This window comes from Citrobacter cronae (genome assembly GCF_016893685.1).
GTDB lineage: Bacteria > Pseudomonadota > Gammaproteobacteria > Enterobacterales > Enterobacteriaceae > Citrobacter > Citrobacter werkmanii.
The window spans coordinates 3,471,312-3,528,982 of sequence record NZ_CP069763.1; the positions used below are offsets into that span (position 1 = coordinate 3,471,312).

53 protein-coding genes and 1 other RNA gene (2 of these 54 cut by a window edge) are annotated in these 57,671 nt (G+C 50.9%); 27 read left to right on the forward strand and 27 right to left on the reverse strand.

The features are described from left to right. The 3 genes in view from JSN25_RS14885 to JSN25_RS14895 are tightly spaced (at most 55 nt apart) and all read right to left on the reverse strand, a layout consistent with a single transcriptional unit that may run on beyond the window. On the reverse strand, positions 1-351 hold the beginning of the coding sequence (locus JSN25_RS14885) for an FAD-dependent oxidoreductase (protein ID WP_204525070.1). 939 nt of this gene lie to the left of the window's left edge; only the first 351 of its 1,290 coding nucleotides appear in the window; its start codon is at positions 349-351; its stop codon lies off the left edge, out of view. 55 nt (positions 352-406) lie between these two features. Continuing rightward, complete coding sequence (locus tag JSN25_RS14890) at positions 407-1,342, reverse strand: electron transfer flavoprotein subunit alpha (protein ID WP_085049449.1); 936 nt, start codon at positions 1,340-1,342, stop codon at positions 407-409. 21 nt (positions 1,343-1,363) lie between these two features. Beyond that, entirely contained in the window at positions 1,364-2,128 is a 765-nt protein-coding gene (locus JSN25_RS14895; protein ID WP_085049448.1) for an electron transfer flavoprotein, read from the reverse strand. A gap of 474 nt (positions 2,129-2,602) precedes the next feature. Here JSN25_RS14895 and JSN25_RS14900 point away from each other — a divergent pair, with 474 nt between their 5' ends. Beyond that, positions 2,603-3,493, forward strand: coding sequence for an AraC family transcriptional regulator (locus JSN25_RS14900; protein ID WP_121528971.1), 891 nt, complete (start codon positions 2,603-2,605; stop codon positions 3,491-3,493). 54 nt (positions 3,494-3,547) lie between these two features. Here the strand turns inward: JSN25_RS14900 and JSN25_RS14905 are convergent, their stop codons facing one another. The 9 genes from JSN25_RS14905 to ydiK all read right to left on the reverse strand — a co-directional run bounded on the left by JSN25_RS14905 (position 3,548) and on the right by ydiK (position 12,799). Further along, a complete protein-coding gene (locus tag JSN25_RS14905) occupies positions 3,548-4,699 on the reverse strand; it encodes an acyl-CoA dehydrogenase (RefSeq protein ID WP_038640230.1) in 1,152 nt (383 codons plus the stop codon). Between the two features lie 13 nt (positions 4,700-4,712). Next, entirely contained in the window at positions 4,713-6,308 is a 1,596-nt protein-coding gene (locus JSN25_RS14910) for an acyl CoA:acetate/3-ketoacid CoA transferase (protein WP_137350523.1), read from the reverse strand. Between the two features lie 157 nt (positions 6,309-6,465). Continuing rightward, a complete protein-coding gene (gene aroD, locus JSN25_RS14915) occupies positions 6,466-7,224 on the reverse strand; it encodes a type I 3-dehydroquinate dehydratase (protein ID WP_087856690.1) in 759 nt (252 codons plus the stop codon). 36 nt (positions 7,225-7,260) lie between these two features. After that, positions 7,261-8,127, reverse strand: a complete 867-nt coding sequence (gene ydiB, locus JSN25_RS14920; protein ID WP_069324249.1) for a quinate/shikimate dehydrogenase — start codon at positions 8,125-8,127, stop codon at positions 7,261-7,263. 21 nt (positions 8,128-8,148) lie between these two features. Beyond that, positions 8,149-9,384 (reverse strand): MFS transporter, encoded by a 1,236-nt coding sequence (locus JSN25_RS14925; RefSeq protein ID WP_038640238.1) that lies wholly within the window; start codon positions 9,382-9,384, stop codon positions 8,149-8,151. 238 nt (positions 9,385-9,622) lie between these two features. After that, positions 9,623-10,843 carry an MFS transporter gene (locus JSN25_RS14930; RefSeq protein WP_137347207.1) on the reverse strand — a complete coding sequence of 407 codons (1,221 nt, stop codon included), beginning with the start codon at positions 10,841-10,843 and terminating at the stop codon, positions 9,623-9,625. 48 nt (positions 10,844-10,891) lie between these two features. Then, positions 10,892-11,248, reverse strand: coding sequence for a YdiL family protein (locus tag JSN25_RS14935; RefSeq protein ID WP_038640241.1), 357 nt, complete (start codon positions 11,246-11,248; stop codon positions 10,892-10,894). A gap of 158 nt (positions 11,249-11,406) precedes the next feature. Beyond that, positions 11,407-11,514, reverse strand: an RNA gene (gene rprA, locus JSN25_RS14940) — antisense sRNA RprA. 184 nt (positions 11,515-11,698) lie between these two features. Continuing rightward, the gene (gene ydiK, locus JSN25_RS14945; protein WP_069324246.1) at positions 11,699-12,799 is read right to left on the reverse strand and encodes an AI-2E family transporter YdiK; all 1,101 of its coding nucleotides are present in this window, start codon (positions 12,797-12,799) and stop codon (positions 11,699-11,701) included. A 213-nt stretch (positions 12,800-13,012) separates the two neighbouring features. Here ydiK and ydiJ point away from each other — a divergent pair, with 213 nt between their 5' ends. The 3 genes from ydiJ (at position 13,013) to JSN25_RS14960 (ending at position 16,742) form a co-directional block, all read left to right on the forward strand. After that, entirely contained in the window at positions 13,013-16,069 is a 3,057-nt protein-coding gene (gene ydiJ, locus JSN25_RS14950; RefSeq protein WP_204525071.1) for a D-2-hydroxyglutarate dehydrogenase YdiJ, read from the forward strand. Then, entirely contained in the window at positions 16,066-16,476 is a 411-nt protein-coding gene (gene menI, locus JSN25_RS14955; RefSeq protein WP_042308766.1) for a 1,4-dihydroxy-2-naphthoyl-CoA hydrolase, read from the forward strand. Before ydiJ ends, menI begins: the two co-directional genes overlap by 4 nt. A gap of 77 nt (positions 16,477-16,553) precedes the next feature. Continuing rightward, entirely contained in the window at positions 16,554-16,742 is a 189-nt protein-coding gene (locus JSN25_RS14960) for a YdiH family protein (protein ID WP_029139522.1), read from the forward strand. 67 nt (positions 16,743-16,809) lie between these two features. On the opposite strand, the gene JSN25_RS14965 is transcribed toward JSN25_RS14960, so the two are convergent. Beyond that, complete coding sequence (locus JSN25_RS14965) at positions 16,810-17,661, reverse strand: Vmh family MBL fold metallo-hydrolase (RefSeq protein ID WP_137350507.1); 852 nt, start codon at positions 17,659-17,661, stop codon at positions 16,810-16,812. 122 nt (positions 17,662-17,783) lie between these two features. Here JSN25_RS14965 and JSN25_RS14970 point away from each other — a divergent pair, with 122 nt between their 5' ends. Beyond that, on the forward strand, positions 17,784-18,671 hold the full coding sequence (locus JSN25_RS14970; protein WP_159121261.1) for a LysR family transcriptional regulator: 888 nt from the start codon (positions 17,784-17,786) through the stop codon (positions 18,669-18,671). Positions 18,672-18,909: 238 nt separating this feature from the next. Here JSN25_RS14970 and JSN25_RS14975 read toward each other — a convergent pair whose 3' ends face one another. Then, the gene (locus JSN25_RS14975) at positions 18,910-19,506 is read right to left on the reverse strand and encodes a hypothetical protein (protein ID WP_137347212.1); all 597 of its coding nucleotides are present in this window, start codon (positions 19,504-19,506) and stop codon (positions 18,910-18,912) included. A 5-nt stretch (positions 19,507-19,511) separates the two neighbouring features. Then, positions 19,512-20,132 (reverse strand): helix-turn-helix domain-containing protein, encoded by a 621-nt coding sequence (locus tag JSN25_RS14980; protein WP_032939795.1) that lies wholly within the window; start codon positions 20,130-20,132, stop codon positions 19,512-19,514. Positions 20,133-21,088: 956 nt separating this feature from the next. Between JSN25_RS14980 and JSN25_RS14985 the strand changes: the two genes are divergently transcribed. From JSN25_RS14985 to ldtE, 8 genes are all read left to right on the forward strand, one after another. Then, positions 21,089-24,601, forward strand: a complete 3,513-nt coding sequence (locus JSN25_RS14985; RefSeq protein ID WP_204525072.1) for an autotransporter outer membrane beta-barrel domain-containing protein — start codon at positions 21,089-21,091, stop codon at positions 24,599-24,601. A 401-nt stretch (positions 24,602-25,002) separates the two neighbouring features. Continuing rightward, positions 25,003-25,371, forward strand: coding sequence for a Fe-S cluster assembly scaffold SufA (gene sufA / locus JSN25_RS14990; protein ID WP_038640259.1), 369 nt, complete (start codon positions 25,003-25,005; stop codon positions 25,369-25,371). 8 nt (positions 25,372-25,379) lie between these two features. Further along, on the forward strand, positions 25,380-26,867 hold the full coding sequence (sufB, locus tag JSN25_RS14995) for a Fe-S cluster assembly protein SufB (RefSeq protein WP_038640262.1): 1,488 nt from the start codon (positions 25,380-25,382) through the stop codon (positions 26,865-26,867). Between the two features lie 16 nt (positions 26,868-26,883). Further along, positions 26,884-27,630, forward strand: a complete 747-nt coding sequence (sufC, locus tag JSN25_RS15000) for a Fe-S cluster assembly ATPase SufC (RefSeq protein ID WP_038640264.1) — start codon at positions 26,884-26,886, stop codon at positions 27,628-27,630. Next, positions 27,605-28,876: a Fe-S cluster assembly protein SufD gene (sufD, locus tag JSN25_RS15005; RefSeq protein WP_137350503.1), complete on the forward strand. Its 1,272-nt coding sequence runs from the start codon at positions 27,605-27,607 to the stop codon at positions 28,874-28,876. Before sufC ends, sufD begins: the two co-directional genes overlap by 26 nt. After that, positions 28,873-30,093: a cysteine desulfurase SufS gene (gene sufS / locus JSN25_RS15010; RefSeq protein WP_087856315.1), complete on the forward strand. Its 1,221-nt coding sequence runs from the start codon at positions 28,873-28,875 to the stop codon at positions 30,091-30,093. The genes sufD and sufS overlap by 4 nt, the downstream gene beginning before the upstream one ends. Before the next feature lie 12 nt (positions 30,094-30,105). Next, entirely contained in the window at positions 30,106-30,522 is a 417-nt protein-coding gene (gene sufE, locus JSN25_RS15015; protein WP_204525073.1) for a cysteine desulfuration protein SufE, read from the forward strand. 123 nt (positions 30,523-30,645) lie between these two features. After that, positions 30,646-31,650, forward strand: coding sequence for a L,D-transpeptidase LdtE (gene ldtE / locus JSN25_RS15020; RefSeq protein ID WP_204525731.1), 1,005 nt, complete (start codon positions 30,646-30,648; stop codon positions 31,648-31,650). Between the two features lie 68 nt (positions 31,651-31,718). On the opposite strand, the gene lpp is transcribed toward ldtE, so the two are convergent. The 3 genes from lpp to ynhH all read right to left on the reverse strand — a co-directional run bounded on the left by lpp (position 31,719) and on the right by ynhH (position 33,879). Further along, complete coding sequence (lpp, locus tag JSN25_RS15025; RefSeq protein WP_003029373.1) at positions 31,719-31,955, reverse strand: murein lipoprotein Lpp; 237 nt, start codon at positions 31,953-31,955, stop codon at positions 31,719-31,721. 309 nt (positions 31,956-32,264) lie between these two features. Beyond that, positions 32,265-33,677, reverse strand: coding sequence for a pyruvate kinase PykF (gene pykF / locus JSN25_RS15030; RefSeq protein ID WP_006684766.1), 1,413 nt, complete (start codon positions 33,675-33,677; stop codon positions 32,265-32,267). 7 nt (positions 33,678-33,684) lie between these two features. Continuing rightward, the gene (gene ynhH, locus JSN25_RS22330) at positions 33,685-33,879 is read right to left on the reverse strand and encodes a protein YnhH (protein ID WP_247672768.1); all 195 of its coding nucleotides are present in this window, start codon (positions 33,877-33,879) and stop codon (positions 33,685-33,687) included. Between the two features lie 375 nt (positions 33,880-34,254). Between ynhH and JSN25_RS15035 the strand changes: the two genes are divergently transcribed. Genes JSN25_RS15035 through JSN25_RS15045 form a run of 3 tightly spaced genes read left to right on the forward strand, consistent with a single transcriptional unit; the run spans position 34,255 to position 36,772 of the window. Further along, positions 34,255-35,277 carry a methionine ABC transporter ATP-binding protein gene (locus tag JSN25_RS15035; protein ID WP_199952118.1) on the forward strand — a complete coding sequence of 341 codons (1,023 nt, stop codon included), beginning with the start codon at positions 34,255-34,257 and terminating at the stop codon, positions 35,275-35,277. Beyond that, the gene (locus JSN25_RS15040; RefSeq protein ID WP_069324235.1) at positions 35,270-35,938 is read left to right on the forward strand and encodes a methionine ABC transporter permease; all 669 of its coding nucleotides are present in this window, start codon (positions 35,270-35,272) and stop codon (positions 35,936-35,938) included. The genes JSN25_RS15035 and JSN25_RS15040 overlap by 8 nt, the downstream gene beginning before the upstream one ends. A gap of 21 nt (positions 35,939-35,959) precedes the next feature. After that, positions 35,960-36,772, forward strand: a complete 813-nt coding sequence (locus JSN25_RS15045; RefSeq protein WP_003029358.1) for a MetQ/NlpA family ABC transporter substrate-binding protein — start codon at positions 35,960-35,962, stop codon at positions 36,770-36,772. A gap of 78 nt (positions 36,773-36,850) precedes the next feature. Here JSN25_RS15045 and ttrA read toward each other — a convergent pair whose 3' ends face one another. The 3 genes from ttrA to ttrB are packed head-to-tail and all read right to left on the reverse strand — an operon-like array spanning position 36,851 to position 41,666. Next, positions 36,851-39,916 (reverse strand): tetrathionate reductase subunit TtrA, encoded by a 3,066-nt coding sequence (gene ttrA / locus JSN25_RS15050; RefSeq protein WP_204525074.1) that lies wholly within the window; start codon positions 39,914-39,916, stop codon positions 36,851-36,853. Further along, complete coding sequence (gene ttrC / locus JSN25_RS15055) at positions 39,909-40,931, reverse strand: tetrathionate reductase subunit TtrC (protein ID WP_204525075.1); 1,023 nt, start codon at positions 40,929-40,931, stop codon at positions 39,909-39,911. Before ttrC ends, ttrA begins: the two co-directional genes overlap by 8 nt. After that, positions 40,932-41,666, reverse strand: coding sequence for a tetrathionate reductase subunit TtrB (gene ttrB, locus JSN25_RS15060; RefSeq protein WP_204525076.1), 735 nt, complete (start codon positions 41,664-41,666; stop codon positions 40,932-40,934). Positions 41,667-41,893: 227 nt separating this feature from the next. Between ttrB and ttrS the strand changes: the two genes are divergently transcribed. From ttrS to ydhT, 9 genes are all read left to right on the forward strand, one after another. Continuing rightward, positions 41,894-43,627, forward strand: coding sequence for a tetrathionate respiration histidine kinase TtrS (ttrS, locus tag JSN25_RS15065; RefSeq protein WP_204525732.1), 1,734 nt, complete (start codon positions 41,894-41,896; stop codon positions 43,625-43,627). After that, on the forward strand, positions 43,602-44,186 hold the full coding sequence (gene ttrR / locus JSN25_RS15070) for a tetrathionate respiration response regulator TtrR (RefSeq protein WP_038640289.1): 585 nt from the start codon (positions 43,602-43,604) through the stop codon (positions 44,184-44,186). Before ttrS ends, ttrR begins: the two co-directional genes overlap by 26 nt. A gap of 92 nt (positions 44,187-44,278) precedes the next feature. Further along, positions 44,279-44,488 carry a fumarate hydratase FumD gene (fumD, locus tag JSN25_RS15075; RefSeq protein ID WP_038640291.1) on the forward strand — a complete coding sequence of 70 codons (210 nt, stop codon included), beginning with the start codon at positions 44,279-44,281 and terminating at the stop codon, positions 44,486-44,488. 478 nt (positions 44,489-44,966) lie between these two features. Then, positions 44,967-45,593: a ferredoxin-like protein gene (locus JSN25_RS15080; protein WP_038640293.1), complete on the forward strand. Its 627-nt coding sequence runs from the start codon at positions 44,967-44,969 to the stop codon at positions 45,591-45,593. A gap of 113 nt (positions 45,594-45,706) precedes the next feature. Beyond that, positions 45,707-47,809, forward strand: coding sequence for an aldehyde ferredoxin oxidoreductase (locus JSN25_RS15085; protein ID WP_204525733.1), 2,103 nt, complete (start codon positions 45,707-45,709; stop codon positions 47,807-47,809). A 10-nt stretch (positions 47,810-47,819) separates the two neighbouring features. Then, entirely contained in the window at positions 47,820-48,485 is a 666-nt protein-coding gene (locus JSN25_RS15090) for a YdhW family putative oxidoreductase system protein (RefSeq protein ID WP_199979827.1), read from the forward strand. Between the two features lie 64 nt (positions 48,486-48,549). Continuing rightward, positions 48,550-49,218: a 4Fe-4S dicluster domain-containing protein gene (locus tag JSN25_RS15095; protein ID WP_042308731.1), complete on the forward strand. Its 669-nt coding sequence runs from the start codon at positions 48,550-48,552 to the stop codon at positions 49,216-49,218. Beyond that, the gene (gene phsC / locus JSN25_RS15100) at positions 49,215-50,000 is read left to right on the forward strand and encodes a thiosulfate reductase cytochrome B subunit (RefSeq protein WP_204525078.1); all 786 of its coding nucleotides are present in this window, start codon (positions 49,215-49,217) and stop codon (positions 49,998-50,000) included. The genes JSN25_RS15095 and phsC overlap by 4 nt, the downstream gene beginning before the upstream one ends. Before the next feature lie 3 nt (positions 50,001-50,003). Then, on the forward strand, positions 50,004-50,816 hold the full coding sequence (gene ydhT / locus JSN25_RS15105) for a protein YdhT (RefSeq protein WP_121528989.1): 813 nt from the start codon (positions 50,004-50,006) through the stop codon (positions 50,814-50,816). 9 nt (positions 50,817-50,825) lie between these two features. Here ydhT and JSN25_RS15110 read toward each other — a convergent pair whose 3' ends face one another. From JSN25_RS15110 to JSN25_RS15125, 4 genes are read right to left on the reverse strand one after another with little or no spacing between them, the layout of a single operon-like run. Beyond that, positions 50,826-51,503, reverse strand: coding sequence for an amino acid ABC transporter permease (locus tag JSN25_RS15110; RefSeq protein WP_199966801.1), 678 nt, complete (start codon positions 51,501-51,503; stop codon positions 50,826-50,828). Further along, positions 51,493-52,278, reverse strand: a complete 786-nt coding sequence (locus JSN25_RS15115) for an amino acid ABC transporter permease (protein ID WP_204525079.1) — start codon at positions 52,276-52,278, stop codon at positions 51,493-51,495. The genes JSN25_RS15110 and JSN25_RS15115 overlap by 11 nt, the downstream gene beginning before the upstream one ends. After that, entirely contained in the window at positions 52,278-53,096 is an 819-nt protein-coding gene (locus JSN25_RS15120) for an amino acid ABC transporter ATP-binding protein (RefSeq protein ID WP_204525080.1), read from the reverse strand. Before JSN25_RS15120 ends, JSN25_RS15115 begins: the two co-directional genes overlap by 1 nt. A gap of 1 nt (position 53,097) precedes the next feature. Next, on the reverse strand, positions 53,098-53,931 hold the full coding sequence (locus JSN25_RS15125) for an ABC transporter substrate-binding protein (RefSeq protein WP_085049427.1): 834 nt from the start codon (positions 53,929-53,931) through the stop codon (positions 53,098-53,100). Between the two features lie 212 nt (positions 53,932-54,143). On the opposite strand from JSN25_RS15125, the gene JSN25_RS15130 reads away from it, so the two are divergent. Continuing rightward, positions 54,144-55,037, forward strand: a complete 894-nt coding sequence (locus JSN25_RS15130) for a LysR family transcriptional regulator (protein WP_204525081.1) — start codon at positions 54,144-54,146, stop codon at positions 55,035-55,037. A gap of 52 nt (positions 55,038-55,089) precedes the next feature. Here the strand turns inward: JSN25_RS15130 and JSN25_RS15135 are convergent, their stop codons facing one another. Then, the gene (locus JSN25_RS15135) at positions 55,090-55,230 is read right to left on the reverse strand and encodes a hypothetical protein (RefSeq protein ID WP_003832695.1); all 141 of its coding nucleotides are present in this window, start codon (positions 55,228-55,230) and stop codon (positions 55,090-55,092) included. A gap of 332 nt (positions 55,231-55,562) precedes the next feature. Between JSN25_RS15135 and JSN25_RS15140 the strand changes: the two genes are divergently transcribed. Beyond that, a complete protein-coding gene (locus tag JSN25_RS15140; protein ID WP_042308718.1) occupies positions 55,563-57,044 on the forward strand; it encodes an APC family permease in 1,482 nt (493 codons plus the stop codon). Positions 57,045-57,063: 19 nt separating this feature from the next. Here the strand turns inward: JSN25_RS15140 and JSN25_RS15145 are convergent, their stop codons facing one another. Next, positions 57,064-57,671, reverse strand: the 3' portion of a protein-coding gene (locus JSN25_RS15145) for a cache domain-containing protein (RefSeq protein ID WP_185655762.1). Its footprint extends 91 nt past the window's final position; 608 of the gene's 699 nt are visible here — the last part of the coding sequence; its start codon lies beyond the right edge, outside the window — the gene reads right to left on this strand; the stop codon is at positions 57,064-57,066.

A 57,671-nucleotide genomic window follows, 5' to 3' on the forward strand; every position in this document is an offset into this window, starting at 1 on the left:
TTTTTCCATCAGCCAGGGATCAAGTCGGTTGCGCAACACGGTGTAAGAATCCTGCGCTGGCGCGTTGTCTTTATCCCGATGAAAGTCGAGCGTTATGGCGCTCTCTTCGGTCAGGAAGGATATTTTTTCGCGGGTCACTTTACGTTCGAGTGGTGCTTCCTGCGCGAATCCCGGCATGATGCGTTCCAGACTATGCGCATAGAGTCGCCCACCGGTCATATTTTTACTGCCCGCACTGTTTCCGCGTTCGATGACCAGCACGTCCAGTCCGGCCTGCGCCATAACGTAGCCTGCAACTGTACCCGCCACGCCAGCACCGACCACAATGGCATCGAATTTTTCATCTGACATGCTTTATGCTCCTTTCCCGCCGCGAAGCAGCGGGAGATGTGCGTTAAATGGGGGGTTAGCGGCTGAGATGTTCGATAAGGGCCGGAACAACTTTGTAGATATCGCCTACCAGGCCGTAATCGGCGTAATTGAAAATAGGGGCTTTTTTGTCTTTATTGATAGCGACAATGACTTTCGCGCCGTTACCGCCGACCATGTGTTGAATTTGTCCTGAGATGCCTAACGTGAGGTAAAGGTCTGATTTCAGTAACACACCAGAAACGCCAATGTAGCGTTCGCGCTCCATCCAGTTTTCGCCTTCGGCAATCGGGCGTGAACAGCCCACTTCTGCACCCAGTACCGATGCCAACTGGTGCACCATCTCCAGATCGTGTTGCGCAACCAGGCCGCGCCCCACGCCAACCACACGTTTGGCTTTACTGAGGTCCACGCTGCTCACGGATTTGGCGCGACGTTCCTGGCACATAATTTCATGAAGCGGTGCGATGTAAGCTGCCGAGACAACAGGACAGGTGTGCGATGCGTTTTCCGCTACAGGTTCAAGCACCCCTGGGGCTAGCGTGATAATTGCCAGCGCGCTTTTGATTTTTTCTTTGCCGAATGCCAGACCACCATACATGCGGTGCTCTGCGAACACGGTGTCATCCTCAAGCGTCACCGATATTGCGTCGTTCACCATCGCGGCATTGAGTTGGATGCTTAACCGTGCCCCAAGTGATTTCGCGCGCTTTGTAGCGGGCATCAACAGCATTCCGGCGTGTTCTTGCATCTGCGCTGCAATGGTTTCGGCGTAATTTTCAACACGCTGTAAACCGGAGGGGGCTTCGAGCACGATTATCTCATCGGCACCCAGAGGTTTAACCTGATTAGCTTGTTCGCTGCCTTGTACAATAAGATGGACGTGTTCACCCCACTGACGCGCGCCGGCCATTAATTCTGCGTAGCGTTCTACGTTATCGCTGAACACCCATACGTTAGCTAATTTACTCATGATAATTTCTCTCCGTTGAGCTTAGTTCAGGGCTTTTTTCAGGTGTTCCGCCAGTTCGGCAATGGCTTCAGCCGAGTCATTTTCCAGAATGATGTGCTTACGTTCTGTTTGTGGCGGTACCGTAAGGCTTACCAGTTCCGCTAACGGTGACGCCGGCGTCCAGCCAATATCGCTGGCTTGCCATGTTGTGACGGGCTTTTTACCCGCGCCGAGAATGGCTTTCATTGAGGGAATACGCGGCGTGTTGATATCCGAGGTTACGCAGAGTACAGCGGGGAGCGGCAGGTCAATCACTTCGACTTCATCTTCCAGCGTACGCTCAACCACAATGCGGTCGCCATTACGTTGGATGTTGCTGACGGCGCTAATCACCGGGAGTTGCAACAGTTCGCCAACCAGTAAGCCAACCTGTTGGGCGTAGATATCCCCCGATCCTTCTCCGAACAGCATCAGGTCGAAATTCATATTTTTGGCCGCGCAGACCAGCGCCTGAGCGGTGTCGCGGGGCAATGAATGCTCCAGCTGTGGATCCTGCACCATGAACAAACTGTCCGGTCCACGAGACAGCACGTCTTTACGCACTTTGGAATTTTGCAGTAGCGAGCCGCCCACGGTTAAAGCGACGATTTCATCACCCTCCGTACTCAGTTGCGCCGCGGCCTCAATCGCATTCAGATCAAACTGGCTGATTTTGGCGTCGGCCCGGTCAAAGTTAAGCGAACGCTGTGGGGTAACAACAATGTCCTGTTCTTCAGGCACCAACTTAAAGCAGGTTATTATTTTCATGGCATCTCCAGTCATCCACAGTAGGGAAAATTAACTGAAAATAGTGTGCGGCAGAGAGGGGACTGTTTTCGACGGGGCAATCTGTTTTCATTCCCAACAATCTTGCAAAAAAAAGTGCGGCGGGAATGCTTGTTTCATAAACGAGAGCCCGGGGTTGTGTACTGAAGAAAAAAAATAGCAAACACACCAGGGAAGGATAATTGCGAAATGCATCCTGTTTTTTATCGTTTCTACGCTTAATTTGTTTCTGATATGTAAATTGTTAATGTTGAATTAATAACATTTACTCTTATCAGTTTTTATAAAACGGAAATAATCGTAGAGAACAGCGAGATAGCGCCGGAGGTATCATCTTGCAGTCGACGCAAATAATTTTGTTTCGCCAGCAAGGAATAACGTTGTATAACATCATTATTGTTTTCGCTTTCTGATATTAATTATTCGCAAAATTACTGCCTTTAGGTGGAGGTTGTCATGTATCAACGCTGCTTTGATAATGCCATGGAGACCCTTTTTGAGCAGGGGAAAACGCCGAGACTTTCCCGATTCGTCATTAGCGATGATCCTAACTGGGAGTCCGGCCATCATGTTCATGATAATGAAACGGAGCTTATCTATGTTAAAAAGGGGGTTGCAAGATTAATCATCGACTCTTCGCTGTATGTCGCGCATGCCGGGGACATTGTGGTGATTGAACAAGGGCGATTACATGCGGTTGCATCTGATACCAGCGCACCGGCTACCACTTACACCTGCGCGCTCTACGGTTTCCGGTTTAACGGCTGGCAGGATAATCAGCTATTGCAGACGCACTCGTGTCCGGTCATTAGCGTCAGTCAGGGTAAAGAGGTTATTAAGAGTATTTTTAATGAACTGGGGGTGATGCTCCCGCAGAGCAAGAACAACCTGACGTCTTCCGCTTATGACGCATTCGCGTATGCATTAACCGTGTTATATTACGAAAACTTTAAAAATGCTTACCGCTCTGAACAAGGATATATTAAAAAAGATGTCTTAATTAAAGATGTACTGGTCTATTTAAATAACAATTTCCGCGAAAAAATCACTCTCGAACAGTTATCTAAAAAATTCCGCGCCAGCGTGAGCTATATCTGCCATGAATTTACCAAGGAGTATCGTATTTCACCCATCAATTATGTTATTCAGCGACGAATGACGGAGGCGAAATTTTCCCTGACTAATACCGAGGCCTCGTTGGCGGAAATTTCGTGGCGGGTAGGGTATGAAAACGTCGATCATTTTGCCAAACTTTTTCAGCGGCATGTGGGATGTACTCCCAGCGATTATCGTAGGCAGTTTAAAAATAACCTTGCTGAGCAAGAATGCCTGATGCCTGAAGTCTGATTCCCCCGCACCGTCCCGGATAGCGCATCCGCGCTATCCGGTCAGTTATACCGCTTACTTATTTTGATAATCTTTCAGGATTTGGCGACCCGCGACGTAAATCATGATTTCATCGGTACCACCGCCAATGCGCTCACAGCGGACATCGCGCCAGAATCGGGATACGCGTGCTTCATCGGTGTAACCCAGTCCGCCCATAATCTGAATCGCGTCGTCGATCACTTCCATTGCCGTACGTGCACAATACAGTTTTGCCAGCGCCGCACTGGTGCGCAGCGACTGTTCCTGATCGGCCTGCCAGGCGACCTTCAGCACCATATTACGCATGTTTTCGATTTTTATTGCCATCAGAGCCAGTTTTTCCTGGATCATCTGGTTATGACCAATTGGCTTACCAAATGCGATGCGTTGGTTAGCGTAACGAGCGGCATCTTCGAAGGCGCATTCAGCAAATCCCGTGCTGCGCGCGGCGTTGATCAGGCGTTCCATTTCAAAGTTGTACATTACATTAAGGAAGCCCATGCCTTCTTCGCCGACCATATCGCTTTCGTCCACTTCAACGTTATCAAGATAGACTTCGCAGGTGCTTAACATGTGCCAGCCGATTTTATGCAGTGGGTTAACCTTAATGCCAGGTTTCTTTGAATCCACCCACCATAGCGTAAAGGCTTTCTTCGGATCTTTCGGCTCCGGGTCGCGAGCCAGTACCAGCATGTACGGATACTCTTTAGCGCCGGTGATAAATGTTTTTTGCCCGTTGAGATACACCTTGCCGTTTTTGCGGGTGTAGCTGGTGGTGGCGCTGTTATTGTCGGAGCCTGCTCCCGGTTCGGTTAATGCCAGTGCATACGCTGGATCGCCCGTTTCCATGGTGCTTTCTGCCGTTTTACGCAGCTGCTCGGCGGAGCCAAAACGTCGCATGCTGTGGATGCACTGGCCATTGGTGATCAAAAATGCGGGCGCGCCACATTTTGACACTTCCATCAGTGCCAGCATCTGGGTGACGTAATCAGCAGGGATGCCGCCAAACTCTTCCGGAACACCCAGCATCGAAATACCGTTGTCCGCAAGAGCTCGCATAAATTCCTTCGGGTAAGTCGCCGTCTGATCGCAGGTGCGGAAATACTCTTCCGGGAAATTGCTGGTAATCAGTTCGCGAATGCTGGCAAGCAACAGTTCTTGTTCTTCAGTTAATGAAAAGTCCATCAGGGTACTCCTTTTAATTGGCTGCGTCGGGTAATACAAAGCCCATCGAGGCATCGATAAATAATCTTTCGTCCATCAGTTTCAGGTCTGGGGAAATAATCGGAGTGAAGTCCATTTTGTCGAGAATGTCTTCCTGTAAAGAGACCCCTGGCGCAATTTCAACTAAATGGAGGCCATCTTCTTTTAACGTAAATACAGCGCGTTCGGTGATGTAACGCACATCGAGACCACGCTCAAGGGCAATTTTTCCACTGAACGTGACTTCAGGTAATTCGTTAACAAATTTTTTCACCCGACCTTCCTGCACGATATTTAACTTGCCGTCGGCAACTTCCGTTTTCAAACTTCCGGCAGTTAACGTGCCGCAAAAAATAATTTTCTTGGAGGTGGCGCTAATATCGATAAAACCGCCGGTGCCCATGATTTTGCCATTGAATTTATGTACGCCGACATTGCCGTGCCGATCCACTTCAGCAAAACTTAAATAACACACATCCAGCCCGCCGCCGTGGTAGAAGTCAAACTGGGAGGTCATATCCAGAATGGCGCGGGTGTTGACGTTGGCGCCAAACGCGATGCCCTGAGACGTAATGCCGCCAATCGGGCCGGTTTCGACCGTCAGAATAAAATCGTCGGCACAACCTTCTTCGCGTGCGACAAGGCCAATCCCGTCGGCGATGCCCACGCCAACGTTGCCGACCGCGCCTTTACGCATTTCGAACAGCGCGCGTCTGGCCACCAGTTTACGCTGGTTAAGCGGCAGGGCTGTTTGCTGGCTGTCATCGAGGACAAAATCGCCGGAAATAAAACGGTTAACAGGCGCGCCACCGTACAGTTGCGTTTGGTCGGGGTCGATGACCACAATATCGACCAGATAGCCCGGAATACGCACCGCTTTCGGATGCAACGTGGCTTTCTTCACCATTTTTTGCACCTGCATCATGACGATGCCGCCGTTGTTGTGTACGGCCTGGGCAATCACCAGCGCATCGAGATACATCACTTCATCTTCAAAGGTGGCGTAGCCTTCGCTATCGCAGGTAGTCGCGCGAATAAAAGCGATGTTTGGCGCAATGGCTTTATAATAGAGGTACTCTTTGTTATCGATTTCCACCAGTTTGATCAGATCTTCGGTCGTCACCTCATTCAGTTTGCCGCCCTGTTGGCGAGGATCGACAAACGTACCGATGCCGATATCACTCAGAATGCCAGGCTGATGAGCAGCTGATGCCCGCAGGGCTTGGGTTAATACGCCCTGGGGATAGTTATAGGCAGCGATTTTATTCTGCTCAGCCAGGTCGGAGATTCGTGGCGATTGTCCCCAGTGGCCGCAGAGCGCCCATTTGACTAAACCTTCCTGCGCCAGCGGGCTGATTCCGCGGTCGGCGCGGTCGCCTAAACCCGTTGGGCTAATTAATGATAAATTACGTGGTGATTGCGTATTTTTGTATTTTTCTGCCAATGCATTAATTAATGTGGTTGCTTCAAGAATACCGCCGCCTGCGCCTAATACGCAGAGTGTTGCTTCATCAGGAATATAATTAATGGCTTCTGCTGCGGATAATACAGGTACTCGACCATCGATACGGTTTGGTCTTGGAAATTTCATATAAACTCCAGATTATATGCGTGCGACTACCTGTCGCTATAGTCGACAATAATATTGTGAGTTAATTTAATCAGGCTTAGCTGCCAGCCAGATATTCGTGGTTAAGCGAATATCTGGGGCAGGGCATTGCTAATAGTGATGTGGATATATTCTGCTATTAAGCCTGATGCAATATTGTTAATACAGTACGCAGATCGGCGACCGAAATTTGTCCCGGGGCCGACGCTTTTTTCACGGCGCCAAAGGTGGCTGCTGAACCGAAAACCTCGCCGGAGAGACGTGAAATCACCCCAGTTTTAGCCATCGACATGGTAATTATCGGCCGGTCCGCATAGCGCTCTTGCATTTCCAGCGTAGCGCCCAACAGTGTCAGCACATCCGTTTTGTTTTGCGGCATCAGGGCGATTTTAGGAATATCCGCGCCAAGTTCCTGCATTTTACGCAGACGCTGGATGATCTCCTCTGCGGCTGGTGTCTTATGGAAATCATGATTCGACATAATCACGCTGACATTTTTCGCGTGGGCATGTTCGACGGTCGCTTTAACCAGCTCATCACCGGTGAAAAGCTCCAGGTCGATCATATCCACCAGACCGCTGTCTACTGCTGCACGGTTAAGTGCAATATAGTTTTCGACAGACAGTGCCTGTTCACCGCCTTCTTTGGCGCTGCGGAAGGTGAAAAGTAGCGGTTTGTCCGCTATCACATCGCGGATGGCGCGAGCCGCTTCCAGCACGGCATCTGTGGAAGAGACATCGCTGAAATGGTCAACGCGCCATTCCAGAATGTCGAAATCCGCTTCGCGATAGGCCAGCGCTTCGCTTTTTACCGTGGCGATGTCTTTACCCATCAGCGAGACAATGATCTTCGGCGCGCCCTCGCCAATCACGAGGTTTCTTACGGTTACGGTTTTCATTGATTACCCTTTAAATATATTACAAATGCGTGCCCGTCAGGCTGCAAAACCCATAACCTGTTTCACATACTCCAGTGGGAAATCTTTCCCGGTCCAGAGTTTGAACTGTTCAGCCCCTTGCCATAACAACATGCCGTAACCATCAATTGTTTTGCAACCCGCAAGTTGCGCCTGTTGCAATAATTTGGTCATATGCGGGTTATAAACGCATTCAGTCACCAGCAGCTCCGGGCGCAGCAGGGAAACGTCGGTCACGAGAGATTCGTTGTCCAGCGGCTTCATGCCGACTTTTGTGCCGTTGGTCAGAATATCCGCGCTGGCGAGGGCATCGGCAAATGCTTGCCGATCGGCGAGATCGATAACGGTCACGACGCAATCGGTGTTTTCATTGACGCGTTTGGCGAATGCCTGCGCCTTTTCAAAGAATTCATCTTTACGGTTAAACAGCTTAATTTCTTTGATGCCTTCAATGGCCGCCTGCGCGCCAATGGCTGTCGATGCGCCGCCCGCGCCCAACAGTACCATGGTTTTACCTTTAATATCGAAGCCGCTTTCTTTAATGGCGCGAATATGACCGGTGCCATCGGTATTGTAACCGCGCAGGTAACCATCATCGTTCACGATGGTATTGATTGCGCCGACCAGTTTGGCCGCAGGGGTCAATTCATCAACATATTCACATGCCAACTGCTTATTGGGCATAGAGACCCCGGTGCCGCGCATCTTCAACGCTTTCAGTCCGGCAATGGCATTGGCAAACGTTGAGTTATCGACTTCAAATGCCATGTAGGTAAAAGGTAGTCCCGCTTTTTCTAATGCCTTGTTTTGCATTTCTGGTGACAGACTATGTCTGATAGGGTAGGCCATTAAGCCAATCAGTTCATATTTAGCAGTTACGTCCATTTGATACTCCTTCTAAACAATTTATTGAAAATAACGTTCGCCCAACCGCACATCATTTTTGGGAATATCAAATACGCGGTAGTAACGAATAAAGACGATGATGGCGGTGATGAAGGCCAGCAGAGCAAATGCAAAGTCCAGCAAAATGATGTATTGCAGGCCAATGTTAGAAAGGTATCCGGTGATTAATGGGATAATAAAATTGGCTACGCCACCCATCATCATATAAACACTGGTGACTTTGGCTTTGCTCCTGGGGAAAAACTCTGACATCACCGAGACGCCAAGCTGTAAAATACCGCCAGCGGCAGAGAAACCAATCAGAAATGAACCGGCGTTACACACCAGCGGAGAGGGATATAAATAGATGACCGCTGCGGTGATGGTTGCCAGCGCGGCGTTAAACACATTTGCCCATATCGGTCGAACCATTTTCTTCAGCAGGGCGGCAAAAATAAATACGCAGACCAACGATCCCATACTGTAGTAAGAGATCGTTTTCAGGGCGTCGGCTTCCGCCATGCCGGCAAACGCCATAGCGTATTTCGGCATCCAGACCACGATGACGTAAAAGGTTGAAAACGCCGCGACACCGAACATCACGGAAGCGACGCCTTCCAGCCAGACCAACGGTTTGCTGTTCATCTGTGGCAGCTCTTTGGCGATACCGGCATCCACCATCTGGCTGGGAAAGCGGCTTTTTAACAGCATCAGGGTGATAACGACGAACAGTACGCCGGGGATAATGACCGCATACCCGTACCAGATATGGTTGAGCAGCATGGTGCTGACGACAATGGGGTAGAGCATCTGCCCGAACGAGACCATCGCTTTAACCAGGATAACAGCCGATCCTGATGCTTTGGGGAAGCATTCCATTAATGCCGGATAGCCACCGGTATCCAGCGCCGAGTTAGCCACGCCAACGCAAACAGCCAGAATAAAGGCAATCAGCAGATTAGGGCTGGCGGGAATACCGAAGAAAAACAGCATATACAGAATAGCGCCTAACAGAATGATCGCCCGGCGGCCAAACTTATCTGAGAGCACACCAAAGAATAAAATACTCACCAGTCGCCCCAAACCAATGCCTGAAATTAAATAGGCAATCCCGGCATTGTCGGTGGAGAACTTTTCTGCGAGAGACGTCATATTTTGCGCCAGCGTAATGACGCTAATGCCGTGGAGAAAATAACTTAAATAAATACAGATTATCGCCAGAAGAAATGGCGTGTTAAAGGTCTTGTTTTGAGACATTTTCACAACTCCTTGCGGATTTTAAAATTATTTCGTGCTTGACGATATTTTTAAATTTCGGCGACCTTGTGCTTAATATACCGTTCAGTAGACACATTACCTACATAGCATGGCGTTTAACTTACCAGGTATTTTGCATCTTAAACTGTGAATTTAATTCTTCCTGATGACTTTTTGCTGATAATTTAAAAGGGCAGCCAATTATGTTGCAGAAGGGATGAACAATATTGCATCCTCGTTATTCTGCGACCGTCGCCATTTTTAGTTGATGTTTTAATGCGGCGCGGCTGCGATACCCAATAAACAGCGCCAACAGGAAACCGACAGCGGCGATACCGGCATCAAACCACATGATATGAGCAATGCTGGTCTCAGAGATTCTTGCTGTGATCAGCGGAATGGTGAAAGTCGCAATGCTGCCCGCGCTGTAGTAAATGCCGGTCGCTTTACCCTTTGCATGTGGAAAGCGTGCCGCCATTAGCGTTAAACCGATTTGCACCACGCCTCCGGCTGAAGAAAATCCAATGACAAACGCAAAGGTGATAACCACGTAGGGTGTCGGGTGCAGGCAAACCACCAGCAGCGCAATAAATGAAATAAAGGTGTACAGCATCAACAACAATGTCGCGCGTTCCGCTTTGCGCGCCAGTGGAGCAGTAATCAATACGCACAGCAAAGAGCCGCAGGTGTAAATGCTTAACAATTTGATAGATAACGTATAAGGCATGCCAGCAACAAACTGTCCGTACTGCGCCAGCCACTGGCTTACCAGATAAAATGTCGCCATGGCGATATAGCCATACAGAGTGTAACAGGCAAGATCGAGAATCGAACAACGATGTTCAGATTGTTGGGTTTCCCGTTTAGCAGGTAATGCCTTGATGGAAGTTCGATTTCCTGGATGCGCCGGGAAGCGACAGCGAAACAAAAACACGCCGTTGATTATCATAATGGCGGCCGCCAGCAGGAAGGACCAGCCAAACCAAAGCTCGGCCCACACCAACAAACTGATAATCATAGGTAGCAGAAACTGGCCGCTGGAGACGAAGGCTTTTATTAATATATTGGCTGTACTGGGCGATCGGGGAAACGCCTCCATCAGGCTGGGATAGGTTCCGGCATCGAGAAAACTGTTGGCCATTCCCGCCAGAAAGCCAAAGGCATAGGCGATAAAAATACTATGCGTATTGATGATGCCAACAAAGAAAATCAGGTAGCAGATCATGCCGAAAATAATAAACGGTCGGCGGCCATAGCGGTCGGAGAGCATGCCAGCCATTAATAAGACACTTAAACGACCGATACCCAGCGAGGAAATAACGATCGAGACGCCCGCGGCGTTGGTTTGCCACTGGTGTTCAAGCGAAGACATATTGAGGCTCATCAGAATGACCCCCATGCCGTGGACCAGGTAATTAAAGTACAGCCCTATCGCAGTGGAGAAATAGGTGTTTTTCATAATGTGTTACTCAGCGAAGAGGCTAAATTGGTATGGCGTTGTAAATGCTTAACACAAACGCTCAAGGTCGTGAGCGTAGAGCTCAACAGCAGCCGATTGATAGATTTTCCAGTCGAGGAAATCGTTGTGGTGATAAACCGTCTGAAATGAGTTCAGATCGGGGAAAAAACGCATAGTGTTATTACCAATGCGGTTATTAATTTTGTCGATAACTGCATTAATTCTTACTTTCCGTCTGGCTTTCATTTCTTTACAAATGTGCGCGATGTACTCCGGGATTTCCCTTTCGCCATTTTCCCATTGTTGCCATGCGGCAACATTATTATCACGCGAGATATACATCGCGCTTTCTTCCACCGTCATAGCAAAAATATGGCGGATAGCCTGCAGTTCCAATGCGTTCATTATTTGATCACCTCATAAAAGACGGTGGAATAGTAATAGCATTGCTGTGGATATTTCGGCTTGAAGAGAGTCACAGTATCTTGTGCAATATTATTTGTTGTATAGCAGGGAAGAGGTACTGAGTTTTGCAGTCAGTCGAGTGCAGAGGTGAGTGAAGGACAAAAAAAAGCCCATCGTGGGAGATGGGCAAAGACTACACACAGCAATTCGTTGTTTCACTCAGGGGAATTCCATGCTTATAAATCAATGTGTTGATCTACAGCCTTGAGCTAATAGTAGGCATACTGATTTTTCGCGTCGATCAGATTCATCTCAATAGTTTAAAAACTGTAAAGAATTTGCGACATAAATGAGTGCTGCGAGAAGAGTACCGTTCGGTTTAACTCAGTACCGGGACGGGATAGATTAACATTGCTAAACAATCAGGCGGCAATGCCGCCTGACGTTGGATTACTTATTGCTTTCTATTTCTGCGAGGAGTTCGTCCGGATCGCTCCCCGGCGCAGGCGCTTCATTCACCCAGGCAGAGAACAGACGCCAGGACACGGCCAGGACTACCGGGCCGATAAACAGACCAATCATGCCGAATGCAATTAATCCACCGATGACGCCAGAAAGGATAAGGATCAGCGGCAAATCGGCGCCCATACGAATCAACATTGGGCGAATGACGTTATCCAGCGTTCCGACCACACCGCTCCACACCAGCAGCACGGTGCCCCAGGTTGAATCCCCGGTCCAGTACAACCAGATAATGGCCGGGACCAGCACCGGCAGCGGCCCCAGTTGTACCAGGCAGGAGAGGATCATTAATACTGCCAGCAGCGTCGCATACGGCACGCCGGTTACCGCCAGACCAATGCCGCCGAGGACCGCCTGCACCAGAGCCGTAACCACAACACCTAACGCAACAGCGCGAATGGCCTGCGCCGCCAGCAGAATGGCGGCATCACCGCGTTTGGATGCCAGTCGACACGCGAAATGACGGATCCCTAACGCCACCTGCTCACCACGCCAGTACAGCAGGGCGCTGAATAGCAGCATCAGGCCACAATGCATCATAAAGCGACCAATATGCGCAGCCTGACCGACAAACCAGGTCGTTGTGGCGCCGACATAAGGCCGAACTTTGGCCATAATGGCTGCGCCGCCCATATCCAGCAGGCTGTGCCATGCGCCATACATTTTGGCTCCCACCAACGGAATGCTGTTCAACCACGCCAGATCCGGCAGCGTCATATCGCCAGCGGTGACGGCATGGATCAACGGTCCGCTGCCATCAACAATGCTATTAACCAGCAGCGCAATAGGAATGATAAACAACATTACCAACAGCAGGGTCATTACCAGCACCGCCAGTGAACGGCGTCCCCACAGCAGTTTTTGCAAGCGTAACAGGATAGGCCAGGTTGCGATGACCACCGTACCCGCCCATGCAAAACCGAGGATAAAGGGCTGCACAATCCAGAGACAGGCCACAATCATGATGGCTAAAAACAGCACCGTTAGCAGCACTTGCGCAATATCCCTGGGCTGACGAAAATTTACCATAAATACTTTTCACCTTTGTCTTTGCGTCAGAACGTTGACGCGACGTGAACACTTAAATCACACCCTGTAATGATGAGCAATTTCAGCGGTTTTGAACAGGCGGATTCTGCCTGTAAATCTGCTGAGCGTATTAGAAAAAAATGTGATACAACAAACAAAGCAACACGCAAACGATTAAATTCACAACACAGACCGCAGGAAAGGGTCACTATAATGATTCCACAAATTTCTCAGGCGCCAGGTGTCGTTCAACTGGTGCTCAATTTTTTGCAGGCGCTGGAGCAGCAAGGATTCACGGGCGATACGGCAACGAGCTACGCCGATCGGCTGACAATGTCGACGGATAACAGTATCTATCAGCTGCTTCCTGATGCTGTGGTTTTCCCGCGTTCAACGGCAGATGTGGCGCTGATCGCCCGTCTGGCGGCTGAACCTCTTTTTTCGTCGTTGATTTTTACCCCGCGCGGCGGCGGTACCGGGACGAACGGTCAGGCGCTGAATCAGGGCATTATTGTTGATATGTCCCGTTATATGAGTCGCATTATTGAAATCAACCCGCAGGAAGGTTGGGTGCGGGTCGAAGCCGGGGTAATCAAAGATCAGCTCAACCAGTTTCTGAAGCCTTACGGCTATTTCTTTGCCCCGGAATTATCCACCAGTAACCGGGCAACGTTGGGCGGGATGATCAATACCGACGCATCCGGACAAGGTTCGTTGGTTTACGGTAAAACCTCCGATCACGTGCTGGGTATCCGCGCGGTGCTGATGGGCGGCGATATTCTTGATACCCAGCCAATGCCGATCGAACTCGCCCAAACGCTGGGCAACAGCAATACCACTATTGGCCGCATCTATAAGACGGTGTATGAGCGGTGTCGTGATAATCGGCAGCTTATTCTTGATAAATTCCCCAAACTCAATCGCTTCCTTACCGGTTACGATCTCCGACACGTCTTCAACGACGAGATGACCGAATTTGATTTAACCCGCATTCTTACCGGCTCAGAAGGTACGCTGGCGTTTATTACCGAAGCGCGCCTGGATATCACGCCGTTGCCCAAAGTCAGGCAGTTGGTCAACGTCAAGTATGACTCGTTTGATTCAGCATTGCGTAACGCCCCGGTTATGGTGGAAGCGCGCGCACTGTCGGTAGAAACCGTTGACTCCAAAGTGCTTAATCTGGCGCGGGAAGATATCGTCTGGCATTCGGTAAGTGAGTTGATTACCGACGTACCGGATAAAGAAATGCTGGGCCTGAATATCGTCGAATTTGCGGGTGACGATGAAGCTTTGATTGATGCTCAGGTCAGGGCGCTGTGCGAACGCCTGGACGGCTTAATTTCCCGTCAGGAAGCCGGTGTCATTGGTTGGCAACTGTGTACTGAACTCGCGGGCGTGGAGCGCATTTACGCCATGCGTAAAAAAGCCGTCGGTTTGCTGGGAAATGCGAAAGGTTCCGCGAAGCCTATTCCGTTCGCTGAAGATACCTGCGTTCCACCGGAGCATCTGGCTGACTACATTGCCGAGTTCCGTGCGCTGCTCGACAGCCACGGTCTGAGTTATGGCATGTTTGGTCACGTGGATGCCGGCGTGCTGCACGTCAGACCGGCGCTGGATATGTGTGACCCGCAGCAAGAAGTGCTGATGAAACGCATTTCTGACGATGTGGTCGCGCTGACGGCAAAATATGGTGGTCTGCTGTGGGGCGAACACGGGAAAGGTTTTCGTGCAGAATACAGTCCGGCGTTTTTCGGTGACGAACTGTATCGCGAATTGCGCAAAGTGAAGTCGGTATTTGATCCGCAAAACCGGCTGAACCCGGGGAAAATCTGTCCACCGGAAGACGTTGACGCGCCAATGATGAAAGTGGATGCCGTCAAGCGCGGGACTTATGACCGACAGATCCCACTGGCGGTGCGGCAAGAGTGGCGCGGAGCAATGGAGTGTAACGGCAACGGGTTATGCTTTAACTTTGATGCGAAAAGCCCCATGTGCCCGTCGATGAAAATCAGCCTCAACCGAATCCACTCGCCGAAAGGCCGTGCCACGCTGGTACGTGAATGGCTGCGTCTGTTGGCGGATCGCGGAATTGACCCGATACAGCTGGAAAAAGAGCTGCCGGAAAAACGCGCCAGTTTACGCACGCTGATTGCCCGCACCCGCAACAGCTGGCATGCGCGTAAGGGCGAATACGATTTCTCGCATGAAGTCAAAGAGGCGATGTCCGGTTGTCTGGCGTGTAAAGCCTGTTCCACGCAATGTCCGATTAAAATTGATGTACCGGAGTTCCGCTCGCGCTTCCTGCAACTGTACCACACGCGTTATCTGCGACCGTTGCGCGATCATATGGTGGCGACCGTTGAGAGTTATGCGCCGCTCATGGCGCGTGCGCCCAAAACGTTTAATTTCTTCATCAATCAGCCGCTGGTGCGTAATCTGGCTAAAAAGCACATCGGTATGGTGGATTTACCGTTGTTGTCTGCGCCGTCGCTGCAACGTCAGTTGGTTGGTCATCGTTCTGCGAACATGACACTGGAGCAGCTCGAATTACTCAGCCCGGAACAAAAAGCCCGTATGGTGCTGGTGGTACAGGATCCGTTCACCAGCTATTACGATGCGCAGGTGGTGGCTGATTTTATCCGTCTGGTAGAAAAACTGGGCTTACAGCCGGTACTGCTGCCGTTCTCGCCAAACGGCAAAGCGCAGCACATTAAAGGCTTTTTAAACCGTTTTGCCAAAACAGCGAAAAAGACATCTGAGTTTCTCAACCGGGTGGCGAAGCTGAATATTCCAATGGTGGGCGTTGATCCGGCGCTGGTGCTCTGTTATCGCGATGAATACAAGCTGGCGCTTGGAGAACAGCGGGGGGATTTCCATGTATTGCTGGTCAACGAATGGTTATCTACCGTTGTGGCGTCACAGCAGCCAGCTGCTATTGCCGGTGAGCCGTGGTATTTCTTTGGTCATTGTACCGAAGTGACGGCCCTGCCAGGCGCGCCTGCGCAGTGGGCAGCTATATTTGCCCGTTTTGGCGCCAGGCTGGAGAACGTCAGCGTGGGGTGCTGCGGCATGGCTGGCACTTATGGGCACGAAGTGAAAAATCACCAGAACTCACTGGGGATCTATGAGCTATCATGGCACCAGGCAATGCAACGACTGCCGCGAAATCGTTGTCTGGCTACCGGATATTCCTGTCGTAGCCAGGTTAAACGCGTTGAAGGCACGGGCGTTCGCCATCCATTACAGGCACTGCTGGAGATTATAGGATGATCTGGAAACGTGAAGTCACTCTTGAGGCGCTCAATGCCATGGGTGAAGGAAATATGGTGGGGTTGCTCGACATTCGCTTTGAACATATTGGCGACGATACCCTGGAGGCCACAATGCCGGTGGACCATCGCACCAAACAACCTTTTGGTTTACTACATGGCGGTGCATCGGTGGTGTTGGCGGAAAGCATTGGTTCGGTGGCCGGTTACCTGTGCACTCAGGGGGAGCAAAAAGTGGTGGGCCTTGAGGTTAATGCCAACCATGTTCGCTCTGCGCGGGAAGGGCGTGTCAGAGGCGTGTGTAGCGCCATTCATACCGGCTCTCGCCATCAGGTATGGCAAATCGAAATCTTCGATGAGCAAGGGCGATTGTGTTGCACATCGCGTCTGACGACCGCTATTTTGTGATGCATATTGCTTTTGGTCATTATCTGCGCAGTGAATGGTGTTATACTGTGCAGGTTTTGAACACAAGCGAGGATGATATGTCTACCCAATTAGACCCGGCCCAACTGGCAATAGAGTTTTTACGTCGTGATAAAACCGATCTTTCACCGGCTCAGTACCTGAAAAGACTGAAACAGCTTGAGCTGGAGTTTGCGGATTTATTGACGCTCTCTTCAACTGAACTGAAAGAAGAGATCTATTTTGCCTGGCGCATGGGCGTTCATTGATTCCGGTATGCTTATTGTAATGTAACCCCGACATGCGTTCGGGGTTATTTTTGGCGTTAAATCTTGTTTACCACTTCATCTCACCGGTATTGACCTTCGCGCTTAGCTCCAGAGAGCTGGCGTCCGCCAGACCTGGCCATGCCGCCGTCATGGTTTTAATCACGTAAGCTGAACCTTTATTCGCGCTTAACGCCTGCTCAAATGACTGCAAATAGTCCCGGGTGAAGCGAATCGCTTTATCGCCTGTCGGGCGTTCGCCAATGTAATGCCCCGGAACCACCTGAGCGGGCTGTAAGTTCTGCATCTCGCTTAACACATTGCGCCACGCGGAACGCTGTTCAGCAGACTGCGTATCCGCCGTCCAGACATGAATACCCGAAGCCACGCCAGTACCGCCAATGATTGCGCGGTTCGCCGGGATCCAGACATACGCCGCATAATCGTTGGGATGGCGAAGTTCCAGCGTTTCGCCATCAACCGTGAAACGCGTTTGTGTGGTGGCTTGCGGCACGGTGAGTGATGTTGGCGCGCCGTCCTTCATTTGCGGGCCCCAGAACTGCAGTTTGGCCTCTTTCGTGGCGCGGATATGCTCAACCACATGCGGTGTTGCCAGCACTTTTACCTGTGGGAAGGCGTTGACGAGGGGCTGCAGACCGAAATAGAAATCCGGATCGCCGGAGGTGATTACGATGGCTTTCAGCGTTTTACCGCTGGCGTGAATCATCTGTACCAGTTGTTCGCCATCTTTGGTGCTGAACTGCGCATCAAACAAAATCGCTTCTTTCGGTCCTGAAACCAGCGTCGAGGAGACCGGGAAAATAGCCTTATCCTGCGGGTTGTAGACGTCCAGCTGGAGCGGGGCGGCAAAGAGTGAAGAGGAGAACAGGGGTAACAGCAGAGCCAGAGTTTTAACATTCATACCAGGTAACCTTGTGCAGGAAATTGTCTTTTGATAGTTCGCGTATTTTAAGGATATTTGCATCTGTTAGAATTCCTGTATCAGGGTATGCTGAGTTTCTTAAAACGATCGGATGGGATGCAATGGACAGAGTAATGGCGGCAACGGTATTCAACCATATCTGTGATTTGGGCAGCTTAAGCGCCGCCGCGCGAGCGCTGGGGCTTTCCAGACCGATGGTTAGTCGTTACCTCGACGAAATGGAAAAATGGGCGGGGGCAAGGCTTATCCATCGGTCGTCGCGTCGCCTGACGATCACGCCAGCCGGAGAAGAAGCGTTAGTGAAAACGCGTTCTCTGGCGCAACTTTCGCTGGATATTGCTGCCGCCAGTGCCGCGCAAATACCTTCCGGTACGCTACGTGTCGCTTGCGCGCACTATACCGCGATGCATATTCTTGCCCCGGTGCTGCCCACTTTTCTGGCGCGGTATCCGCAACTGCGCATTGAGGTTGAGATTAATAATCAACCGGTAAGTCTGGTCGGGGAACGCATCGATGTGGCGATCCGCATTACGGATACCCCCGAGCCTGGGACCATCGCCCGTCGATTGGGGGACTGTGAATCCGTGCTGTGTGCGTCTGTCGATTATCTGCATCAACATGGCACTCCTGAAACGCTCGACGATCTTACGCAGCATAACTGCCTCTATTACAGCGGCTTTGCCGGAAAATCCTGGCACTTTCTCGATGTACAAGGGCAGACGGTTTCTGTTGCGATCAAAGGGAATTTGAGCGCCGGGATCTCTTCGCTGCTCTGTGAGTCGGCGCTGGCGGGTATGGGCATTGCGCTGGTACCGGAGCCGGAAGCGCGAGAAGGGTTGGCGCAGGGAAAGTTAGTTCGGTTACTGCCAGAGCTACAGCCTAAACGCCTGCCAATATACGGGTTGTATCTTTCTCGTGAGCATCAGCCTGCGGGGTTACGCTTGTTGTTAGACGAAATTAGTGAAACAACGCGCGAATTATGTCATTGACTGCGCTCAAAAAACAATCAAACCGCAATTTGTGTTAAACAAAACTTATCCGGAAGTGAGATTATTCTTATGCCCCTTCAAGAGCTAAGCCATTACGAGTGCCGGAGATAAGCGCCGGATGGGGCCGGAACCCTTAAGCCTGCCAGCAAGCAGACTTAAGGGTTTTTTTGTTATTTGCACTGTTCCGCATAATAATGCATTGCTGCTGAGACTGTAAGCGCTTAATTTCTATGTGCCTTTAAAGATGATAATTGGACTGTCTGCCACAATGAAAATAGTTTGTTCTTGACTCTAAAATAAAAGTGTAAGCGAGATGGATGTTATTCCTTTCTAAGTTAAATTCACATTTAATTTTACTGAGTCTGGCATAAACTATCTTTGCATTCAAACCACTTAGTTCAGATATTTCAGAAAATGAATAACCCTGACACAAATGCTCAAGAATAAAAAAATCCTTATTTGTCAGAGGCTTTGAAGCGTAATGATGCTCCAGTTCTGGAATGCTGGCTACAGACCACTTAGTATACGCCTTTGCTTTTTTTAGAATATCCACCCAGTTTAATATTGATTCTGTCGGTGTAATGCATAGTATGCTGAATTTACGCAGAAAATCTGCTGTCTGTTTATTGCATATAGCTATTATTTTCTGCGGTTCATCTAATGTAATCCGCATGTAATTTTTTATTTTATTTAATAGTAAGATTGGATGTGGGTTTTCGATGAGATCGAAAATATGAATGACCTCATCGGGTTGTGAAGTTTCAAATATTTCATCAATGAGGCCCAAAACCCCCTGCCGGGTATAGGCACAGTAAGTATGTATATGAAATCCCATAGTGTTTATCCTTTTTCTTTAGGAATCCATTCAATAAGTATTCCATTTTTAATATCTAGTTGGCCATTATCTCTGTAATGGTTTACGACACGCATTATTGTACTTTTTGAATACTTTGTTCTTTCCTGAAGAAATTTATAAACAGAGATTGATTTTCTAAACTCTGGTGGGAGCATACTAAGAACGGTAATCAGCTCTCCGATTGCCACTTTAACTGATGCGCCATTGAGGTTGGCATCTCTGCGCCATATGGCTTGAGATTTATACTTTTCAACTATCCACAATTCTTTGAATAAATTGAACTTTTCCACTAAATTCAATGCAGTTTCTTTTTTAATCCGATATGCTACTGAATGAGCCCGTATCTCACCATAAAAGTACGCTTCACTTTCAGGATGGTCGGTCCCGCTCATAATATAGGGCGCAAGCGCAGTACAGAATACCAGGTCGTCCATTGTTCTCCTGATATCCATCGCTCCTTCAGTCAGAAAGACGAAGTCAGTATTATTCGGCTTAACGCCTAAAGTACGCTCAATTCCAATTTCGCTTTTTATTATGATACGCGCGGCACCGGATGATAACCATTTGGAGATAATTAACTTCATTTCATCATTTGGCTTCATCATACGCAGGATTCTCATCATAAAAGTGGAATTTTAGTATCAATGTTCAATGAGCACTCACGATGTAAGTATATTCACATGGGGAATACTTTCCTTGCAATATGGGAAAATAATTAATTCCACATTGAAATGGTAACTTAATGAAATTAAATGAAATTATTATGTAATATAAGGTCGTTTTGTGGTTCAAGCATTTGTACTGGCTCGTTTTTTTAATATTTTAATCTTGGTTTTGCGTTTATGTCTGGTTTAATGTTCTGTACTCTCTCTATTTTGTGAATTATATATCCACAAGGTTCTTATGTGTTCTATTCCTGAGTGTGTCATTTGAATCTTCTCTTTACATAAGTTTACATAACGAGAGGGGCGAGAGGCAATTCGTTAAGCGAGAAATAATTTATTCCGTTATTAAATCGGGAGTTACGTTGCAATGCGCCGTAATGCCTGCAGAATTTCAAACGTATTACTTATTGACGACGATCCTGTTCGCGACTGCATAGTTATAAACAGGAATGTGCGGTTAGCGGTGGGCTGGGGAATTTCATATATATCAAATGGTTAATATATGCCTGGTCTGCCGGTCAAAGAAATGTTAGTTACGGTGTCTGTTATGTATGTCAGGACAAGATAAAAACGAAAACAGGACGACAAGGATAAGGATGTAAAGGAAAGTAATAGATATAAAACAACAGGATATTAAATCTGAACCTATTTGCTGCATTAAAAAGTTTAGGATTTTTCATGCTGGTTGGAAATTGATAGCTTTAATAACCAGGGTATACTCGTGGCGTAAAACTGTGTAACTTGATGTTTCTAAATCATGGGGCTATACATAACTTAGTTATGCCATGAGCTATTACTATTCTCCAGGATCGTTCAAGTAATTACACCTCTTAAGAAAATGAACTTCACTGCAAAACGTAGTGGGGTTTTAGAGATATGGGAATTAAGGAGCGTCGATGTCTTGCTTAAACACCAGGTTATCAAAAGTATCAATAATGATTGGTCTTCTATTCTCAACATCAACTGAGATCGCTAAGGCGCAAACGATAGCCGATAACACATCAACTAATGTGCCTGCAGGCTATTCATCGTCAAGCAGTACTTCTGATACTCCAGAGTTATTTGCTTTGAATGCAGGAACAATTACTTCGCCTGGGGCATTAAATATTGTCACGACCGGAGGTAACTCTGAGGGCGTTCTTGCTCAATCTGGCGGGACGGTTAATCTCAACGGCGTTTCAACTATTACGACTTCTGGCGGCGATTCATCCGGAATTAAAGTGGATGGTACAGGTTCTTCGGTAACAAGCCAGGGGGACCTTAACATCACAGCAAATGGAAGTTCGTATGGAATATATGCCTTAAACGGCGGCAAAGTTGATGTTTCCGCCGGGACGTTAAACGTAACGGCTAACAACGATGCATCTGCCAATGGCCCATATAGCGCAATAGAAGCTAGCGGAAACGGAACCAGTGTAATTGTTAATGCCGGAGGCTTGATTCAGACATCCTCTCTTTTACCTTCTGGTGGAGGAGTCAATTCGTCTGCAGTGAATGCATCAAATGGGGCCAGTATCGAGCTTAATGGCACCTCATCCTCTAAATTAAATATTAAAACCGTTGGCGATACTGCGCATGGTATCTCAATGGATGCTAACGGAGTGGGGACTTCCGTCCATGGAAGCAACTTAGCTATCTCCACATCGGGTGCAAATGCAAATGGGGTATTTGTTGGGGATGATTTTTTACTTAGTGACTCGACCGTAACGACCTCCGGGACAGATGCCGATGGTATTAAGTTCCTCGGCAGCAATAGTGCAGGTGTGATACAAAATTCATCCATTACGACCAGTGGGGCGACTGCAAACGGTATTTCAGTTATCGCTGGCGGTGATTCACAGCTCAATGGAGTTTCAATCAACACGACAGGCGACGAATCTTTTGGCATCTATGCCACGAGTTCAGGCAACGTTAGCTCACAGGGGCTGTTAAGTGTTAATTCCACCGGAAGTGGTTCTTCAGCGATAGTTGCTCAAGATAATAGTAACGTTGACGTTCGCGATCGGTTCAATATTGTGAGTACTGGCGATGATGCTTCTGCTATATCTGCTACAGACAGCAGTACAATCACATTGTCAGGTACTGGCACCATCGAAAAGAATTCATCATCATCCATCTTCACAACATCTGCGATTTATGCTGCATCAGCAAGCAGTGTCTCAATCCAGGGTACAGATGCCATAAATATCAACACGACAGGTGCGAACATTCATGGCGCCTATGTAGATGGCAGCGGTGATTTGAATAATCCGACAAGCATCTCGCTCACCAATACTAACATTTCAACTGCTGGAGTGGGGGCGCTTGGTGCATACGCGATAAAAGAAGGGGCTACCCTGAACGTTGTTGATAGCAATATAAACACAAAAAATTCATCCGCTGCAGGCGTTATGACGAGGGATGGCGCCATCGCCAATATTAGTAACTCAAATATACTTACCGAGAATCATATTTCAGCGGCGGTACGGGCGGTATCTGGTGGCAAGATTAACGTCACGGATAGTGCGTTAGAGACGAAAGGTAACTATTCGCCAGGTGTTTCTCTTGAGGGTGGGGATGTCGTTCTTACTAATACAACAGTAAATACGACTAATAGCATCCAAAGCCCGGCAATTTTGCAGAATCGCGGCGTGTCGACGCTTTCAATGACTGGCGGTGAATTATCATCTCTTGCCGGTGAGTCTATCTACGCTATAGAAGGCAATGGGACCATCCAGTTAAATGAGGTTAATTCCACCGTTAATAACGGCGTGTTTATTCAAAACACGGGGGCAGCGGCGTTAGAAGTCAATGCCGATGCTAACTCAGTTGTGTCGGGGGATGCAATTAATACCTCATCATCGACGGCTTCGCTTTCGCTTAACAATGGCTCTGTCTGGACAGGTAAAGCTGTTGATATGACAAATCTAAACATTGCCAATGGAAGCCAGTGGAATGTGACGGGCGATTCAAATTCTGCGGCTATTACCTTAAATAGTGCTTTGATTAACTTTCAAAGCAGTGGCGTTAATGATGTTAAGACCATCACGACGAATTCATTCTCCGGAAATAATGGAACGATAACTTTTAATACGGTTCTTAATGAAGGCGACGCTAATACAGTTTCTGACAGAATTGTAGTTAATGGTGATGCTGCCGGTAGCCATACGATTAATATCAATCAGATTGGTGGAGCGGGGGCGCTCACGGTAAACGATGGTATTAAACTTGCTTCTATCAGTGGTCAGGATACGAGCTCGGTAACGCTATCAAAACCTGTTGTCGCAGGCGCTTATGAATATCTGGCGTATAACGGCGGCCAATCAGGAAATGGATGGTATTTGCGCTCGACTTTAGAGCCTACCCCAGAACCGACCGAGGAGCCGACGCCGAATCCAACCCCTGAGCCGACGCCAAATCCGACGCCAAACCCAACTCCGGAGCCGACGCCAAATCCGACTCCGGCCCCAACATCGGAACCATCATATAACCCATCAGTACCTGGTTACGTTATCGCCCCGTACTTAAACCGTATGTATGGCTATCAGACCGTTGGTACTTTGCATGAAAGGGTCGGTGAACAGGAAAATATTAAGAAAGAAAGTAATATGCCTCAGGGGGCCTGGGGACGTATTGGCGGCGGTGAAACAAAATCTAATGCAGATCGTTTTAACTATGACGCCGACACCTGGTTTGCTCAGCTTGGCGGCGATCTTTATAACAACTTTGAAGAAGATGGCACCAGAGTACATAGTGGCGTATTTGCTACTTTCGGACAAGTTAGCACGTCTGCTAAAGATTCTGTTCGTGGAATGTATCAAGGCAGATCGACAACGACAGGTAAGATCAATTCCAAAGGTTACGGTGTAGGGGCTTATTACACCTCATATTTTTCAAATGACGTATATGTAGATACTGTGGCTCAGTATACTCACTATCGTAATGAATATAATAGTATTTACGGTAATGATGCCACTCAGGATGGTGATGGCATAACTCTATCCGTAGAGGCAGGTAAGCCATTCAAATATGCTAATGGGTTATATCTGGAACCTCAAGTTCAACTTATGTATCAATACCTTCACTTAGATGCGACAAACGATGGCGTTGCCTACGTTAAATCAACGTCTGATAACTCGGGCCTTGCTCGTATCGGAGGACGTCTGGGTTATGATAGCGTTAAAACATCTAAAGCACATCCATATTTAACTGCAAATGTCCTGACTAATATTGGTCGTTCGCCAGATGTAACGGTGAGCTCGGTGAAATTTAATCAAGATTATTCAGATCAATGGTATGAAGTGGGCGGTGGTTTTACCGGTGATATTACCAAAAATGCTTCACTATATGCAGATATGAAATATCAGCATGATTTTGAAGGTAATATGCATGGTTTTGCTGGCAACCTGGGAATTCGGGTTAACTGGTAATAGTTAAAGGGCGGTAAGTTTATGCTTACCGCTTTTTTATTAACGTAAGTAATATGCCTGTAAATCAATACGTTTTGTAATATGCAAATATTAAGTCCCTGATTATACAATAATTGCAGATTTTATTCAGATTTTAAAACCAATCCCTTAAATAGGTATTACCTATACATCTTTTGGCGTTTGACCTGCCTGAACGATTGGATTTTCATAATCCATTATTAATCAATGCATTGAACAAAATAATCCATCTCTGATAACCCGCGCTGCAGGGTCTATGCTTATTAAAAGTAGCCAAAAAATGGCGATTAACCCGAATGCCCCTGCTGTTGAGGGGTTGAAGTGATAATCATTATCACTAACATGGTGTTATAGCTTGAAAGCTAATGACTCGAGGTAACCCTATGGAATTGCATTCAGGAACATTTAACCCGGACGATTTCGCATGGCGTGGTTTGACGTTAACGCCGGCAGCTGCGGCGCACATCCGCGAACTGGTGGCAAAACAACCCGGTATGTTGGGCGTGCGTTTAGGTGTGAAACAAACCGGATGCGCGGGATTCGGCTACGTGCTGGACACCGTCCGTGAGCCGGAAAAAGACGATCTGCTGTATGAATCTGATGGCGCCAGACTTTATGTGCCGTTACAGGCGATGCCGTTTATCGACGGGACGGAAGTCGATTTCGTTCGCGAAGGATTAAATCAGTTATTTAAATTTCATAACCCGAAAGCCCAGAACGAATGCGGCTGTGGCGAAAGTTTTGGGGTATAGGCGGTACTATGTCTCGTAATACTGAAGCAACTGATGATGTCAACACCTGGGCTGGCGGGCACCTCAATTATAAAGAGGGCTTCTTCACCCAACTGCAAACCGATGAGCTGGCAAAAGGGATCAATGAAGACGTTGTGCGCGCGATTTCGGCAAAACGTAATGAACCCGACTGGATGCTGGAGTTTCGCCTGAATGCCTTTAACGCATGGCTCACCATGGAAGAGCCGCACTGGCTCAAAGCGCACTACGACAAGCTGAATTATCAGGATTACAGCTATTACTCTGCGCCGTCCTGCGGCAATTGTGATGAAACCTGTGCTTCTGAACCGGGGGCTGTTCAGCAAACAGGGGCGAATGCCTTTTTAAGCAAAGAGGTAGAAGACGCCTTTGCACAGCTAGGGGTGCCGGTTCGTGAAGGAAAAGAGGTGGCGGTTGATGCTATTTTCGACTCGGTGTCGGTGGCGACAACCTATCGCGACAAGCTGGCAGAGCAGGGCATTATTTTCTGTTCGTTCGGTGAGGCGATTCATGACCATCCCGAGCTGGTGAAACAGTATCTGGGAACCGTCGTTCCGGGTAATGATAATTTCTTCGCCGCGCTGAATGCCGCAGTGGCATCTGATGGCACCTTTATTTATGTGCCGAAAGGCGTGCGTTGTCCCATGGAACTCTCGACCTACTTCCGGATTAATGCCGAAAAGACCGGGCAGTTTGAACGCACTATTCTGATTGCGGATGAGGGCAGCTACGTCAGTTATATCGAAGGTTGTTCAGCTCCGGTACGCGACAGCTACCAGCTACATGCGGCGGTGGTGGAAGTTATCATCCATAAAGATGCTGAAGTGAAATACTCGACGGTGCAAAACTGGTTCCCCGGTGATGGTAATACCGGCGGCATTTTGAACTTCGTCACCAAGCGCGCGCTGTGCGAAGGCGAAAACAGCAAAATGTCGTGGACGCAGTCGGAAACCGGCTCGGCCATTACCTGGAAATACCCAAGCTGCATTCTGCGTGGCGATAACTCTATCGGCGAATTCTACTCCGTCGCGCTGACCAGCGGTCACCAGCAGGCCGATACCGGCACCAAGATGATCCACATTGGCAAGAACACCAAATCGACCATCATCTCGAAAGGGATCTCCGCCGGTCAGAGTCAGAACAGCTATCGCGGCCTGGTAAAAATCATGCCGACCGCCACCAACGCGCGTAACTATACCCAATGCGACTCCATGTTGATCGGGGCGGACTGCGGGGCGCATACCTTCCCGTATGTCGAGTGTCGAAACAACAGCGCCCAGCTTGAGCACGAAGCCACGACGTCACGCATCGGTGAAGACCAGCTGTTTTACTGTCTGCAACGCGGCATCAGCGAAGAGGATGCCATTTCGATGATCGTCAACGGTTTCTGTAAAGACGTGTTCTCTGAACTGCCGCTGGAATTTGCGGTGGAAGCGCAAAAACTTCTCGCCATAAGTCTTGAACACAGCGTCGGTTAAAATTTAAGGAAAGCACATGTTAAGCATTAAAGATTTACAGGTCAGTGTCGAAGATAAGGCGATTCTGCGTGGGCTCAGCCTTGAGATTCGTCCCGGAGAAGTCCATGCCATTATGGGGCCGAACGGTTCCGGGAAAAGTACGCTGTCCGCCACGCTCGCCGGACGTGAAGACTACGAAGTCACTGGCGGGACGGTTGAATTTAACGGTAAGGATTTACTGGAACTGTCGCCGGAAGACCGGGCCGGTGAAGGGATCTTTATGGCATTTCAGTATCCGGTAGAAATTCCCGGCGTCAGTAATCAGTTTTTCCTGCAAACGGCGCTGAATGCGGTGCGCAGTTATCGTGGGGAGGAGTCGCTGGACAGGTTCGACTTCCAGGATCTGATGGAAGAAAAAATCGCGCTGCTGAAGATGCCGGAAGACTTACTGACGCGTTCGGTAAACGTCGGTTTCTCTGGCGGTGAGAAAAAGCGGAATGACATTCTGCAAATGGCGGTGCTGGAGCCTCAGTTGTGCATTCTCGATGAGTCAGACTCCGGGCTGGATATCGATGCGCTGAAAATCGTCGCCGATGGCGTGAACTCGCTGCGCGACGGGAAACGCTCATTCATTATCGTCACTCACTATCAGCGCATCCTGGACTATATCAAACCCGATTATGTTCACGTTCTCTACCAGGGGCGAATTGTGAAGTCCGGCGATTTCACGCTGGTCAAACAACTGGAGGAGCAAGGATATGGCTGGCTTAGCGAACAGCAGTAACGTGCTGCAACAGTGGCACCATCTGTTTGAGACCCAAGGGGAGACCCGTTCGCACTATGCGCAACAGCATCTGCAACAGCTACTGCGTCTGGGGCTGCCAACGCGTAAGCATGAGGACTGGAAATACACGCCGCTGGAGGGATTAACCAACAGCCGGTTCGTCAGCAATATCTCCGCGCTAACGCCAGCCCAGTTTGAGGCGCTGGCACCAGCGATTGATGCGGTACGATTGGTGTTTGTCGACGGGAAATTTTGTCCAACACTCAGCGACAGCGTGGAAGGTAGCGGATTTGATATTACCGTTAATGATGAGCGTCAGATGCTGCCTGCGGCTATCCAGCCGGAAGTATTTCTGCATCTGACCGAAAGCCTGTCCCGCAGCGTAACGCACATTTTGGTCAAGCGTAACCACCGGCCAGCGAAACCGTTGCTGCTGCTGCACATTACCCAGGGAGCGACGGGCGATGCGGTGAATACGGCGCACTATCGTCACCATCTGGATCTGGCGGAAGGCGCAGAAGCCACCGTTATTGAGCATTATGTCAGTCTCAGCGAGCTTCGCCATTTTACCGGGGCGCGCTTAACGATGAACGTCGCGGCCAATGCACATTTGCACCACATTAAACTGGCGTTTGAGAATTCGCTCAGCCACCACTTTGCCCATAATGATATTCAGTTGAGTGCAGATGCCTCGGCAGTCAGCCAAAGTTTCTTGCTGGGTGATGCCGTGTTACGCCATAACACCAGTACCCAGCTCAACGGCGAAAATACCACGCTGCGCCTTAACAGCCTGGCGATGCCGGTGAAAAACGAAGTTTGTGACACCCGGACCTGGCTTGCGCACAACAAGGGCTATTGCAACAGCCGCCAGTTGCATAAAACGATTGTCAGCGATAAGGGGCGGGCGGTGTTCAATGGCCTGATCAACGTCGCTCAACACGCCATTAAAACCGACGGTCAGATGACCAATAACAATTTACTGCTCGGAAAACTGGCGGAAGTGGACACCAAGCCTCAGCTCGAAATTTATGCCGACGACGTGAAATGCAGTCACGGGGCGACGGTAGGGCGGATTGACGACGAGCAGATGTTCTATCTGCGTTCGCGCGGGATCGGTCAGCAGGATGCTCAACAGATGATTCTCTATGCGTTTGCCGCTGAGCTAACGGAAGCCCTGCGCGATGAAACGCTTAAACAACTGGTACTGGCGCGGATCGCTCACCGCCTGCCGGGAGGCGTAGCATGACATTCCCCATTGAAAAAGTGCGGGCTGATTTTCCGGTCCTGACGCGTGAAGTGAACGGTTTACCGCTGGCGTATCTGGACAGCGCCGCCAGCGCGCAAAAGCCTAATCAGGTGATCGATGCCGAAGCCGAGTTTTACCGTCACGGCTATGCGGCGGTTCACCGTGGTATCCATACGCTGAGCGCGCAGGCCACAGAAAAAATGGAGAATGTGCGCAAGCTTGCCTCGCTGTTTATTAACGCTCGTTCCGCTGAAGAGCTGGTGTTCGTTCGCGGTACCACGGAAGGCATTAACCTGGTGGCGAACAGTTGGGGCAACAGCAATGTCAGGACTGGCGATAACATCATCATCAGCGAAATGGAGCACCATGCCAACATTGTTCCCTGGCAAATGCTCTGCGCCCGCGTGGGCGCAGAACTGCGGGTCATTCCGCTCAATGCCGACGGCACATTGCAACTGGAAGCGTTGCCAGCGCTGTTCGATGAGCGTACGCAACTGCTGGCAATTACCCATGTTTCAAACGTACTGGGCACCGAAAACCCGCTAAGTGAGATGATTGCGCTGGCGCATCAATACGGCGCAAAAGTGCTGGTGGATGGCGCACAGGCGGTTATGCATCATCAAGTGGATGTGCAGGCGTTAGATTGCGATTTTTATGTTTTCTCCGGACACAAGCTCTACGGGCCAACCGGTATTGGCGTGCTGTATGCCAGAGAGGCGCTGCTGCAGGAAATGCCGCCATGGGAAGGCGGCGGTTCGATGATTGCGACCGTGAGCCTGAGCCAGGGGACGACGTGGGCCAAAGCGCCGTGGCGTTTTGAAGCCGGTACGCCTAACACAGGAGGAATCATCGGGCTTGGCGCGGCTATTGAGTATGTTTCAGCGCTGGGGCTGACTGAAATTAGCGAATATGAACAGTTCATGATGCGCTATGCGTTGGAACAGTTGGCGGACGTGCCGGATTTGACGCTTTACGGACCGGATAACCGCCTTGGGGTGATTGCCTTTAACCTCGGCAAACATCACGCCTATGACGTCGGGAGTTTTCTCGATAACTATGGGATCGCCGTGCGGACGGGGCATCACTGCGCAATGCCGCTGATGGCCTACTATCACGTTCCCGCCATGTGTCGGGCGTCGATTGCCATGTACAACACCCATGAAGAAGTGGATCGCCTGGTGACAGGTCTCAAGCGTATTCATCACTTACTGGGATAACAGGGAGGCGTTATGGCTGCGCTACCGGATAAAGAAAAATTGTTGCGTAATTTTCTGCGTTGCGCTAATTGGGAAGAGAAATACCTGTACATCATTGAACTGGGTCAGCGTTTGCCGGAATTAAACGCCGACGATCGCTGCCCCGAAAATAGCATTCAGGGATGTCAAAGTCAGGTATGGATTGTTATGCGTCAGAATGCTGAAGGGATTATTGAATTTCAGGGCGACAGCGATGCGGCAATTGTGAAAGGGCTTATCGCCGTGGTCTTCATTCTGTACGACCGCATGACGGCCCAGGATATTGTGAATTTTGATGTGCGTCCGTGGTTTGAAAAAATGGCGCTCGCACAGCATCTCACACCGTCTCGTTCACAGGGGCTGGAGGCAATGATTCGGGCTATCCGCGGCAAAGCCGCAACTCTTAGCTAAACTGATAAAACACGTCAACTTTCAGACCGACTTGAAATCGATCGTGTAAGGCAACGCAGTGACTCGTAAGCCGGATCTGGCGCTCGCCGTCGTCCGGCAGGAACGCCAGGGGGGTGAGTGAGTATGAAACGCGCGTCTGTTATTACCTTAATGCTAATCGGCGCTTACAGCGCTATTCAGGCCGCATGGGCGGTCGATTATCCGTTGCCCCAGGCAAACAGTCGTCTTGTTGGGCAAAATCAAACTTATACCGTGCAGGAAGGGGATAAAAACCTACAGGCGATTGCCCGTAAGTTTGATACCGCCGCAATGTTGATCCTCGAAGCCAATAATACTATTGCCCCTGTTCCCAAACCCGGAACCCTGATTACTATTCCCTCGCAATTACTGCTGCCTGATGCGCCACGCGAAGGCATTATTGTGAATCTGGCGGAGCTACGTCTGTATTACTACCCGCCGGGAGAGAATATCGTTCAGGTATTCCCGATTGGTATCGGTTTGCAGGGGCTGGAAACTCCGGTGATGGAAACCCGGGTAGGGCAGAAAATACCGAATCCTACCTGGACCCCTACAGCAGGCATCCGTAAACGCTCTCTGGAACGTGGCATAACATTGCCTCCGGTAGTGCCCGCCGGGCCAAATAACCCGTTAGGACGCTTTGCACTGCGTCTGGCGCATGGAAACGGTGAATACCTGATCCATGGCACCAGCGCACCGGACAGCGTCGGTTTGCGCGTGAGCTCCGGGTGTATTCGCATGAACGCGCCGGACATCAAGGCATTGTTTGCTCAAGTCCGAACAGGAACGCCGGTCAGGGTGATTAATGAGCCGATCAAATATTCGATTGAGCCGAACGGCATGCGGTATGTCGAGGTGCATCGCCCACTGTCGCCGGAAGAGGAACAAAACGTTCAGACCATGCCGTATGTGCTCCCAGCCGGTTTTACTCAGTTCAAAGACAATAAAGCCGTTGATAGCAGCCTGGTGGAACGCGCGTTGTATCGCCGTGCGGGTTATCCGGTCACAGTGACGGCCAGCCAGGCCTCGGTCGTTAACAATGATGCGGAAGTGAAGTCTGCGCGAAATGGGGTGCCGGGAGAGAATGCAGAGGTGCGCGCTACGCAATAACAGGGAACGAGAAATTCAGGGCAAAAAAATGGCGCACAATGTGCGCCATTTTTATTACACAGATACTATTACTTGCGGTATTTAGTAGCTGCGTTGTCCAGACGCTGGTTAGCGCGAGCTGCGTCGTCTTTAGCAGCCTGAACGTCGGAACGCATTGCGTTCACGTCGTTGCTCAGCTGGTCAACTTTAGCGTTCAGAGTCTGAACGTCAGAAGACAGCTGATCGATTTTAGCGTTGCTGGAGCAACCTGCCAGCAGAGTAGAACCCAGGATTACCGCGCCCAGTACCAGTTTAGTACGATTCATTATTAATACCCTCTAGATTGAGTTAATCTCCATGTAGCGTTACAAGTATTACACAAAGTTTTTTATGTTGAGAATATTTTTTTGATGGGAATGCACTTATTTTTGATCGTTCGCTCAAAGAAGCATCGAATTGTGCAAAAACGGCTAAAAAACCGAGTGAAAACAGAAAGCTTCCATCGGATTCATCTTAGATAATCACGGATTAGATAGTGAAATCCGATTTGATTTTTTATTAATTGTGGCTATCGATAAAATAAAAAAAGCGCCACGAGGGCGCTTTTATAAGCAAATTAATTCGCGACGGAATTATTACAGTACGTGAACGGATGCGGTGTTGGTCGTGCCGCTTGGAACCAGCGCGCCAGAAACCATAACCACAACGTCACCTTTCTGCGCCAGACCGCTCTCCAGAGCAACTTCTTTGCCCAGACGGTAGAAATCATCGGTGGAGCTGATTTCTTTAACAACCTGTGCCACAACGCCTTTGCTCAGTACCAGCTGACGCGCGGTAGTTTCGTTAGTCGTCAGCGCCAGGATGGTGGCATCCGGGAAGTATTTACGCACTGCGCGAGCAGATTTACCGCCCTGGGTTGCAACGACGATCAGCGGAGCGTCCAGTTTTTCCGCAGTTTCAACCGCGCCACGGCAAACGGCTTCGGTGATGCGCAGTTTGCGGCTGTCGTTGTTGAAGTCCAGACGGCTGGTCATCACGCGGTCGGTACGTTCGCAAATGGTCGCCATGATGGTCACGGCTTCCAGCGGGTATTTACCTTTCGCGGATTCGCCAGACAGCATGACTGCGTCGGTGCCGTCGAGGATGGCGTTCGCTACGTCGCCGGCTTCAGCGCGGGTCGGACGCGGGTTTTTGATCATGGAGTCCAGCATCTGGGTCGCAGTGATAACGACTTTGCGCGCGCGGATACATTTCTCGATGATCATCTTCTGCGCGAAGATAACTTCTTCAACCGGGATCTCAACGCCCATGTCGCCACGAGCAACCATGATACCGTCAGACGCTTCGAGGATTTCGTCGAAGTTGTTCAGGCCTTCCTGGTTTTCGATTTTGGAGATGATCTGGATGTTTTCGCCGCCGTGCGCCTTCAGGTGCTCGCGGATTTCAACCACGTCAGAACGTTTACGGATAAAGGATGCCGCAACGAAGTCAACGCCCTGTTCGCAACCGAAGATCAGGTCCTGTTTGTCTTTCTCAGCCAGTGCTGGCAGCGCGATAGAAACGCCTGGCAGGTTAACGCCTTTGTTTTCGCCCAGGTCGCCGTTGTTCAGCACTTTACAGATAACTTTGTTACCTTCGATCGCGGTAACTTCCATGCCGATCAGGCCATCGTCAACCAGTACGGTGTTGCCGACAGACAGATCTTTAGTGAAGCCTTCGTAAGTCACAGCAACGATTTCGCTGTTGCCGACAACAGATTTGTCGGTGGTGAAGGTGAAGGTCTGGCCTGCTTTCAGAGAAACGTCGTTACCGCCTTCCAGCTTAATGGTACGGATTTCCGGACCTTTGGTATCCAGCAGGATAGCGGCTTTCTTACCGGTTTTGCTCATCACGTTGCGCAAATTTTTGATGCGCTGACCGTGTTCTGCGTAATCGCCATGAGAGAAGTTCAGACGCATGACGTTCATGCCCGCGTCCAGCATTTTGGTTAACATCTCTTCGGATTCGGTTTTCGGACCGATGGTGCAAACAATTTTCGTCTTTTTCATGACAGTCTTAGTCTTTAAGTTGAGAAGGATTGGGAAATCTGGCTCCCATCGCGCACGGATGGGAAGCTAAACCTGAGTTACGAAAGTGGTGATGTCTCGCTCTAAGGATAGGTGACATCGAAAGAGCGTGCAGAGGAATGTGTGCTTGCGTTTCAGCCCAACGGGAAGGTGAGTTTTGTAGTCGTTGAGTTTTACAGGTCAATGTGCTGAAACCATTCAAGAGACAATTGGCGCGCATTATACGCTGAATTTTATCTAAAAGGAAAATGGAAACGCTGTTTCAAAACAGTTCTGTGCGGATTTACAAAAAATATTCATTAATTTGTTCATCGGTATGGATAAAGGCGTTGGGCTCAGCGACAGTTTGTTGCGCAACAACCTGCCCAGGCTATCCAAATAAACAGATTTAGGCGGGCGTTTTCAATGGACAGAACATATTCCTAAAAATTATATCAAATTCGTTTTAATTCATTCTAAAAGCCAATTTCACTCATTACACTCGTTTGGACATCCATACTGCTAAACAGCTAAAAGCGCTAGCAGGATTACAAAAAGCAGCAGCGGATACCCAAACGACATGATTGTCCTGAAAAATATTTCAAAAGTGTTTACGCCAGGCAGGCTATCCATTACCGCTGTCGATAACGTCAATCTGACGGTTGAGCAGGGACAGATTTACGGAATTATTGGTTACAGCGGGGCGGGTAAGAGCACCTTAATTCGCTTGCTTAATGGTCTGGAAAAACCGACCTCCGGCAGCGTGACGATTAACGGCCATGATATCTCTGCCGCCCGCGGAGAATCTCTGCGTCAGGCGCGACTGAAAATCAGCATGGTGTTCCAGCACTTCAACTTACTGTGGTCGCGCACGGTTAGCGAAAATATTGCTTTCTCTATGCAAATCGCGGGTGCGCCAAAGGCGTCCATCAAAGCGCGGGTTGCCGAACTGATTACGCTGGTTGGGTTGAGTGGTCGCGAGAATGCTTATCCGTCTCAGCTCAGCGGCGGGCAAAAACAGCGGGTGGGAATTGCCCGCGCGCTGGCGAACAATCCTGACGTACTGCTGTGCGACGAAGCCACCTCGGCGTTAGATCCGCAAACTACCGATCAGATCCTTGATTTACTGCTCGATATTAACCGTCGCTTCAAATTAACCATTGTGTTGATCACCCATGAAATGCACGTGGTGCGCAAAATCTGCGACCGCGTGGCGGTGATGGAAAACGGTAAAGTCGTTGAAGAAGGCGACGTACTCAGCGTCTTTACCCATCCGCAGCAGCCGATCACCCGACAATTCGTGCGTCAGGTGAGCCAGTACGCCGAAGAAGATGAGTTCAACCCACAGCTGGCACGCGAACTGGGCGGCGTGGTGATCAAGCTAACGTTTACCGGGCAACGCACCCACCGTCCCGTCGTTGGAGAATTGACCCTGCGCTACGGCCTGCCGTTTAACATTTTGCACGGCAAGATGACGCAAACCGCGCACGGGGTGTTTGGTCAGCTATGGGTACACGTTGTGGCTACCGAGGAGCAACTGAGCAATATTCTGGCCGACCTGCGCCATAGCGACATTGAAGGTGAGGTGATTCAACATGGCTGAAGGACTGTTCCCCCATCTGAAATGGGATCAATTATTAGCAGCAACCCAGGAAACGCTCTATATGACCGCGCTTTCTGGCGTGGCGACCTTTGTCCTTGGGATCGCCCTTGGCCTGGCGCTGTTTCTGACGGCGCGTGGCGGACTGTTCCACAATCGCGCCGTGTATAGCGCGATTTCGCTGGTGGTGAATATCTTCCGTTCGATCCCCTTCATCATTTTGATCGTGCTGCTGATCCCATTTACCAAAGCGATGGTTGGCACCATTCTCGGCGCTAATGCCGCGCTGCCTGCGTTAATTGTGGGAGCCGCGCCGTTTTATGCGCGTCTGGTCGAAATTGCCCTGCGTGAAGTGGATAAAGGCGTTATTGAAGCGACACGTTCGATGGGCGCGCGTCTGAGTACGCTTATTTTTCGGGTTTTACTGCCGGAATCTTCTCCCGCTCTGGTGTCCGGGATCACCGTGACGCTGATTGCGCTGGTCAGCTACAGCGCGATGGCGGGAGTCATTGGTGCCGGGGGTTTAGGGAATCTGGCCTATCTGGAAGGATTCCAGCGCAACCACAGCGACGTCACGCTGGTGGCGACGGTGACGATTCTGCTCATCGTCTTCATCATCCAGCTTTGCGGCGATGTGATCACCTCTCTGTTAGATAAACGCTAATAAAATACGGAAACCATTATCATGAAAAAATCACTGACATTACTCGCCGCAGCAACCTTAAGCGCCCTGAGCTTCGCCTCCTGGGCTGATACGCTGACCGTTGGCGCATCAAACGTACCGCACGCGGAGATCCTTGAGCAGGCCAAACCGATTCTGGCAAAGCAGGGGATCGACCTGGAAATTAAGCCGTTCCAGGATTACATCCTGCCGAATACCGCGCTGGCTGGCCGTGAAATTGACGCTAACTACTTCCAACATATTCCGTATCTGAACAGCGTGATTAAAGATCATGCTGGCGATAAAACCTATGACTTCGTCAGCGCCGGAGCAATTCACATTGAGCCGATCGGCATCTATTCGAAGAAGGTGAAATCGCTTAAAGATCTGCCGGAAGGCGGCAAGGTCATCATGCGCGATGCGGTATCTGAGGAAGGCCGTATTCTGTCGATTTTCGAAAAAGAGGGTGTGATCAAGCTGAAGCCGGGGGTGGACAAAGTCACCGCGCGCATTAGCGACATCGTGGAAAACCCGAAAAAACTGAAGTTCCTGCCTAACGTGGAAGCGGCGCTGTTACCGCAGATGTACAACAACGACGAAGGCGATGCGGTGGTGATTAACGCGAACTACGCTATCGACGCGGGGCTGGATCCGGTGAAAGATCCGATTGCCGTCGAAAGCGGTGAAAACAACCCGTATGCCAACATCATTACCGTACATCGCGGCGATGAGAAGAAAAAGGATATTGTGGCGCTGGTGGACGTGCTGCATTCAAAAGAAATTCAGGACTGGATCCGCACTAAATACAAAGGCGCGGTGATCCCGGTAAATAACTGATCCGCTTTTTGCCTTATCCGGCCTACAGGATGTTGTAGGCCGGATAAAATGCGTTAGCGTTGCCACCGGACGCGCGAGTTACACGCGCTCAATTCTCGCTGGCAGCCCCTGGCGTACCGCCGCACCCGACACCCAGTCAAGCCAGGTATTGGTTACCTGCCGGGTAGGATCCGCAAAACCCAAATCATTGAGATTAATTCCCGACCTTATCTGCGCGTCAAATGGCATCGGCTCGCCGTCGAGCGTATGCTGCGCTGCGCCCATTTCTTTATGTCCATAGCCATGTTCAATGGCGATAACTCCCGGCATAACACCATGAAGCAGGCTTATTTGCGCCTGTACCTGACCGCCAGGCGTAGTGATACGTACCGTATCGCCATGTGCTAAGCCGTACCGCTTACCATCCTGCGGGTTGAGCGCCACCAGATTAACCGGCTTCAGATGATGCAGGCGTGGGATGACCGCCGTGGCGCTGGACATGGTATTGGATTTAAAGGAGATCAATTTCAGCGGCCATTCTTGTTCCGGGAATAACTCCTCGACCGCACGTCCGTCTGACAGGCGCGAAGGATACCAGGCCGGGCAGCCGCTGTAGCGCTCGCCGGTAATCGCATGGCGGTGCGCGGCGACATTCGCATTCCAGATTTGCAGCGGTTTTTCCCACGCATTGCCGACGCGATCCTCCACCCGGCCACTGCTGGCTGGGGCGAAACGCCCGCCGCGTGAATACACAAATGCCACCCGGCTGGCTTCATCGGCTTTCAGCGTTTGCGTTATCACCGGCATGATCCGTTGCACCCCGGTCAAGGCAATGTCTTCCGGCTGAGCCTCCGGGACCGGTGATTTACCCATAAACGCAATATTGGCGGCGAGGCGCAGATAATAATCTTCCGCACGATTTAACGGATACTGATTGCCCTGTGGGTCGGTAATCGCATTATCACCAAAACCAGGCAAACCAATGCGTTTTGCTACCGCAATACAGAAAGATTCCATTGAGGCCGGTTGACCGTCAGCGGTACTGCTGGTTGCGGCTCTGACCACGGGCCAGCGAGCGGTGGTAGCTTTGCTGGCGACGCCCGCCCACGGGGCGCTGAATCCCCAGCTTTCGAAGTTATGGGTATCCGGCACGATGTAATCTGCCAGCGCCGTGGTTTCGTTCATAAAGGCATCAATGGCGATAAATAGCGGCAAACGCGCAGGATCTTTAAGCTTTTCTTCCGCCACGCCGCGCAACCCTGCGATGCCGTAAAACGGGTTGGTCATGTTAGAGATCCAGGCTTTTAGCGGATAAGGGTAGCCTTCGAGTGCCGAGACAAGAAGTTCAGTAAGTTGACCTGCCACAAACGGATACCAGGGGGCTTTTGCCGGGAAGGGCGATTGTCCGGCGGCTACTTTATTGCGGTACTCTTCGGAAGACTCATACGCGGTTTTACTGCGTGCGATGCTTAATCCCTTTGGTTTAATCTTCCCGGTGAAACTGTCCATGTTGTAGCGTGGTCCATCGGTGGCGCCATTGAACTTGCCGCCGCCGACAAACACGCCGCCTTCAAGACTCAGGTTGCCAATCAGCGCATTGAGCATCATTACCGACCAGGCGTTATAAAATCCATTACCTGCCATCATTCCGCCGTGGGCGATCACCGCCGCTTTACGTCCGTGGCGGGTAAATGCGTCGGCCAGTGCGCCAATGTCTGCTTCAGACACACCGCACTGCTGGCTGTATTGCGCCAGCGTTAGTTTTTCGGCGGATTCTTTCAGGCACTGGAGGCTGCTTTTTACCGTCACCGTCTGGCCGTCTGCCAGCGTCACCACGCGGGTGATAAACAACTGCGCGCGTGGGCAACCGCTGGCGGCGACGATTTCTCCGGCTTCGTTAACGACCACCGGCTCCTGGGCGGCGTTTGCGTTCAGATGCGCGAGGGTTAAATGCTGCCCGGCAAGATTTGGGATCTCATCGGTGATCACCAGATGCGTGGCGTTGCTCCAGCTTTTTTCACCGGCTTGCTGCATGGCCTGTACGCCGGGAATCGCAAGGTAATCGGTGTTATAGCGCTGTTTTTCGATTATCCAGCGGATCATACCCATCGCCAGCGCGGAGTCGCTTCCCGGACGCACGGGCTGCCAGTGGCCGCGATCGTCAGCCAGTACCGTGGTTAATGGCAGGGCTGGCGCCACCACCACATAGCGAAAGTCGTCGCGTAAACGGGCGCTAGCGAGCTGGCGAGCCTGGCGTTTAAACGGATTGCCGGATTGCGCCGGAGAGGTTCCCATAAACAACGCGAACTCGACATTATCCCAATCGGGCTTCACGTGGGTATTTTTATCCAGATCGCCCATTAGCGCACCAGAACCGGCCCGGTAGGCCAGACCGCAGTAAGCGCCATGCGCGCCGAAGTTTTTACTGCCGAAACTGTTCAGCGCGAAGCGACGTAAAAACGTATCACGTCCTTCATCGCTGGTATTGGTGACCAGCAACTGATTGGATTTGGGCCCAAAGCCGGGATGTCTGGCATCAAGCGGCGTATCGGGATCGTGAATTGCCCGCAGGCCATCAACATGGCCCTCACCAAACAGGTCACCGCCTTCCACCACCTCTGTGATTAATTGTTCGAAGCTGATGCGCTGCCATTTTCCCTCGCCGCGTTTGCCGACGCGTTTCATGGGCTGCAGAATGCGCTGTGGGCTGTACAGACCTTCAAGTAAGGTTGCGCCACGAGCGCAGGCGGTGGAGCGCGCGTCCAGACCCGACTCGCCCGCCAGTTGCGCCATTGCCGTGGCAAAGGGAACCGAGGCGTCAATATGGTGCTCGTGAGATAATGGATGATAAGGGTTACCGGCAATGCGCAGCACTTTGCCTTGCTCACTATCAACGCGTACCCGCACACCGCACTGCGTCCAGCAGCCAAAGCACTGCGTCATTGAGATCACCTGCTGCGGATTTTGCTGCCATTGCGGCCGGGCATTGGCTTCAGGGATGAGCGCATTACCAAAGATGCGGTCGCGGGTAATTTTACCAGAGGTACCGTCCAGCAAACCGTCCAGTGCGCGCTTTGCTACATCCCGATAACTCAGACCAAACGTCACCATGCCACCTACTGCAAGACCGACTTTAAGCCACTGACGACGGGTTAAATTAGCCATGTTGCATTCTCCTTGCGATCGCGTTCAGGGCTTCACGAACAATAATAATCAGTGCTATCCACAGGCCGAAGGTGCCCGCAATGGCCAGCCAGCCATCGGTGCCGCCGGGCAGGGTGTAAGGATTAAATTGGGCGTTAAATTTCGGTACGGTCTGTACCTGGATGAGTAACGTCCAGCGCATCAGCCAGCATAGCGCCATGGCGCTAAACGCCAGTAATATGCGCAGCAGCCGCGATAATGGAAAACGCAGCACCAGCCCGCAAAGGACGAGCGAGACAAGCCATAACACAACCCAACCGATGGCGTAGTGTCGTGCCGAAGAGGCGACATCCAGCCACTGGCGAATTGCTGAACCGGAGAGCGTATTGCCGCTCACCCAAATTGCCACCACGATAGCCAGCGCGCTCAAGGCAACAATTTGTCCCCACGCCAGTTTGCGCAGCAAAGATCCTTCACTGTTTGTTGCAGCGATGAGCAGGGCGAGGAACGTTTGCAGCGCGCTGAGGAACATTGCAACCGGAAAGGCGTAGCTGAACCAAATAGGACGCGCCTGCACCACCGACACTTCGCGACCGGTGTAAACCAGTAATCCGATGGCGGATAAGGCGCTACCGACGGCCAACCATTTAGTTACACTGTAACTTTTAAGCGTTATCCGCTTAACGTGCTGCGCCAAAAACCACAGGCCCAGGAAGCCGGTGAACAGCGGTAAAAACAGCGCGCCCCATGGCATCCAGGACCATGGCGTCGGATAAGCATAAAAATGCCAGACGCGGGCGGTTTGGTGTAAATCGGCGGTTAGCGCCAACGGGGCGGTTATTGCACAGGTCAGGGCAATTAACAGCGTCAGGTTTTCCAGGTCCGGCGTCTCTTGTTTGCGCCAGTGCAGCACGCAGGCGAACAGCGCGGCGCAGGCGGCAATACCGATGAAAAAGAAATACTGTACGGCCCAGGGTAACCAGCTTACATGTTGCGGATGGGCCAGAACCTCTTCGATAATCAGTGAATGGTTCATTTAAACCTCCTGCCAGAGCGCGGGTTGAGCGCGTCCCATTAACGGGGTGACAAACGCTTCATCCAGACCCAGATAAAACACGTGCGGTGATGTTCCGCTTTCGGGTTTCAGCACTTTGATGGCCTCATGGTGTTCATGCAGCATTTGAGAAATCCGGCTGTGCGGATCTTTGACATCGCCAATGATGCGTGCGCCGCCGACGCAGGATTCCACGCAGGCCGGTAGCAGCCCCGCTTCCAGACGGTGTACGCAAAATGTGCATTTATCGGCGGTTTGCGTTTCATGGTTGATGAACCGCGCATCGTAAGGGCAGGCCTGCACGCAGTAAGCGCAACCCACGCAGCGGGTGTTGTCGACGACCACAATACCGTCTTCACGTTGGAAGGTGGCCTGCACCGGACAAACGGGTACGCAAGGGGGATTATCGCAATGGTTGCACAGGCGCGGCAGCAGGACGTTGGTGACGCTTTGCTGGCCTGTAAGCTGCACCTGATACTGGTTAACGAGGGTTCTGAATTCTCCCTGCGGCGTCTGGTTTTCAATAGCGCAACTGACGGTACAGGCCTGGCAGCCGATGCAGCGTCGCAGGTCAATCAACATGGCGTAGCGATGCGCGAATGAGCCTTCATGGCGTTCAGGCGAGAAGGGGAATTGCGCCTGCGCCAGGGGGACCAGTGAAGCGCCAGCGGTCAGGACGCCCAGTTGCTGGAGAAACTGCCGTTTACTGCTGTCCATATTTTCTCCCGTCACGGTACAACAACGAAACATTGGTCACGCCGTTGGTTTGTGTGTGATGAATAAAGAATCTCAATGATTTACAGTGTAAAAATCGTGACGGGGGGTACTCTATTGTGGTTAACCACATACCCGGCTTGTTGTTGATCTAAAACAACATAATTGACAGGGATAATTGAGTGGGACGCAACGTAGTAAGATGCCTGACGGTACTGGCATCGCTGTGGATGCTAAGCGGCACGGTCGCGGCGCAGACATGGAACATTGGCGTGTTGGCAATGCGTGGGGAGATCTCCACACGTCAGCACTGGCAGCCGTTGGAAACCCTGTTGAATCAGCAAATTCCCGGTGAGCAGTTTCATATACAACCGCTGGATCTGCACCAGATGCAGGAGGCGGTGAATCGTGGCACGGTACAATTTGTGGTCACTAATCCGGCGCAGTTTGTACAGCTAAACAACCGCTCTGCGTTACGCTGGCTGGCGTCGTTACGTTCTACCCGGGGAGGCAAAGCCGCCAGTAACGTGATCGGTAGCGCGATTCTCGTCAGGCGCGATAGTGGAATCACTTCCGCGCATGATCTGATCGGTAAAACGGTTGGCGCCATTGATGCTCAGGCTTTTGGCGGCTATTTGTTGGGGTATAAAGCACTTAGCGATGCCGGTCTGCGACCTGAGCGCGATTTACGCCTGAGGTTTACCGGTTTTCCTGCCGATGCCTTACTCTATTTACTACGCGAAAAAGCTGTGCAGGCGGTGATTGTGCCGGTGTGTCTGCTGGAAAACATGGATGAGGAAGGGCTCATTCATAAAACGGACTTTAGGGCTGTACTCAACCATCCGACCTCGATTCCCTGTTTAACCAGTACGCCGCTCTATCCTGACTGGTCATTTGCGGCACTGCCTGCAGTGAGCGACGAGCTCGCCGATCGCGTCACACGGGTGCTGTTCAATTCTCCGCAGAATGCAACGTTTCGCTGGGGAGCGCCTGCCTCGACACGCGAAGTAGAAGCGTTGCTACGCGATGTCCGCCAGCATCCGCAGCAGCGTCAGCTCTGGCTGGACGTCAAAAGTTGGTTTATCCAGCACCAGCTCGCTATGGGGGCTGTGGCCGTTGTGCTGTTGCTGCTGACGCTCAATTATATCTGGGTGATGCTGCTGGTTCGTCGTCGCGGCAGGCAACTGGAGCGGAACAGCATTCTGCTGCGCAAACAAGAACAGGCGCTGGAAACCGCTCGCCAAATGAGTGTGCTTGGCGAGATGACCTCCGGGTTTGCCCACGAACTTAATCAGCCGCTGTCGGCTATCCGCCATTATGCGCAGGGCTGTTTGATCCGCCTGCGCGGTCAGGATAAGCAGCATCCGTTGTTGCCTGCGCTGGAGAACATTGATGCTCAGGCGCAGCGGGGCGCTGATACGTTGCACAATCTGCGCCAGTGGGTCAGCCAGGCGCAGGGTAATCCGGTGATGACCGATGACTGGCGGGCCGTCAACGTTCATGATGCAATTCATCACGTCTGGCAATTATTGCGCATGCCCCAGCAATTCCCGGCAGTGGCGCTGCAAACGCGTGTCGGCAAGACGTTAACGCTGACTCTGCCAAGCGTTCTGCTTGAGCAGGTGCTGGCCAATCTGGTGCTCAATGCGGCCCAGGCCGGGGCAACCACGGTGTGGTTTAGCGCTCAGCGTGAGGAAGGGGATGTGCGTATTCAGGTGCAGGATAACGCTGGCGGTATTGATGAGGCGCAGTTGTACCAGGCTTTTCAGCCGTTTATGACCACCCGTAAAGAAGGCATGGGGCTGGGATTAGCCATTTGTCAGCGGCTGGTGCGTTACGCAAATGGCGACATTGAGATCAAAAATCATCAGGCTCCTGATGAAAAAGCGGGGGCGGTAGTGACATTACATTTTAAGCAAAACCAGGAGGGAGGCCGTAGTGGCACTAATTCATCTGCTGGATGACGACATTGCCGTCACCCAGGCCTGTGCGTTTTTACTGGAAAGTCTGGGATATGAGGTATGTTGCTGGGAGCAGGGTGAAACATTCCTCGCAGGGGCAAATCTGCACCAGGTGGGCGTGCTTTTGCTGGATATGCGTATGCCGGTACTGGATGGGCATGCTGTACATGAAGCGATGCGCCAGCGAGAAAGTACGCTGGCGGTGGTGTTCCTCACCGGGCATGGCGATGTGCCGATGGCGGTTGAGCAAATGAAACGTGGAGCAGTCGATTTTTTGCAAAAGCCGGTGTCCGCCGGGCCTTTGCAGACGGCGTTAGAGCACGCTTTGCAGGTTTCTCGCGCCGCTTTCTCGCGACAAGAGATCGTGGCCTGCTATCAGATGCTCACGCCAAAGGAGCGAGAGTTGGCGCAACTGGTTGCAAAAGGGTTAATGAATCGGGAAATTGCGGACGCTATGAATATTGCCGTGCGCACGGTTGAAGTTCATCGCGCGCGGGTGATGGAAAAAATGCAGGCGCGGAGCCTTGCGGAACTGGTAAATCGACTGCAGCGGATCCGATAGATTTATGACATTTGTTTGATTTTCATTGAATTTTGTCTAATTAGCCAGAGTGATATATGCTGTTGGTTTGAGTTAATGACGAGCGGGCAAATATGGGAAATCAGACCAAAGACGATGAGTTGTACCGGGAAATGTGCAGAATAGTCGGTAAAGTAGTACTGGAAATGCGCGATCTGGGACAAGAGCCAAAGCATATCGTCATTGCGGGTGTGCTGAGAACCACCCTCGCCAACCAGCGTGTAAAGCGCAGTGAGCTAGAAAAACAGGCCATTGAGACCGTTATTAAAGCATTGGCCGGATAATCCATAAAAAGAGGAGGGCAGTCATTTGCGCCATCCTCTTATTCTCGTCACGTTATTCTATCAATATGTATAATTTAGGACTGCAATTAGAGAAATATACTCCGCTGTATATTTCGTTGTATATCGATTGATATATAAAAATATATTTGAGAGTGGAGTCACAAATATTTGCAAGCCATATGAAATATTATTTCAACTTATCTTAATGATAATAAATCTCACTCCGCATTAATTACTTTTCTTCCGTTTTTTAATTGATGACGATCAAAACGACGGGCGCTTAATAACCACATTATCATTGTGCCTAACCCTAAAGGATTAGATTCATTTAGTTTAACCACCGTCATTTATACGATCAGGTTAGGGCAAATATTCACGTGTTGTTGGCAACATTAATGGCCGAATTGGCCCGATCTGTGCGTAAAAATTAGCCTTGATGTGTTGCCGCTACTGCGTTTGCGAAGAGGATGCGAAATAAATGAACCAGGTTGATCGTCCATTTTTAGATTGTGGCTTAACGCGGCTTGAATTCCTACGTATATCCGGAAAGGGTCTGGCAGGACTGACCATTGCACCCGCGTTGTTATCACTTTTTGGTTGTAAGCAGGAAGATATCGACAGCGGTACCGTTGGGCTTATCAATACGCCGAAAGGGGTGCTGGTAACGCAGCGAGCACGCTGCACTGGTTGTCATCGCTGCGAGATTTCCTGTACCAATTATAACGATGGGGCCGTTGGCACCTTCTTTTCCCGCATCAAAATTCATCGTAATTACTTCTTTGGCGATGATGGCGTCGGGTCCGGTGGCGGACTGTATGGTGATTTAAACTATACCGCGGATACCTGCCGCCAATGCAAAGATCCGCAATGCATGAAGGTCTGCCCGATTGGCGCCATTACCTGGAAGCAGGAAGACGGTTGTATTGCCGTGGACCATAAACGTTGCATTGGCTGTAGCGCTTGTACCACAGCCTGCCCGTGGATGATGGCGACCGTCAACACGGAAACGAAAAAATCCTCAAAATGTGTGTTATGCGGGGAATGCGCCAATGCGTGCCCGACTGGGGCATTAAAAATTATCGAGTGGAAAGATATTACCGTTTGATAGAGGGCAGGCATGCCTGATACGCGTCATTAATTGCCAAAAATAGCGCAGTTTTGAATAAAAAAGCTGCCTGACGGGTATATCTATTAAACCTTCTTGCAAAGGAAAACATGATGGCTAACGGTTGGACAGGTAATATTTTACGGATCAATCTCACCACGGGTAATATCACCCATGAAGATTCCAGTAAATTTAAGAAATTTATCGGTGGGATGGGCTTTGGGTATAAAATTATGTACGACGAAGTCCCGCCAGGCACCATGCCGTTTGATGAAGGGAATAAACTGGTTTTCGCCACCGGGCCATTAACGGGCTCGGGCGCACCCTGTAGCTCCCGCGTCAATATCACCTCCTTGTCAACATTTACCAAAGGTAATTTAGTCGTAGATGCCCACATGGGCGGTTTCTTCGCCGCACAGATGAAATTTGCCGGTTACGACGCCATTATTATCGAAGGTAAGTCCGCGTCGCCTGTCTGGATCAACATCAAAGACGATAAAGTCAGCATCGAAAAAGCCGATTTCCTGTGGGGCAAGGGCACGCGCGCCACAACCGAAGAGATTTGCCGCATTACCAGCCCTGAGACTTGCGTCGCCGCGATTGGCCAGGCGGGGGAAAATCTGGTACCGCTCTCCTGCATGATCAACAGCCGCAACCACAGCGGCGGCGCCGGTACTGGCGCGGTGATGGGCTCGAAAAATCTGAAGGCCATTGCGGTAGAAGGGACCAAAGGTGTCAACATTGCCGACCGCAAAGAGATGAAGCGGCTCAATGACTATATGATGACCGAGCTTATCGGCGCCAACAACAACCACGTTGTGCCGAGCACCCCGCAGGCCTGGGCAGAATACTCTTCGCCAAACTCGCGTTGGACGGCCCGCAAGGGACTGTTCTGGGGAGCGGCGGAAGGCGGGCCAATTGAAACGGGTGAAATCCCGCCGGGCAACCAGAATACCGTTGGTTTCCGTACCTATAAATCCGTGTTCGATCTCGGACCTGCCGCTGAGAAATACACGGTAAAAATGAGCGGCTGCCATTCGTGCCCGATTCGTTGTATGTCACAGCTCAATGTCCCGCGGGTGAAAGATTTTGGCGTACCGAGTACCGGTGGCAACACCTGCGTGGCGAACTTTGTGCACACCACCATTTTCCCCAATGGCCCGAAAGATTTTGACGATAAAGACGATGGGCGCGTGGTGGGAAACCTGATTGGTCTGAACCTGTTCGACGATTATGGCATCTGGTGTAACTACGGGCAGTTGCACCGCGATTTTACTTATTGCTACTCGAAAGGCGTTTTTAAGCGCGTACTGCCGGCGGAAGAGTATGCGGAGATCCGCTGGGATCAGCTGGAAGCGGGCGATCCTAATTTTATTAAGGATTTTTACTATCGACTGGCGCATCGCGTGGGGGAACTCAGCCACCTTGCGGACGGTTCATATGCCATTGCTGAGCGCTGGGATTTGGGCGAAGAGTATTGGGGTTATGCCAAGAACAAACTGTGGTCGCCGTTTGGTTTTCCTGTCCACCATGCTAACGAGGCTTCTGCGCAGGTTGGGGCGATCACCAACTGTATGTTTAACCGTGACTGTATGACGCATACCCATATTAACTTCATCGGTTCCGGTTTGCCGCTGAAATTACAGCGCGAAGTGGCGGGCGAATTGTTTGGTTCACAGGATGCCTACGACGAAACCAAAAACTACACCCCGATCAATGCCGCGAAGATCAAATATGCCAAATGGACGTTGCTGAAAGTCTGTTTGCATAACGCGGTCACGCTATGCAACTGGGTCTGGCCGATGACGGTCTCGCCGCTCAAGAGCCGTAATTATCGCGGAGATTTGGATCTGGAAGCGAAATTTTTCCAGGCGGTTACCGGCGATGAAACCACGCAGGCGAGTCTGGATCTGGCCGCTGAACGTATCTTTACCCTGCATCGTGCCTATACGGTCAAACTGATGCAAACCAAAGATATGCGCAATGAGCACGATCTCATTTGCTCCTGGGTGTTTGATAAAGATCCGAAGCTCCCGGTCTTCACCGAGGGGACCGACAAGATGGACCGGGAGGACATGCGCCTGTCACTGACGATGTTCTATCAGGAAATGGGTTGGGATCCGGAACTGGGCTGTCCTACGCGCGAAACGCTGAATCGACTCGGACTTGAGGATGTGGCAGCCGATCTGGCGGCACAAGATCTGTTGCCAGCGTAAGGAACGCGAGATGACTAACGTGAGCAACGTTCAGGCACCCATTGAGGCGTTTCCTGATGAGGTAGATAGCCAAAAGAGACACTGGCTGCAGACGCTACAGCCGCCTGCTGAACAGGTGAACGCGCCGCAGGTTCAGGAACCTGCCAGCCCGGAGTCGATAGTGGCGGAATTTATCCGCCAACATTCAGCATCGGGTCAGTTGGTGGCTCGCAGTGTCTTCCTGCAGCCACCGTATTCGGTTCCTGAGACTGACCTAACCGTGCTGCTGGATACCCTGTGTCAGGGCGCGAATGGGGCGGATATTACCTGTGTGCACGGCGCTGAAGAGGCATATTTCTTTTCGACGCAAACCATGACGGCAAACTACGCCAGCATGTGTGTGCAGGTGGTGGAGAACGACATCTGTCGCGCGATTGCCGAGGCGGTACGCTTCGACTGTCAAACGTATCCACGCCCCTATAAGGTCGCCATGTTGACGCAACCGCCGTATAGCTTTGGCGATCAGCAGGTTGCAGCGGCGCTCTCGGCAATGGAAACGCACCCGGATTACGCAGATATACGCACTGTGGAATCGTCAAATGCGGAGCCTTATTTGTTCAGCGAACGTTTTATGAGTTATGGCAAAGCGTACGGCCTGTGCGAATGGTTTGAGGTTGAGCAGTATCAGAACCCCTGAATTCTTCAGGTTGATGTCATGGAATGTGTGGACGACCACTGTCACAGCATTAGAGGATAACCCGATGTCCTTCACCCGACGTAAATTTGTCATTGGCATGGGGACGGTGATTTTTTTTACCGGCCCAGGTCAAAGTTTGTTAGCAAGCCCCAGGAGCACTAAAGGCGTTCGTTATGTCATGATTCACGACGAATCACTGTGTAATGGCTGTAATATTTGCGCCCGCGCATGCAGAAAAACCAATCATGTTCCTGACCAGGGCAGCCGTTTGTCGATAGCGCATATTCCGGTTTCGGATAACGACAACGAAACGCTGTATCACTATTTTCGTCAGTCCTGCCAGCATTGTGATGATGCGCCCTGTATTGAGGTCTGTCCAACCGGCGCCTCCTGGCGAGATGAGAACGGCATTGTCCGGGTCGACACGTCTTCGTGTATCGGCTGCAGTTACTGCATAGGCGCGTGCCCTTATCAGGTCCGCTATCTCAATCCGCGCACCAAAGTGGCTGATAAATGCGACTTTTGCGCTGAATCACGTCTGGCGAAAGGTTTTCCACCGATCTGTGTTAACGCCTGCCCGGAACACGCGCTGATTTTTGGTCGTGAAGATAGCCCGGAGATTCAGACCTGGCTGCGGGAAAACAAGTATTACGAGTATCAACTTGCAGGCGCCGGGAAACCCCATCTGTATCGTCGGTTCGGTCAACATTTGATTAAAAAGGAAAATGTATGAACGCGTCGCAGAATGCCGAACAGTTTCACGCCCAGCTTGCGCAATATGTCCCTATGTTTTCTCCTGACTACTGGCCAGTGTGGCTGGTCATCGCCGGATTAATGCTGGTGGGAATGTGGCTGGTGCTGGCGCTACACGCCATGCTGCGCTTTCGTGCCGCGCGTAAAGCGTCTGCAGGGCACGGTGAGAAGATCTACTTATACTCGAAGGCTGTCCGCTTGTGGCACTGGTCGAACGCGCTGTTATTTCTGCTACTTCTGGCCAGTGGACTCGTCAATCACTTCTCGGCCGTTAGCGCGTCGGTGATGAAAAGCCTGCTTACCGTACACGAAGTCTGTGGTTTTTTGCTGCTCGCCTGCTGGATTGGTTTTGTCCTGATCAACCTGATTGGCGGTAACGGACATCACTATATTATTCAGCGGCAGGGTTGGATCGGACGCGCGCAAAGACAAACGCGTTTTTACCTGTTTGGCATTATGCAGGGAGAGTCACATCCATTCCCGGCATCAAAGCGTTCGAAATTCAATCCGCTACAGCAGGCGGCCTATGTTGGCGTGATGTATGGTCTGCTGCCGCTGTTGTTGATATCGGGTCTGTTATCGCTCTATCCGACGGTAGTCGGCGATCTGTTCCCCGGTGTGCGTTACTGGTTGTTACAGGCGCATTTTGCGCTGGCAATAATCAGTTTGTTTTTCATTTTTGGGCATCTTTATCTTTGCACTACGGGCCGCACGCCGGGCGAAACCTTCAAGTGCATGGTGGATGGCTATCACCGGCATTAAGCGATGATGATTACGCGTGATGACTTACGGGCCTGGCGCGTTGGGCCCGTAATGTATCGCTGGTTTCTACGTACTTTTCCCGCCGGGGGAAGTTATGCCGATGTACATCGTGCGCTCCAGCGGGAAGGGTATATCGACTGGGCAAATAGTCTGGTGGAATACGGCTGGTCAAAATGGCGGGAAGAGGAGAGTTTTGTCCGGCAGGATATTCGCGCGATGGGAAATATTTCCCGCGTGAAAACAACGGGGGGGACCAGCAGCCCGCTGGCGAGTGCGGAAGATAATGTCAGCTTTGGCTGTGCGGATGATAACGTTAAAATCGCCAGCGCTGGCTATGCCGCACAAATTGCCAGTGCAGGTTACAGCGTACGTATAGGCAGCGTAGGCTATAACGCGCATATCGGCAGCTCGGGCGATCGCGGGCGAATTGCGGTCGCGGGAAATTCAGCGCGTATCAGTAGCGTGGGTGACGGTACGCGCATCGCCAGTGCTGGCATGCGTGTACGCATCAGTGCACTGGGCGACAGAAATCGGATTGCCTGCAGCGGTGATTTAACCCGGCTAGCCTGTTTCGGAGCGGAATCGAAAATCGCCAATTGCGCAGACAATATCCATATTATTGCCAGCGGAGAGAACGCCGTTGTTGCCAGTACTGGCACTGTCGATTCGATAATACTCGGTCCTGGCGGATGCGCGGCGCTGGCCTATCATGATGGCGAAAGAATGCGTTTTGCGCTTGCCGTTGAAGGTGAAAAAAATATCCGGGCTGGCGTGAAATATCGGCTCAACGAAGACCACCAGTTCGTGGAATGTTGAGCCTTGAGGTCATTTTAGCGCGAATCGTCGCTGGGTGAATTTTTCCAGGCTAAAGCACAGCAGGTAATAGACCAGTCCGGTAAAGATAAAAATGGCCGCCGGATAGATTTGCACCCGGCTATTAACCTGACCGGCAACCGTCGTGAGTTCTGGCACATTGACGATAAACGCCAGCGACGTGTCCTTCAGTAGTCCAATAAAAATCCCGGTCAATGACGGCATAATGTTGCGCAGCACTTGCGGCAATAAAATAAGCCACAGGGCCTGGTACGGGCGAAAACCCTGCACCACTGCCGCTTCATATTGCCCGCCAGGTAAGGCGCTAATTCCTGCATACACCGAGTGCATCACCGAGGCGGCGGTGAACCATGCCAGCGCCAACGTCACGGTAACTGCGCCAGGCAGATCGCTTCCAGTCAGCATGGGGAGCAAATACCACATCCAGAAAATCACAAAGATTAACGGAATGCCGCGAATAAACTCGGCCCAGATAAACAGTCCTTTGCGAATCGCGCCAGGAAAACGCCAGGCGCAGCAGGCAAGAACTATCCCACCGGGAAGTGCCAGCAATGCCGCGCCGATAGCCATCAGCAAAGTAAGCAGAACGCCGCCGGGTTGGCCTTCGGTCACGCGTCCCCACAGAAGATAGTCAAGATTGTCAGTAATGACCGAAATATTAGCGATCATGCGATATGCTCCTGACGCTGAACAGACGGGCTTTTGCCCTGAACGGTTTACCTGACACAGTTTTTGGTCCAAGACGCGTAAGCAGCATACCTGACACGATACCGATGAGCAGATAGAGCACTGTTCCAACGGCAAAGGCTTCCAGTGCATGCGCGTTATAGCTCTCAATTTGCCGCACCTGATAGGTCAACTCTGCAAATCCAATACCGCTGGCAAGCGAGGAGAGCTTCATCAGGTTGAGATATTGCCCAACGATGGGCTGCCATGCGTTCGCCAGTCCCTGGGGAAGGAGAATGTGACGAAAAACCGCCCAGGCGGAAAAGCCCTGGGCAATGGCCGCCTCGCGTTGTCCGGCAGAAACCGCCTGCAAACCAGAGGCAATCTCCTCGACCAAAAAGGCTGAAGTAAAAACACCCAGCCCCCAGGCAGAACAAAGAAACTCCGGCGTTAACCACCAGACGTCACCCGGCAGAACTGACCATGGGTGTTCAGCATTAATAAAGGTAATCACGTCACGGGGTAGCCAATTCCATGCGGCGAAATACCAGAACATCAGTTGCACCAGTAAAGGCGTATTGCGAAAAGCGGAGACCCACACGCCGACCACCGCGGTGGCAATGCGATTGCCTGTCAAACGTAAGCCGAGTAGTAGGAGAGCAAAGAGAGTGGCGAGCGTGACGCCTGCCAGCGTCACCCATAGCGTGGTGAGAAAACCGGAAATTATCCATTGCAGAGGTTGCCCGCTCAGCACCCCCTGCCAGTCCATTAGATGCATTATAACGGTAACTCCTGGTGTAACGGGTCGAGCACTTTTTTCAGGAAACGCTGGGTTCTGGGATGTTGTGGGCGGGTGAAGAAATCCTCCGGCGAGGCGACTTCCAGGATATCGCCGCCATCAATGAATACCACACGATCGGCAATCTCACGAGCGAAGTGCATTTCATGAGTCACGACGATCATCGTGATACCGCTGTGAGCCAGATTTTTCATCACTTGTAACACCTCGCCGATCATTTCTGGATCCAGTGCGGAGGTGGGTTCATCAAACAAAATGATTTGTGGCGATGAAGCCAGCGCGCGGGCAATGGCAACGCGCTGTTGCTGCCCGCCGGATAACTGAGCGGCATAGGCATCGGCTTTCTCGAGCAGTCCCACTTGATCCAGCAATTCGAGTGCCCGGCCTTTTGCTTCCGCTTTGTTCCAGCCGTGAACATATTCCAGCGCCAGCGCAATGTTTTGCAGCGCGGTCAGATGCGAATAGAGATTGAATTGCTGAAATACAAAACCGATACGGCTGTGTAACTGGCGTAATGCAGCGCCGCGCAACTGACTAATCGGTTTATCATCAATGAAAATTTCGCCACCGCTCAGCGACTCAAGCTGGTTGATAAGACGTATAAGAGTGGATTTTCCAGAGCCAGAAGGACCCAAAATGGTCACCACTTCACCAGGTTCAACTGCCAGGCTGACGCCGTTAAGTACGGTATGAGCGTCATACTGTTTAAACACATTGTGCAGATTGACGCTTGCCTGACCCAATTGGGTAGAATCCGCAGCCGAAGCTGCGGAACGATGAAAAAGAGCTGAGAGCATATTACTGGGCTTCTATTTTAAAGGCGCGGGGCTGCGGGTTTTTAGTTTCAGGGCCGAACCACACATCATAAATTTTTGCTGCCTGACCGGTAGACTCCAGCTTCAAAAGTTCATCGTTGACGGCTTTTAACAGCGCGGGTTCGCCTTTTTTTACCCCCACGCCGATCTCTTCTTTACTCAGCAGGTCCGGCAAAATTTTGAAATCTGCTTTATCCGGCGCACCGCTTAACAAGCCCGCCAGGATTGTACTGTCCTGGGTGATGGCCTGCACATTACCGTTGCGTAATGCGGTTAATGCCAGGGGGATATCGTCATAGGCCAGTACGCGCGACTGCGGGAAGCGCTGATGTAACGCCTGCTCACCGGTAGTACCTTTTACCGCGCCGATTCGCGCTTTGCTGTATTCATCGAGCTTGTCCGGGGATTTTGCTGGCACAAGGAACTGCTGGCCGGTGACAAAATAGGGCACGGAGAAATCGATCACTTGTGCACGCTCAGGTGTGATCGTGATATCCGCTACGATTAAATCGGCTTTACCGGATTGTAATAGCGGAATACGGTTGGCCGGATTGGTGGCCACCAGTTCCAGTTTTACCCCCAGGGACTTGGCCAGCGCTTCGGCAAAATCGACGTCATAGCCGACAATCTTATGCGTTTTTGCATCAACTGAACCGAACGGCGGATTGGCGTCGAATGTCGCCACTTTAACGACGCCGGCGGCTTTGATATCGGCCAATTGGTCAGCCTGAGCCTGTGAGACGCTAATGCCAGAGGCCAGCAGCACGCTGAGTGCCAGAAGTGTTTTTTTAGCGCTGTGAATTTTCGTTGCCATCATTGTAAGAAATCCCTGTAGTTTTTGGTTTGTGCTTTTTACGCTCCCATAACTTACGATTCAGACAAAATAAGAAAAAATTCTTATCTATATACAAAATGTTATTAGTGAAAGGGGGGAAAACAGGAGTGATGTGCGCGAACGTTGAGAAACGCTACGTGATTACCCTCATGACCTGTACCATACGTCAATAAAGTTAATGGCTGGGGATAAGCATGCTGCGTGATAATTTTAACGATCTTTATTATCTCATTATCGTCGCCCGCGAGCGGAGTTTTACGCGGGCTGCGGCAAAGCTCGGGGTCTCGCAGTCAGCGTTAAGCCATGCGATACGTGGACTCGAAGAGCGGCTGGATGTCCGACTCCTGACCCGTACCACGCGCAGCGTCGCGCCGACTGAAGCCGGAGAACGGCTCATCAACAGTATCAGTCCGCGTTTTGATGACATTGAAACGGAGCTGCTGGCATTAACCGACATCCGTCAGCGGGTGGCGGGTAACATTCGCCTTACCTTGGGTGAACATGCGTTGCAATCGACAGTCTGGCCCGCGCTGGCGCCTTTTTTGCAGGCTTATCCTGAAGTGAAAGTGGAAATGACCCTCGACAACAGCCTGACGGATATTGTGGCTGGCCGTTATGACGCGGGTATTCGTCTCGGCGAGCAGGTGGCAAAAGATATGGTTGCTGTCAGAATTGGCCCGGACTGGCGCATGGTGGTGGTCGGTTCACCCGCTTATTTTGCCCGCCATGGTAAACCACTCACCCCACACGATCTGCAAAACCATAACTGCATCAACATGCGCATGCCAACGTTGGGCGGGCTGTATGCCTGGGAATTTAGCAAAGGCGGACAAGATTTACGCGTGCGGGTTGAAGGGCAGCTTGTTTTTAACAATCTCCCCCCGCGGATTAGCGCAGCGATTGCCGGGATGGGGCTGGCATTTGTGCCGGAAGACACTGTCGAACAGGCGGTGACTGATGGTGCGCTGGAAAAAGTGCTGGAGGACTGGTGCGAACCCTTCCAGGGCTATTATATGTACTACCCCAGCCGCAGGCAGCACACCGCCGCCTTTGCCAAATTGATTGAGGCTTTACGGTATACGGGCTGAAACGGGAAGGGGTAACAGGCGATAAAAAACCGGCATTGCGCCGGTTCGGAAATCAGATTTTGCAGGCGTCGCCGCAGTCATTATCAGCAATAATTTCCTGCGCTTTCTTATCTGCATCTTCCAGACGTTCAGCATTACGCTCTTGCGCTTCTTCCAGTCCATCAAAGACCAGATTATCGAGATCAATTTCCATCATTCACCTGCTCAGGTTCAGCGTTTAACATCACACTATTATATTGCAAAAATGTTGCTTAACAGCAGCGATTATTGCTACTTAGCCCCAAACTTAAATCAGATGCGCATGTTTTTCCGCCAGCGTAGCCCACGGTTGGCGGCTGCGAAGATCCATTGGTCATAAATACTGCTAAATGCCAGCGCTTTCTACCGTTTTGCTCTCACTTTTTCATTAACGTGACATGCGATCATTTTTAACAACTCTGCGACAAAATCACTATACATATAACTTAATATCTTTTATACATTAATTGTTCAACCCTGCGACTATTCCACAAAAGAGAAAGATATATGGAACAGACACCTGATAAGAAAAACGATAATTTTCAGAAAGATGGCAAAGAACAGTTCAATCGCTCAATCGGTTTAATTTCTAATTTCGCGTTGGGGTTTACCTACCTTTCGCCGCTCACTGCCGTCTATTCGCTGTTTGCGCTGGCCGTAACGCTGGCGGGGCCGCCCGCAGTATGGTGGATTTTAATCGTCGCATGTGGCCAGCTTTTAGTGGCGTTGGTATTTGGCGAGGTCGCTTCCCAGTATCCGATAACCGGTGGACTGTATCCCTGGGCGAGAAGATTATGGGGCAAGAAATATGCCTGGATTGCCGCCTGGATTTACCTGTGGGCGCTGGTGGTCACTATTACGTCAATTGCGGAATATACCTCGACGTTTGTTGAGTCGCTGTTCCACTATGGTCAAACGCCTGCCACCATGTTGCTGACGTCTGTCCTGCTACTGCTGTTGATGATGGCTGTTAACATGTCCGGGACCAAAAACCTGGCCAGAGTCGCCAAAATTGGCTTCTGGTGTGAAATTGTCAGCGTGATTGCGCTGGGAATTTACCTGCTGATCTTTCACCGTTCTCAGCCTTTCTCCGTCATCTTCGACTCGATGGGCGTGCTTGCTCAGGACGGAAGCTACTCCACCGCGTTTATGTCCGCCGCGCTGATGGGGCTGTTTATGTTCTTTGGCTTTGAAGCCTGCGGTAACGTAGCGGAAGAGGTGCAGAACCCGAGCAAAAAGATCCCGGTCGCGATGATTTTAAGCATCGTATTTGGCGCGATTTCCGCCATCATTTCCGTGATGGGTTATCTGCTGGCTTCACCGAATCTGGTCAGTATCGTGAATGGTAAAACGTCCGATCCAATCCCCGCCATTCTCAATGAAGCACTGGGGGAAACCGGCGCAACTATCTTTATCATCGTCGCGATTGTGGCGATGTTGTCGTGCATTTTGTCTCTACAGGCTGCGTTAAGCCGTCTTATTTTTTCGTTCTCTCGCGACAGAATGCTGCCGGGAAGTGAATGGATGTCCAAAATCTCGAAAAACGGCGTTCCGGATAATGCGATGGTCGTCAGTTGTCTGTTGCCGGTGATCATCTGCGTTTGGGTCTATTTCCAGCCAGACAACCTGTCGCGTATTACCGCGTTTGCCGTAATCGGTATTTATATCTCGTTCCAGATGGTCGTACTTGCTGCGTTACGTCAGCGTCTGAAGGGCTGGAAACCGGCCGGGGAGTGGACCATTGGCGGTTGGGGCGTGATTGTAAACGTGCTGGCCTTAGCCTATGGATTATGCGGGATCTGGTTGCTGGCCCAACCAGCAGACAGCAGCGATTTCATTGATCGTTGGACAGTGCTGTTCGGCCTGGCGATTGTCGTTGGATCGGGGCTTATCTATATGTTCCTGACCCGACCGTTTGGGCGCTCTGCGGCGCCGGAAAACGACGCCATTGCTTACGCCAATAAGCTCAATATGGGGCAGGACAACTAAAACAAGGGCCTTCGGGCCCTTAGTTTTGATAGTGATAAAGGATAAAGTAGTCGCTCTGATATACCACGGTGCTGTTGGCGGGCGACAGTAACTCACCCACGCGAAAGCGCGGCCAGCTGGAGAAGATAATCCTGTTTTCCAGATTGGTCAGTATGACATAGTCAGGATGAGCGCAGGAGAGCAGTTCGGCTTCGATTTGGCTGACCAGCAGATCGACGGCGGCGACGCCAAGGAACTGATCGTTGTAGTAGACCGGCACTGCCGAAGTCAGGGTATAAGAGATATTACAGATATAATCGACGTACGGGCCGTGGATATAAGCTTTGCCTGCCGGTGGCGAATGTTTAAACCACTCGAAGGTTCTGAAATCCAGTCGTTGCTGCGTGGCCTGATCCAAATCGAGGTGCGCCTGGCTCAAACCATTATCTTTCTTATACCACCACTCCAAAAGCCAATACTCTTTGGTGGTGGCGGTGCTCTCTATATGGCTGGCAAATCCGGCTCCAGAGCAGTAATGGTTGTCATTGAGCGTACGCTTAATATGCTGTTGAACGGTGGATCGCACCGAGGGATCGAGGACAACCTCGGCCGAAGCTTTTTGTATCCCGGCAATCGCCTCATGGATGC

Excerpts from the sequence above, each read along its gene's own strand:
- aroD (WP_087856690.1), bottom strand. The coding sequence starts at position 7,224 with ATGAAAACCGTAACCGTAAGAAACCTCGTGATTGGCGAGGGCGCGCCG.
- JSN25_RS14905 (WP_038640230.1), bottom strand. The coding sequence starts at position 4,699 with ATGGACTTTTCATTAACTGAAGAACAAGAACTGTTGCTTGCCAGCATT.
- JSN25_RS15130 (WP_204525081.1), top strand. The coding sequence starts at position 54,144 with ATGCTGCGTGATAATTTTAACGATCTTTATTATCTCATTATCGTCGCC.
- ydiJ (WP_204525071.1), top strand. The coding sequence starts at position 13,013 with ATGATTCCACAAATTTCTCAGGCGCCAGGTGTCGTTCAACTGGTGCTC.
- menI (WP_042308766.1), top strand. The coding sequence starts at position 16,066 with ATGATCTGGAAACGTGAAGTCACTCTTGAGGCGCTCAATGCCATGGGT.
- JSN25_RS15115 (WP_204525079.1), bottom strand. The coding sequence starts at position 52,278 with ATGCATCTAATGGACTGGCAGGGGGTGCTGAGCGGGCAACCTCTGCAA.
- JSN25_RS15045 (WP_003029358.1), top strand. The coding sequence starts at position 35,960 with ATGAAAAAATCACTGACATTACTCGCCGCAGCAACCTTAAGCGCCCTG.
- JSN25_RS14900 (WP_121528971.1), top strand. The coding sequence starts at position 2,603 with ATGTATCAACGCTGCTTTGATAATGCCATGGAGACCCTTTTTGAGCAG.
- JSN25_RS14960 (WP_029139522.1), top strand. The coding sequence starts at position 16,554 with ATGTCTACCCAATTAGACCCGGCCCAACTGGCAATAGAGTTTTTACGT.
- sufA (WP_038640259.1), top strand. The coding sequence starts at position 25,003 with ATGGAATTGCATTCAGGAACATTTAACCCGGACGATTTCGCATGGCGT.
- JSN25_RS15110 (WP_199966801.1), bottom strand. The coding sequence starts at position 51,503 with ATGATCGCTAATATTTCGGTCATTACTGACAATCTTGACTATCTTCTG.
- pykF (WP_006684766.1), bottom strand. The coding sequence starts at position 33,677 with ATGAAAAAGACGAAAATTGTTTGCACCATCGGTCCGAAAACCGAATCC.
- JSN25_RS14965 (WP_137350507.1), bottom strand. The coding sequence starts at position 17,661 with ATGAATGTTAAAACTCTGGCTCTGCTGTTACCCCTGTTCTCCTCTTCA.
- ldtE (WP_204525731.1), top strand. The coding sequence starts at position 30,646 with ATGAAACGCGCGTCTGTTATTACCTTAATGCTAATCGGCGCTTACAGC.
- JSN25_RS15095 (WP_042308731.1), top strand. The coding sequence starts at position 48,550 with ATGTCCTTCACCCGACGTAAATTTGTCATTGGCATGGGGACGGTGATT.
- sufB (WP_038640262.1), top strand. The coding sequence starts at position 25,380 with ATGTCTCGTAATACTGAAGCAACTGATGATGTCAACACCTGGGCTGGC.
- JSN25_RS14975 (WP_137347212.1), bottom strand. The coding sequence starts at position 19,506 with ATGGGATTTCATATACATACTTACTGTGCCTATACCCGGCAGGGGGTT.
- JSN25_RS14925 (WP_038640238.1), bottom strand. The coding sequence starts at position 9,384 with ATGTCTCAAAACAAGACCTTTAACACGCCATTTCTTCTGGCGATAATC.
- JSN25_RS14985 (WP_204525072.1), top strand. The coding sequence starts at position 21,089 with ATGTCTTGCTTAAACACCAGGTTATCAAAAGTATCAATAATGATTGGT.
- JSN25_RS14935 (WP_038640241.1), bottom strand. The coding sequence starts at position 11,248 with ATGAACGCATTGGAACTGCAGGCTATCCGCCATATTTTTGCTATGACG.
- JSN25_RS15040 (WP_069324235.1), top strand. The coding sequence starts at position 35,270 with ATGGCTGAAGGACTGTTCCCCCATCTGAAATGGGATCAATTATTAGCA.
- JSN25_RS14890 (WP_085049449.1), bottom strand. The coding sequence starts at position 1,342 with ATGAGTAAATTAGCTAACGTATGGGTGTTCAGCGATAACGTAGAACGC.
- ydiB (WP_069324249.1), bottom strand. The coding sequence starts at position 8,127 with ATGGACGTAACTGCTAAATATGAACTGATTGGCTTAATGGCCTACCCT.
- JSN25_RS15085 (WP_204525733.1), top strand. The coding sequence starts at position 45,707 with ATGGCTAACGGTTGGACAGGTAATATTTTACGGATCAATCTCACCACG.
- JSN25_RS15035 (WP_199952118.1), top strand. The coding sequence starts at position 34,255 with ATGATTGTCCTGAAAAATATTTCAAAAGTGTTTACGCCAGGCAGGCTA.
- JSN25_RS14895 (WP_085049448.1), bottom strand. The coding sequence starts at position 2,128 with ATGAAAATAATAACCTGCTTTAAGTTGGTGCCTGAAGAACAGGACATT.
- sufE (WP_204525073.1), top strand. The coding sequence starts at position 30,106 with ATGGCTGCGCTACCGGATAAAGAAAAATTGTTGCGTAATTTTCTGCGT.
- phsC (WP_204525078.1), top strand. The coding sequence starts at position 49,215 with ATGAACGCGTCGCAGAATGCCGAACAGTTTCACGCCCAGCTTGCGCAA.
- JSN25_RS14910 (WP_137350523.1), bottom strand. The coding sequence starts at position 6,308 with ATGAAATTTCCAAGACCAAACCGTATCGATGGTCGAGTACCTGTATTA.
- ttrA (WP_204525074.1), bottom strand. The coding sequence starts at position 39,916 with ATGGCTAATTTAACCCGTCGTCAGTGGCTTAAAGTCGGTCTTGCAGTA.
- JSN25_RS15080 (WP_038640293.1), top strand. The coding sequence starts at position 44,967 with ATGAACCAGGTTGATCGTCCATTTTTAGATTGTGGCTTAACGCGGCTT.
- sufC (WP_038640264.1), top strand. The coding sequence starts at position 26,884 with ATGTTAAGCATTAAAGATTTACAGGTCAGTGTCGAAGATAAGGCGATT.
- ydhT (WP_121528989.1), top strand. The coding sequence starts at position 50,004 with ATGATGATTACGCGTGATGACTTACGGGCCTGGCGCGTTGGGCCCGTA.
- ttrB (WP_204525076.1), bottom strand. The coding sequence starts at position 41,666 with ATGGACAGCAGTAAACGGCAGTTTCTCCAGCAACTGGGCGTCCTGACC.
- ydiK (WP_069324246.1), bottom strand. The coding sequence starts at position 12,799 with ATGGTAAATTTTCGTCAGCCCAGGGATATTGCGCAAGTGCTGCTAACG.
- JSN25_RS15135 (WP_003832695.1), bottom strand. The coding sequence starts at position 55,230 with ATGGAAATTGATCTCGATAATCTGGTCTTTGATGGACTGGAAGAAGCG.
- JSN25_RS15120 (WP_204525080.1), bottom strand. The coding sequence starts at position 53,096 with ATGCTCTCAGCTCTTTTTCATCGTTCCGCAGCTTCGGCTGCGGATTCT.
- JSN25_RS15140 (WP_042308718.1), top strand. The coding sequence starts at position 55,563 with ATGGAACAGACACCTGATAAGAAAAACGATAATTTTCAGAAAGATGGC.
- ttrS (WP_204525732.1), top strand. The coding sequence starts at position 41,894 with ATGCTAAGCGGCACGGTCGCGGCGCAGACATGGAACATTGGCGTGTTG.
- sufD (WP_137350503.1), top strand. The coding sequence starts at position 27,605 with ATGGCTGGCTTAGCGAACAGCAGTAACGTGCTGCAACAGTGGCACCAT.
- JSN25_RS14930 (WP_137347207.1), bottom strand. The coding sequence starts at position 10,843 with ATGAAAAACACCTATTTCTCCACTGCGATAGGGCTGTACTTTAATTAC.
- JSN25_RS15125 (WP_085049427.1), bottom strand. The coding sequence starts at position 53,931 with ATGATGGCAACGAAAATTCACAGCGCTAAAAAAACACTTCTGGCACTC.
- JSN25_RS15090 (WP_199979827.1), top strand. The coding sequence starts at position 47,820 with ATGACTAACGTGAGCAACGTTCAGGCACCCATTGAGGCGTTTCCTGAT.
- sufS (WP_087856315.1), top strand. The coding sequence starts at position 28,873 with ATGACATTCCCCATTGAAAAAGTGCGGGCTGATTTTCCGGTCCTGACG.
- ttrC (WP_204525075.1), bottom strand. The coding sequence starts at position 40,931 with ATGAACCATTCACTGATTATCGAAGAGGTTCTGGCCCATCCGCAACAT.
- JSN25_RS14970 (WP_159121261.1), top strand. The coding sequence starts at position 17,784 with ATGGACAGAGTAATGGCGGCAACGGTATTCAACCATATCTGTGATTTG.
- lpp (WP_003029373.1), bottom strand. The coding sequence starts at position 31,955 with ATGAATCGTACTAAACTGGTACTGGGCGCGGTAATCCTGGGTTCTACT.
- fumD (WP_038640291.1), top strand. The coding sequence starts at position 44,279 with ATGGGAAATCAGACCAAAGACGATGAGTTGTACCGGGAAATGTGCAGA.
- JSN25_RS14980 (WP_032939795.1), bottom strand. The coding sequence starts at position 20,132 with ATGATGAAGCCAAATGATGAAATGAAGTTAATTATCTCCAAATGGTTA.